This window comes from Chryseobacterium sp. CP-77 (assembly GCF_036362765.1).
In the GTDB taxonomy this organism is placed as follows: domain Bacteria; phylum Bacteroidota; class Bacteroidia; order Flavobacteriales; family Weeksellaceae; genus Chryseobacterium; species Chryseobacterium cupriresistens.
In genome coordinates, this window is record NZ_CP143637.1 from 3,748,644 (window position 1) to 3,806,314 (window position 57,671).

The window sequence follows — 57,671 nt, forward strand, 5'->3', positions numbered from 1 at the left end:
TCTATTGGATTATCATTAAAAGCTAACTTCTAACTTTTACAATTAAGAAAATGAAAATCAATCATATTAAAATATTGGCATTCGGAGCTGTACTATTATTTTCTGCTTCAGGATGTACTAATGACTTTGAACAGTATAATCAGGAAAAAGCAGGAGGTCCTGAAAATTTTTATGCTGATTTTATCGCTGTTGTTGATCCCATGAAATCCATGCAGAGAGGATTACAGTCAGATTATCAGCTGTACCCTAACCTTAGTGCAGATATGTACAGTGGAATGTTCAGTACAGCAACACCATTTAACGGAGGGGTAAATAATCTAACCTATTCAATGATGGATGGATGGAATAATAGAATTATTGCCAGACAACAGGATATTTTCAATTACTCTCTTATTATTGATAATACGGCTAAGGAAATCTATAAAGGAGTAGATTTTACAGGAACATTTGCTGTGAAAAAAATCCTGAAAGTTATTACAGCTGCAAGAGTTTCAGACAGTCACGGGCCTGTAGTTTACAGCAAATATGAAAAGCCCAATCCGAATGGAGTAACTGATTTTGATTCTCAACAGGAAGCCTACAACTATTTTATTGCTGATCTTACTGCAGCCATTACAGATTTGCAGAAAGTAATTGCCATGTCAGCAACGCAGAATGTAGAAGATAAATCGGCGTTGAAGAAAGCAGATTTAGTATACGGCGGAAATATGGCCCAATGGGCAAAATTTGCCAATTCATTAAAGCTGAGGTTAGCCATGAGAATGAGCTATGCTGATCCTGCAAAATCTAAACAATATGCAGAAGAAGCACTAGCTTCACCTGCAGGATTGATTACGGATAACGCGGACAATGCATTGATCAGCGTAGGACAGTCAGAATTGAGTTTTATCATTTACTCATGGGGAGACTGTTTAATTGGAGCCCCTTTGATGGCATATATGAACGGATACAATGACCCAAGACTTCCTGCCTATGCTATTCCTGCATCTGACCCAAGCTTACAGGGAAAATATATAGGAATCCGCCAGGGAATTGATTTATTAAATGGTAAATCAACGTACGGAGGGTTCTCACAGCCACAGGCAAAATCTGCCAATGGAGATTATTTTTCCGGGACCGACGGTAAAATGAAATTATTCACCGCTGCAGAAACGTGGTTCCTGAAGGCCGAAGCTGCTTTGAGAGGATATGCCGGAGCAGGGGACATTCAAACCAACTATACTACCGGTGTTCAGCAGTCTTTCGGGGAATGGGGGAAAAGTGCAAGTGTTGCCACTTACCTTGCTGATACAACCTCTACAGAAGCTCCTTATATTGATCCGAAAAATCCAGACAATAACGTACCTGTTGGAAATCCACAGTTAAGTACCATCACCATTGCATGGAATAACGGTGATACCAACGAAAGAAAATTAGAAAGAATCATTACCCAAAAATGGCTTTCACTTTATCCCAACGGACCAGAAGCATGGGCTGAGCAGAGAAGAACAGGATATCCGGTTCTTTTCAAGGTAAGAAAGAATGACAGCGGCGGAGCCATCAGTACAGAAGCAATGATCAGAAGAATTCCTTTCACTATTGATACCAAAACATCATTATATAATTACCAGCAGGCCGCTCAAATGCTTAACGGTCCTGATACCGGAGGAACAAAACTTTGGTGGGATAAGAAATAAAAATATTCAGAATCACTCATTAGTAAAGAGGCATCTCAACATCAGATTTTTATTTGATGCATTCATTAAGGCGGGAGAATAGAGTAGAATCTCCAAAAAATTTATAGTTTCGTTTTTTTAGCCTGAATGTATTTTGAGATGTTCTCTTTTATTTAGAACCTTATTTTAAATATGGGAAAAAACAACTCCGGAACCCGTAGGATCCAGCCAATTCTCTGGATTTCCACATTATATTTTGCAATGGGTGTTCCCTTTGTAACCATTAATGCGGTTTCGGGAATCATGTATAAAGATATGGGGGTGTCGGATTCGCAGATCACGTTCTGGACAGCTCTTATCCTTTTTTCCTGGACCCTGAAGCCACTGTGGAGTCCGTTCCTTGAAATTTATAAAACCAAAAAATTCTTTGTTGTTTTTACTGAGTTTGCGATAGGAATTCTGTTTGCTCTCATTGCATTAAGTCTGCCTTTACATGATTTTTTTAAATACAGTATTGCCCTTTTTACGGTAGTCGCATTTTGTGGAGCTACCCATGATGTGGTAGCGGACGGGACCTATATTGGCTTTTTGACCAATAAGGAACAGGCAAAATATATCGGCTGGCAGGGTGCTTTTTACAATCTGGCGAAGATTATCAGTAGTGGTGCTCTCGTTTATTTTGCAGGTATTTTAGAAAAAACAAAAGGAGTTACCAATGCCTGGATAATCATTATGGTGATTTATGCATTGTTGTTTTTTGTATTGGGAGTTTATCACTATTTCATTCTGCCGAAAGAAAACAAGGAAGAAAATAAAGAAGAAAAAACGGCTGGAAACGTTCGTCAGGAACTACTGGAAGTGATTACTTCTTTCTTCACCAAAAAGAAAATTCTGTGGTGTATCCTCTTCATTATACTATATCGTTTTGCAGAAGGATTTGCCATCAAAATTGCACCTTTATTTTTTAAAGCTCCAAGAACATCAGGAGGATTAGGATTATCTACTTCAGATATCGGACTTATTTACGGAACATACGGTTCTGCAGCATTCATCTTAGGATCCGTACTGGCAGGATATTTTATCTCAGCCCGCGGATTGAAAAGATCTCTGATATGGTTATGCTGTGCATTCAATATTCCGTTTGTGGTGTATGCACTACTTGCACATTACCAGCCGTCAGATCTTCTTCCGGTAGGAATTGCTGTGGTCGTGGAGTATTTCGGATATGGTTTTGGTTTTGTGGGGCTTATGCTCTACATGATGCAGCAGATTGCTCCCGGAAAACATAAAACGGCTCATTACGCATTTGCAACAGGAATTATGAATCTTGGCGTAATGATTCCCGGAATGATCAGTGGAACGATCAGTGACTGGATCGGATACAAAATGTTCTTTATCTGGGTGTTGATTGCTACCATTCCTGCTTTTTTGGCCACCTTATTCGTTCCTTTCCCTCATCCGGAAAATCAGAAAGAACAACAAATCAATTCATAATAATTAAAAATAAAAAAGTAAAAAATACTTTATGACAGCTCAATCAGTAATGATCCCCTGGCAGGATCGCCCGGAAGGTTGCAATGATATCATGTGGAGGTTTTCCGAAAACCCGATCATTAACAGATACGCGATACCAACATCCAACAGTATATTCAACAGTGCCGTTATTCCTTTTGAGGATGGATTTGCCGGAGTGTTCCGTTGTGATAACAAGGCAGTACAGATGAATATTTTTGCCGGTTTCAGTAAAGACGGAATCAATTGGGACATCAATCATGACCCTATTGAAATGCAGGCAGGAAATACGGATATGATTGAATCCGATTACAAATACGATCCCCGCGTAACTTTTATTGAAGACCGTTACTGGATCACCTGGTGCAACGGATACAATGGTCCTACCATTGGAATCGGATATACTTTTGATTTTAAAGAGTTTTTTCAGTGTGAAAACGCCTTTCTTCCCTTCAACAGAAACGGGGTTTTGTTTCCTGAAAAAATCAATGGTAAATATGCGATGTTGAGCCGTCCGAGTGATAACGGACATACGCCTTTCGGTGATATTTATATCAGCTACAGCCCAGATATGAAATACTGGGGGGAACACCGTTGTGTGATGAAAGTAACCCCTTTCGAAGACAGTGCCTGGCAGTGTACCAAAATCGGAGGAGGGCCGGTTCCTATCAAAACAGAAGAAGGATGGCTGCTTTTCTATCATGGTGTGATCAATACCTGCAGAGGATTCAGATATTCAATGGGAGCAGCTTTGCTTGATCTTGAAGATCCTACGAAAGTATTGTACAGAACGAAACCTTATCTGTTGGCGCCAGCAGAATTGTATGAACTGACAGGAGATGTACCGAATGTGGTTTTCCCTTGTGCAGCATTGACTGAAGGAGACAAAGTAACAGTATATTACGGTGCTGCCGATACCGTGGTTGCGATTGCCTTTGGATATATCTCAGAAATCATTGATTTTATGAAAAAGAATTCAATTTAATACAGTAATATAAAGTTTAGGAAAATAGGTTAATCATCTTAATTTTTCCGTTTGCTGGGAATTTTATAATGGTTTTCCTATTTTTAAACCAACTTTTAAACAAAACAATCTCCGATACCTCTCTTATCATGAAAAAAGAACTGTTAATCTGCTTTTTTACCACCCTGATGTCTGTAGCCAGTGCCCAGCAAAATAAAAACGATGTTTTATCCTGGGTAGATCCTTTCATAGGGACTGGTGGTCATGGACATACATTTCCGGGAGCAACTACGCCATTCGGGATGATACAGCTGAGTCCGGATCAGAATACAAAAAGTGGCGACTGGGATTGGTGCTCAGGATACCACTACAGCAGCAAAACCATCATGGGATTCAGCCATAACCATTTGAGCGGAACGGGATGGGCAGACCTTGGAGATATTCTGGTAATGCCTACCGTAGGACAGGTTAAAATGGTTCCAGGATCTGAAGACAAGCCGGAAACGGGTTACCGTTCAAAATATACCCATGATAAAGAAATCGCTTCTCCGGGATATTATTCCGTAATGCTGGACAGCTATGGGATTAAAGCAGAGCTGACTGCTTCTCCAAGAGTAGGATTTCATAAATATACTTTCCCGAAAAGTAGTGAAGCCAATATCATTATTGATCCTACCAACAAAATCTTCGGAAATATCTACCATACTTTAGTGAGTGTGGAAGGCAATAATAAAATCAAAGGATATTGCTACAGCAATGGCTGGGGAGGTAAACGGTTTGCTTACTTCGTGATGGAGTTTTCCAAACCGTTTAAGTCTTACGGTGTTTATGCTGACGGAAAAATCAAAAATGATGAAAAAATTGCCCTTGCCAAAGATGCGAAAGCTTTTGTTAGATTTTCAACCGAAGATCAGGAAAGTATTGAAGTAAAAGTATCTTTATCTCCGGTGAGTACAGAAAACGCACAGGAAAATTTCGATACCGAAGCAACAAATGTTGACTTTGCCAAAGCAAAAGAAACCGCTCAAAAGACCTGGAGAGATCTGATCGGAAGATTCCAGGTAACAGGAGGTACAGAGAGCCAGAGAAAAATTTTCTATACCGGAGTTTACCATACATTTATTGCTCCAAACCTTTATATGGATGTGAATGGAGACTATGTTGCTGCTCAGGAAAACATGAATACCAAATGGTTTACGAATTACAGCACGTATTCTTACTGGGACGGATTCAGAGCAACGCATCCTCTGTTAACCATTATGGATCAGAAACATACAAAAGAATTTGCTAACTCTTTGATCAGCAGATATACAGATCGTAAAGATCATATGCCGATCTGGGAGCTTTGCGGATATGATAACTTCTGTATGCTGGGTTATCACAGTGCCTCGGTAATCTGGGATGCCATTTCAAAAGGAGTTCCGGGTATTGATGCAGAAAAAGCATTTGCTGCGATGAAAGATGCTTCTTTAACAGATAAAATGAGCAGCAGTGATGGTGGCGGAGGTCTTAACGACTATATAAAATTAGGCTACACTCCATCAGAAAACGGAGCTTCAGTTTCTGCCACGCTGGAATATTCATATGACGACTGGTGTATTCAGCAGCTTGCGGAAAAATTAGGCAAAAAAGAAGAATCGGAAGTGTATAAAAAACGTTCTATGAACTTTCTGAATACCTTCAATAAAGAAAATAATCACTTCTGGCCAAGACAGAAAGACGGGAAATTCTTAGCAGATTTCACCCTTAACGATTGGAAAAAACTTCAGCCACACTGGGTTTCCGGAAACATCTGGGCGTATGATTTCTTTGTTCCTCATCAGATTGACGAAATGATGAATCTGTACGGAGGAAAAAAAGGATTTGAAGAAAAACTGGATAAAACCTTTACAGAAGCGCTTCATATGGAAGGAGAGCAGCACGTAGATATCTCAGGATTCATCGGATCTTTAGGATTCGGGGATGAACCGGGTCATCATGTTCCATACCTGTACAATTATGCAGGAAGCCCTTACAAGACTCAGAAAATGGTAAAATATATCCGAGACAATATGTATGCAGCCAAGCCAGATGGAATTGTGAATAACGAAGACTGTGGTCAAATGTCAGCATGGTATATCTTCTCATCATTAGGATTCTATCCTGTGACACCGGGAAAACCAGTTTATGCCATCGGAGCACCACAATTCCCGAAAGCTTCTTTAAAACTGGAAAATGGAAAAACATTCACCGTAATTGCAGACAAAATATCTGACAAGAATATCTACGTACAGAAAATGTTCCTGAATGGGAAAGAATACAAAAGCTGGGAACTGAATCACAGCGATATCATGAACGGTGGTGAGCTGAGATTCATAATGGGAAGCAAACCAGTAAAATAAGACTCATAAAAATAACGAAACAAAGTATCAATGGAAAGGAGAAATTTTATTAAAACAAGTGCACTGGCAGGAGCCGGATTGCTGTTTACTCAAAATGTTTTTGCTAAAAATTTAGTGCTGGACGATTTTCCTGTTGTCCGTGTTCCTAAAGATAAAAGACATTTTACCAGCGAATCTGTAGAAAATGCTATTGCAGCGTTTAAAAAGAAAGTAAAAAACAAAGAGCTGAGCTGGCTTTTTGAAAACTGCTTCCCGAATACATTGGATACTACTGTTTACTATATGGAAAACGGAGGAACACCGGATACCTATGTGATCACCGGGGATATTGATGCCATGTGGCTTCGTGACAGTTCCGCACAGGTTTTCCCTTATCTGCAGTTTTCGAAAAAAGACGAAAAACTGCATAAGCTGATCTCAGGAGTAATCCATAAACAGACTACTTTCATCCTGAAAGATCCTTATGCGAATGCTTTCTATAACGATGATCAGAAGATCAGTAAATGGAAAGAGTATGACCACACCGATATGAAGCCGGGCACCCATGAAAGAAAATGGGAAATTGACTCGCTTTGCTATCCTATCCGTCTGGCTTACCACTTCTGGAAAACAACAGGAGATACAAAACCTTTCGATGCTAACTGGCTGAAAGGAATTCAACTTACCCTCCGGACCTTTACAGAACAGCAGAGAAAACATGACCTTGGTCCTTACAAATTCGAGCGTACCACAGCCTGGGCTACAGATGGAGTTCCTATGGGAGGATATGGTTACCCAACGAAACCTGTAGGATTGATAAGCTCTATGTTCCGTCCAAGTGATGATGCTACCATTTACGGATTCCTGATCCCTTCCAACTTATTTGCAGTGGTAAGCTTACGTCAGGCTGCAGAAATGGTTTCACAGATTAAAAATGAAAAAACGTTGGCTCAGCAACTGAACAGCCTTGCTGATGAGGTAGAAGCAGCCATCAAAAAATACGGAATTTACAATCATCCTGAATTTGGAAAAATATATGCCTTTGAAGTGAATGGTTTCGGAAGCTACAACCTGATGGATGATGCAAACTGTCCAAGCCTGCTGGGACTGCCTTATCTGGATGCGGTGAAAGCTGATGACCCTGTGTATTTGAATACAAGAAAATTTGTGTGGTCAGAAAACAACCCATTCTTCTTCAAAGGTAAGCTGGCAGAAGGAATAGGAGGTCCGCATATCGGACTTGACATGATCTGGCCAATGAGTATCATAATGAAGGCACTCACTACCAAAGATAAAAGTGAGATCAGATGGTGTATAGATACCTTACAGAAAACGCACGGAGGAACAGGCTTTATGCACGAATCCTTCCATAAAGACGACTCCAAAAAGTTCACCAGAGAATGGTTTGCATGGGCCAATACCTTATTTGGAGAATTGTTATGGAAAACCTTTAACGAAAACCCGGAGCTACTGAAATAGCATACCCTTTTATATGGCTTTTTCATCTGAGATTCCTTCCCGAAAAAGAAGGTGTCAGGGGAATGCTATATAAAATTCAGACACCAAAACACCTTAAAAAAATTATACAATGAAAAAAAAATCCATCTTTACCGCACTGATTGCCATGATGCTTCAGTCTGGTTCTCTGATTAACGCACAGCAGCTTAGCCCTACAGGAATTTGCTATGTGGAAGTGAATAACAATAACCTCCTGAATGCTGGAGCGTATAAACTGCAGACATCGAACAGCTACCTGTTTAATGTGGTGAATATTTTTGCGGCCAATATTAATTATGATACCAGCCGTGGAAGAGCTTATCTGTATTCCAATAATAACGTAACCAAGGTTCTTACCAATGCAGATACTTATATAAAACCACTTCAGCAAAAAGGGATGAAAGTAGTACTGACTATTTTAGGGAATCACCAAGGGGCCGGGATCTGTAATTTCCCTACCCGTGAGGCAGCAAAAGACTTTGCATTACAGTTGGCCAATACAGTGAATACCTATGGTCTTGATGGAATTGATTTTGATGATGAATACTCAGAATATGGAAATAACGGAACAGGGCAGCCTAATGACAGTTCCTTTGTAATGCTTGTCCAGGAGCTCAGAGCGTTATTACCGAATAAAATTATTTCATTCTATTATTATGGTCCCGCAGCTTCAAGACTTTCCTGGAACGGAGCGAGAGTAGGCGATAACGTCAACTACAGCTGGAATGCCATGTACGGAACATTCTCTGCTCCGAATGTACCACCTCTTACCAAAGCACAAATCTCTCCTGCTGCCGTATGGATGGGAAATACTTCCAATTCTACCACCACCAGCCTGGCGACCCAAACTAAAAATGGAGGTTACGGAGTATTCATGTGGTATGATTTACATGGAACGAATGAAACGGCACAGCTTTCAGCAGGAACTCAGACCTTATACGGAGAACCAACTGTTTTAAGCGGTACTTTACAATCATGGACACAGGGAACCAATTGTGACGCCCCTATCGGGTTATACACAAGCAACCTTACAGGCACAAGCGCAAAACTAAACTGGTCAGCCGTAGGAAGCAATACCTATGATGTTGATTATAAACCAGCTTCTTCAACAACCTGGACGAATGCAGTAACAGCAACGAGCTCCACTTCTGTAACCATTTCCGGATTAACAGCCAACACCGAATATGACTGGAGAATAAGAACCAATTGCAGTGTGAAAAGCGCCTATATGTTTGCGCCAAGATTTACAAGCACTTCAGGAACAACGCCTACAGGTTCTTATGCTCTGTCTTTGGATGGAAGTACTGAATCAGGAGCGGCCGGAAGTATGAATCTAAGTGGGTCTGCACTATCTTTTGAAGGATGGATAAAACCTTCATCATTCAAATCTGCATCACCATATATTTCCTCTATCATGGGAACGGAAGTAAGCGACAGCAATTCTGCATTCTTACGATTAGGAGATGCCAGTCTGGCGAATAATAAACTTCAGTTTGTGGTAAGTATTAATAATGTACAGCAAAAACTGGCGTCTGCAACAGCTCTGAATGCCAATACCTGGTATCACGTAGCTGCTACTTACGATGGATCCAATATGAAAATTTACATCAATGGTGTTCTGGATGCCACCAAAGCACAAACCGGAAGTGTGAATTCAACAGGGGCATTCAATGTAGGATATTTATATAATACTTCCAGAAACTTCAATGGTAAAATAGATGAGGTAAGAGTGTGGAAACGTGCATTAAGCCAAACAGAAATCAGTCAGAATATGTGTAATGTATCCGTTCCGGCAACTTCATTGGCTGCTTATTGGAAGTTTAACGAAGGAAGTGGTTCTACAGTTCAGGATACTTCCGGAAATGGAGTGACTCTAACCTTGACAGGTGTTGATGCTTCCAATTGGGGAACAGATCTGCCATGTACAACAGGAAGTTCAGCATTAGCAAGAACTGCGGGGCAAAAGGCGATCAATACGGGCGAGACTAACATTAAAAATCAAATTAAATTATATCCTAATCCGGCAAGCAAATCTTCATCACTGACAGTTTCTGTTCCGGATGAATACAGCAAAGGGAAATTGACGATTTATGATTTTAATGGAAGAATTGTAGATACTAAATCATTGAACTCAGGGGATAATCAATATGAATTAAGCAGAGTTCCGGCAGGAAACTACATTGTTCAGTTTGAATCACATGATGGAAGCCTGAAACAATCCGAAAAACTAATTGTAAAATAACAAACCCAGTCATTGGGCTTCGGCCCAATGATTTTTTCTACTACAAAATTGATATACTATGAGAAAAAAATCCTTTTTTATTCCCTTAATGGCCCTAGTGCTTCAGTCAGCTCCGGCACTCAAAGCACAGCAGCTTGATCCTTTGGGAGTCTGCTATGTGGAAGTGAACAACAACAATATGCTGAATGCAGGTTCCTATACTTTACAGAATACCAACAGACAGCTTTTTGATGTAGCCATTATTTTTGCAGCGAATATCAACTATGATGTTTCTAAAAACCGTGCTTATATCTCAAACAATAACAACGTTACCAAAGTTCTGAATGATGTTAATACTTATGTAAAACCTTTACAGCAAAAAGGAATAAAAGTATTGCTTGATCTTTTAGGAAACCACCAGGGAGCGGGAATTTCTAATTTCCCTAACCGTGAAGCGGCTAAAGATTTCGCCTTGCAGGTGGCTCACACTGTTTACACCTACGGACTGGATGGAGTAGACCTTGATGATGAATACGCAGGATACGGGAATAACGGAACAGGACAGCCTAATAACAGCTCTTTTGTTATGTTATTACAGGAATTGAAAGCCGCAATGCCCGATAAACTGATTACATTCTATTACTACGGCCCGGCTACCACCAGACAAACGTATAATGGAGATTTAGCAGGAAATTATATCAATTACACGTGGAATGCGATGTACAGTACGTACAATGCACCTGTTGTTCCACCTCTTGATAAATCCAAAATTTCTGCAGCTGCAACGTGGATACAAAACTCGAATCCAAGCTCTACTTCTGCCACGACTCTGGCAAGCTTAGCGACCAGCACAAAGAATGATCAATATGGTGTATTTATGTGGTACGATCTGCCGGGAACCAATGTTGCCAGCTATCTGAGTACAGGATCCAATATTCTTTATAATGAAAATACACTCTTAAGCGGTCAGTTGTATTCATGGTCACAGGGACAGGCTTGTGATCCGCCATTGGGACTGGATGTTTCCAACGTGACAGGAACTTCAGCGCAACTGAACTGGACTTCCAATGCTTCCCAGTCTTACAATATTGACTATAAACCGGCTAATTCAACGGTATGGACAAATGTAGCTAATAATTATTCAGGAAATAATATTGTTATCAACAACCTTACCCTGAATACCAATTACGACTGGAGAATCCAGTCCAACTGCTCACCGACATTAACAAGTACTTATATTTTTGCACCAAGGTTTAACTCCGGAAGTGGCTGCACTACGCCATCAGGATTGACTTCCGGAAGTTTCCTTGGTAACACTACCCAACTGTCATGGGATGCAGGCAACGCCACTTCATATACACTGCAATATAAAACGGCTTCAGCAACAACGTGGTCTGAAATTCCAAATATTACCACCAATTCCTATTCATTACAAAACCTGACACCTAATACAAATTATGTATGGAAAGTACAGGCTTCATGTGCCGGAGGAACTACAAGTACTTATTCAGGAGAAGGATCATTCAACAGTGGTTTTGCTCCGGTTACAAGCCCGGGTGCAAGATCTCTTGCTTTCAACGGAAGCACGCATTATCTTAACGCAGGACAATTTAACCTGAGCGGAAATGCTGTAACATTTGAAGGTTGGGTAAAAGTAAATGCTTTCAAAACAGGCTTTCCGTATATTTCATCAGTAATGGGGATAGAAGTAGGAGATAACAACTCGGCTATGCTTCGTTTCGGAGATGGAAATCTTGCGAATAATAAGCTGCAGTTTATATTAAGTTTTGGATCGTCACAGGTGAAATTGAATACCAATACCGCATTCAACACCAATACATGGTATCATATAGCAGCTACTTATGACGGAGCAGCCATGAAAATTTATGTTAATGGTAATCTTGATGCAACGTTTTCGGTGACGGGTAACTTTACAGCAAACGGAATCCTTTATCTGGGAAGAAACTATGACAATTCCCGTACAATCAATGGTTTCTTGGATGAATTCAGAGTTTGGAAAAAGGCGTTAACACCACAGGAAATTTTAAGTAACAGCTGTAATGTTCCTGCCAATTCTACAGGTCTTGAAGCCAACTGGAAAATGGATGAAGGAAGTGGTTCAGGAGCATTAGATGCAACAGCCAATACTCATTTTGCAACCCTGATCAATATGACAGATGCCAACTGGAGAACAGATGTTGCCTGCGCTTCATCCCTTGCAGTAAAAGATATAGAATCTGTAAAAGAGAACAGCGCAGTCTATCCAAATCCTGTGAAACGAGGAAATGATATTCACTTTGCTATCAGTGACAACTCTGCAAGTGAAGTAGCATTGTACGATGCGTCAGGAAAATTATTCAAAAAACAGAATATTAATCAAAATAATAATGCAGTGAATACGCAGGATTTAATCAGTGGTACTTATATTTACAAAATTACATCCGCAAACAGTAAAGTAATATCAACCGGTAAAATTATTGTGAAGTAAGATTCATATGATAAAATGTTTATCTGAACTTATGAAATAGAGTCTGAATTACGAAGCAGACAGACAGGGGTGTACTTCTGTTTGTCTGTTTTTTCAGTCACAGGAAGGACTTGAATTTAAAATAAAAAAATAATGCAGAATATAGTAGGAATCGATATTGGAGGGTCGCACATCACGCTGGCCCAGGTAGATCCGGAAAAACGTGAAATCATTTCATCCACCTATGTAAGAGAACATGTAGATGCTTTCGAAAACAAAGAAGTTATTTTCAACGCCTGGCTTTCCGCCATTGAAAAAGTGGCTCATGATTTGGTAAAAGAAGACCTTTTAATCGGTATCGCAATGCCCGGACCTTTCGATTATGAAAATGGGATATCGCTGATGCAGCAGGGGAAATTTATAGATATCTATCAGGTAAATATTAAAGAAGAACTGGCAAAAAGGCTGGACATTTCTCAGAAGCAGATTCTTTTTGTAAATGATGCGGCTGCATTTATGGAAGGTGAAGTATATGGAGGCTGTGCCCAGGGATTCAACAGAATATTTGGGGTCACTCTCGGGACAGGATTGGGAACTACTTTCTTCAACGGAGAGTTTGCTACGGATGAAGATTTATGGGATTCTCCTTTCAGAGACTCTATCTGTGAAGATTATCTGGCAACACGATGGTTTGTGAATCATTATAAGGAACTTACCGGAGAGGAAATTTCAGGAACCAAAGACCTTCTGGATAAACCCAAAGAAATACAAAAAAGAATGTTTGATGAATATGCAGACTCTTTCTCAGAATTTATCGTGAAATATGTCGATCATTACAAACCGGAAGTTTTAGTTATAGGAGGAAATATTGCCAGGGCTTATCCTCATTTTGAGCAAAGATTTATTCAGAATTTAACAAAGAATAATATTAACTTGCAGGTTAAAATTTCGGCCATATTTGAAGATGCGGCCATTCTTGGAGCCGCCAGCTATGCATTAAAAAAGCGTATATAAATTAACAAACGAAAAGATACAATGAAGTTTATATTTTCCACTTGCTTACTGTTATTACAGGCCTGGGCTTTAGGTCAGAATGTATCTCCCGTAGACTATGTGAATCCTTTAATGGGAACCCAATCCAAACCTTCATTATCCAATGGAAATACCTATCCGGCAGTCGGACTTCCTTGGGGAATGAATATCTGGACACCGCAGACCGGTAAAATGGGCGACGGATGGGCATATACCTACGATGCAGATAAAATAAAAGGATTTAAACAAACCCACCAACCCTCTCCATGGATGAACGATTATGGCGCATTTGCCATCATGCCTGGAGTGGGAAAAGTGAAGTTTAAAGAAGATGAAAGGGCAAGCTGGTTCAGCCATAAAGCTGAGGTTACCACACCTTACTTCTATAGTGTTTATCTTGCTGACATCAATGTCACAACAGAATTTACACCTACAGAACGAGCTTCTTATTTTAAATTTGATTTTCCAAAGACAGACAGCGCTTACGTAGTTGTCGACGCTCTGAACAAAGGTTCTTATATCAAAATTTTACCGAAAGAAAGAAAAATCCTGGGTTATACCACAAGATATTCTACCGGGAAATATGAGAATTTTAAAAACTACTTTGTCATTCAGTTTGATAAAGATTTTGAACTCACAAAAACATGGAAAGACAATAAACTGGTGAATGATCAGTTAGAAATTACCAGTGATCACACCGGAGCTGTAGTAGGTTTTAAGCTTAAAAATAAAGAAACGGTTTATGCAAAAGTAGCCTCTTCATTCATCAGCTTTGAACAGGCAGAACTTAATCTTAAAAGAGAAATCGGAACCAGAAACTTTGAGCAGGTAAAAACCGATGCGAAAAATATATGGAACAAAACTCTAGGAAAAATAGACGTAAAAGGAGGAACTGATCAACAGTTGAGAACCTTTTATTCCTCTTTATACAGAACTTTATTCTTCCCGCAAAAGTTATATGAGATTGATGCTCAAAACAAAATAAAACACTGGAGTCCTTACAACGGGAAAATTGTTGACGGAAGAATGTTTGCAGGAACCGGTTTCTGGGATACTTTCCGTGCATTGTACCCTTTCCTGAATCTTGTGTATCCAAGTATCAATGTAGAAATGCAGGAAGGATTGGCCAATGCTTACAAAGAAGGTGGCTTCTTACCAGAGTGGAGCAGTCCCGGATATTCTGATATTATGATTGGAAACAATTCCGCATCCGTAGTAGCAGATGCTTACATCAAAGGGCTTCGCGGATATGACACAGAAGCACTGTGGCAGGCTGTAAAACACGGAGCAAACAATGAAGGTCCTATAGAAGCTGTGGGCCGCGCAGGCGTAAAGTATTATAATGAATTGGGCTATGTTCCTTACGATGTAAAGATCAATGAAAATGCAGCAAGAACATTAGAATACGCTTATGATGATTTTTCAATCTATCAGTTAGGAAAAGCATTAGGAAAACCTGCTTCTGAGATTGATATCTACAAGAAAAGAGCTTATAATTACAAAAATGTATTTGATAAGGAAACAGGCTTAATGCGTGGTAAAAATAAAGATGGCAATTTCCAGAAACCTTTCAATCCATTCAAATGGGGAGATGCTTTCACGGAAGGAAACAGCTGGCATTACACATGGTCGGTTTTCCAGGACATTGATGGGCTGGCAGAACTGATGGGCGGAAAAAAGAAATTTGAAGCCAAATTAGATGAAGTATTTTCATTGCCTCCGATTTTTGATGACAGTTATTATGGAGGCGTGATCCACGAGATCAGAGAAATGCAGATCATGAATATGGGCCAGTATGCCCACGGAAACCAGCCTATCCAGCACATGATTTATCTGTACAACTATGCAGGTGCACCTTACAAAACTCAGTATTGGGCGAGACAGGTGATGAATAAATTGTATCATGCCACTCCGGACGGATATTGTGGTGATGAAGATAACGGACAGACTTCTGCGTGGTATATTTTCTCAGCTCTGGGTTTTTATCCGGTAACACCGGCAACAGATCAATACGTGTTGGGAGCACCATTATTTAAAGAAGCTACCATCCATTTGGAGAATGGTAAGAAAATTGAAATAAAAGCTCCGGAAAACAACGCGGAAAATCTATATGTAAAATCATTGAATGTAAACCAACAGTCATATTCCAAAAACTGGCTGAGCCATAAAGAACTGATGAAGGGAGCCGTTTTAGACTTTAAAATGGACAGCAAGCCCAACAAGGAAAGAGGTTCACAGGAAAAAGATTTTCCTTATTCAATGTCAAAAGAAGAATCAAATAAATAAATTTTAAATTAAAAATATAGCTGTATGAGTACAGAAAAAAAAGAAATATTCGATAGAGTAGAGAGCATGCTGCAGACACAAGGTTTTAATATCGCAGCAAAAGACGATACAAGACCATGGGGAGGATTCTTTGTGATTGATGAAACACAGGCACAGGATTTTGCCAACCAATATTTCGATGGGATTGATGTAGACAACCTTAGAATAGGAGGGAAGCTGAGCCCGAAAATCCTTATCGTAGCTCCTGAAGCAAGATTAAGCTGGCAGTACCACCACAGAAGAGCTGAAATCTGGCAGGTTGTAGAAGGAACGGTAGGAATCAAAAGAAGCAATACCGATGAAGAAGGAGAGTTGGGAGAATACGGCCCGAAAGATCAGGTGAAACTTCAGCAGGGAGAAAGACACAGATTAATTGGTCTTGCAGGCTGGGGAATTGTAGCTGAAATCTGGCAGCATACCGATGCTTCCAATCCTTCAGATGAAGATGATATCGTAAGAGTACAGGACGACTTTGGAAGATAAATAAAAATTCCGCTTCATTGAAGCGGAATTTTTATTGGTAAGGAAGCTTGAGGATGGAAGAGGGGAGTTCCTGGTGGTTTTCAGAACTTTTGGATTTTGTCCGTTATGAGTGGCGAATTTTACCTGCTTATGATAAAATTCAAACCTTATAGGTTTCTGAAACCTATAAGGTTTTTGTGTATTCAGCTATTATCCTCGATAAGATAAAAACTTTACTTGGTTATAGACACTTCCAGCATCATTCTTCCAGCTTCCAGCCTTTAAAATGTCACATCCAGTCCCACATAGAAGTTAGCTTTCATAATCGGAGCGTATACCATTCCGCCATCAAAATAATTTCCGAAAGGATTTTTAAAATCTACAATCGCATTTTTCTGATAGTAAGAAGTAAGGTTTTCACCACCTAAATAAGCTCTGATCTTTTTATTGAAATTTCTTGAAATCTGAGCATTAAGAACTGCATAAGATTCTGAATAAGTCGGTAACTGAAACTCTGCAGGATTACTTGAAGTATCAGGAAGTCTTTGCTTTCCAACCCAGTTTAAAGTCGTATCAAAACTCCAGAATCCGCCATTATCATTTTTATTGGTCGAATAGGCTAGGTTCACAAACCCTCTGTGCTTCGCCATAAAAGGAACTTCTCTTCTTCCACCGATATAATCAGCCTGCACGTCATAATATTTATAAGCCAATCTTACTTCAAGATTTTTGACAGGCATGAAATCCCATTGGGTCTGGAATGAATTGGCAAAAGACTTTCCATCCAGATTATAAAACGTCAGCTGTTGAGGAGACTTATCCAAATCTACCAATACCTGATCCTGGAAATCTGTTCTGAAGAAGTCTGCAACAATGCTCGATTTTCTTCCGAATAACTTAAATTCCTGTTGTAAACTCGCCCCATAATTCCATGCGATTTCAGGTCTTAATCCATAAATATTTCCTCCGTTAGGCAGAATATTAATCGCTCTGTTCGATGCAAAATACTGCTGGCTTTCCGCAAAAACATTTGCAGTTCTGAATCCTCTTCCGGCAGAAAGTCTTAAAATTGTCTGAGGTGTGAAGTCATATTTAAAGTTCAATCTTGGTGTAAACTGGGTTCCTGCCAGATTGTGGAAATCTACTCTGGAACCAGCTACTAAAGTATATTTTAAACCAGTTAAAGTATATTCAGCAAAAATTCCCGGTACAATTTCATTTCTTCTCATATCGTCCAGCAAATACGTTTCTTTGTATCCGTCATATAAGAAACTTGCTCCAGCCTTATATTTGTGGTTGGTATTCCCGATGATGCTTTCAAAAATTAAATTGGAATAATATGTGTGCTGTTGTCCCGCATAATTTCTCAATCCAAAGAAGCTATCCTGCTGGTGATACACATACTGGTTCATCCAGCCGATACTCTGGTAAGGTTTTCCTTTAAAAACATATCCTGTTTTGTTCCAGACCTGAAATCTTGAAATATCGATTCCAACCCCATAAAAAGGCTGTTTGTCCTGACCCAGTTTTTTATCAAAACCAATCTGTCCTGCCGTTCTTTCATCCCTGATAAAATTAATTCCAAAGTGAGACCCGAATCCCGACTTTTCAAGGTCGTTATAATTCAATAAATACGCTGCATTGATCTGTGTTCCTTTCGGTCTGTCCAGAAAGCCGTCATCATTCATATCCGTATTCCCGAAAGTTCCGTTGCCGTGAAGAAGAAAGGTTTGCGACCATTTATCGTTGATAGGGGAAACATTGGTAATATTGATTTCTGCTCTTCCATTAAAATCAGAAAAAAGGTTCAGCGACGTTTCAGGTGTCTTGGCATTCTTTAAAAGCTCAGTATTGATCTGTCCTGTGATACTTTCATAGCCGTTCGTTACGGTACTTCCTCCTTTGGTAAGCTGAATACTTTCAATCCACCTTCCCGGGATAAAATTTAAGCCATATGCAGAAGCCAGACCTCTGATTTCCGGCAGTTGTTCTTTTGTCAAACTCGTGTATTTCTGATCCAGACCAAGCATTTTCAGCTGTTTTGTTCCCGTAACCGCATTGCTGAAAGAAACATCTACCGTTGCATTGGTTTCGAAGCTTTCAGACAGATTACAGCAAGCGGCCTTTAACAGCTCTTTTTTATCAATATTAAAAACAAGTCCGGCTTCTTTCTTACTTAAAGCGGTCGCTGCCTTAGAACCTGTTACGACAACACCATCAATACTTTTTTCATGTTGAGAATGATCCTCTTTAGCTGGTGAAGTCTCATTGTCTTTATGGTCGTCATGCTTTGTTGCTTCTTCGTAATGAACCTTTGGATTAGGCTGCCCGAAAGTAAACTCTCTGTCATAAAGACAGCATCCCGGAAGTCCATTGTAAACAGCATCTGCAGCTTTGTATTTTTCATTATCATGTCCTGCATCAGCAATAGCCTTTAAAATCTTATCTGATGAGGTTTTTGAAGGGTCAAAATGTAAAGTAACCGTTTGTTTCCCCGCATTCCATTCTGCAGTATCGGCACCGGCATCTTTGGATGCTTTTTCAATTCTGGCTTTACAAGAAGCACAGTTTCCTCTTACGTAGAATTCATTCTCTTTTTTAGTGGAAATAGTAGCTTCTGCATGATGCTCATGATTGGTTTCTGCCGGTGAAGGCTGCAGATCTCTGTCGTAATGACAACATCCCGGAAGTCCTTCATAGGTTGTATCAGAAGCCTTAAATTTCTCATTGTCATGCCCTGCTTCTGCTACTTTTTTCAGAATATCATCAGCGGATGCTTTGTCTGTTTCTAAGGTTAATGTCTGAAGATCAATGGAGTACACTGCTGTTTTTGCGCCCGCTTTTTTAGCGGCACTTTCAATTCTTGTTTTGCACATTTCACAGTTCCCTTTGACCTTGAACTGATTTTTTGAAAGTGTTTGAGCAGATATACATTGTGTAAATAGGAATAATGCACCAAGTATGAACCTGGAAATATATAATTTCATTTTGTTTAAAGTTTTAATTAATTAAAAAACAGTTCATTATAAGGCATAATGAACCCATGGTATTTAATTAACCTATCTTGGGCGGTTGCCAGATTTCCTTCAAACGGTCTGAAAGATAAGGATCTGAATATTGAAACTGAGGATTCTTATTCGCTTTGTAATAAGACAGTTCCAGACGTAGATTTTTTGAAAAAGGGGTTTCAATAAAAGTATAGCAGGCAATGCATGATGAGCAGCAGTCATCATTACATGATTTTGTGTTATCATGTTTGCTGTCTTTTTTTGAAGAATGATTTTTACAGCAGTCCATTTTCTTGGAAGATTCTGCTTTACAGCATGTTTCCTGCATTTCCTGTGCATAGAAATAATCCTTGGGAATCAGAAAGACTCCCAGACAAAAAACTATGGCAAGTAGGTGAAACAGCTTCATCTCTGCAAAAATACAAAATTTATGGCAAAGGATCACCAACTTTTAGAGAGCAGCTGTGCCAGGGTTCTCCGTGTGCCGGGTTCAGTTTCGGTTTTTCTCCCATTGCGAGATTCTGTGCTGCAGATGCAGGAGCCGGACTTGAAGTTGCTTGAACTGCATTTTGCACTGCCTGTGGCGCAGAAGCGGGCTTACTGTTTAAGGGCTGTCCCACGGGAATATCGCATCGGTGTCCAGGCTGTCCGTGTGGAGGATTCATTCCTGGTGCAGTTTTTACCTGCTTCCCGTTATTATCAAGGGTGATTTTTCCCGGTGATACAGCATTCGGATCAATCTGGATGGTATTGCTCCCGCTCACATTTACATTTTGTGTTGCAGGAGTAGCTGCGGCAGGTTGACCATTTAAAGGTTGTCCTACCGGAATATCGCATCGGTGTCCCGGTTGCCCGTGTGGAGGATTCATTCCCGGAGCGGTGGTCATAGGAGCAGGAGTAGCGTTGGACTGGATGCCTGCCTGTTCCATTAGAGCAGTTTTTGAGGTGGTATTTAGAGCTACGTTGGGCTGGCCAGCGTTGGCTTCTTCTTTTAAGTAAGTAGCTCTTTCATCCTTTTTACAGGATGCGGCTAAGAGTGATACGGCGATCAAACCTATAAATGTATTCTTCATATCCATGGGTATGAAACAAAATTAGCAAAACATTTTCAATTGTTTTGCTAATTTTATACTTATAATTTGATTTTTGGATTAATTTTTTACCAAAAGTCTAAATCCTTCCCCGTGAACGTTGATGATTTCCAATCCTTCGTCGTCTTTTAATAACTTACGAAGCTTGGCAATATAAACGTCCATACTTCTTGCTGTAAAATAATTTTCTTTTTTCCAGATCTTTCTTAAAGCAAGATCTCTCGGCATGAAATCGTTTCTGTGGATGCAAAGAAGTTTTAATAATTCGTTTTCTTTAGGAGAAAGTTTATATTCTTTATCACCTACTTTCAGCTGTCTCAGCATAGAGTCAAAGAAAATATTACTGATTTTGAACTGCTCCTGTTCCTCATTTTCCAAGGTAGAACTTCTCTGAAGAATTGCTTTTATTTTGTATAAAAGTAGCTCAGTATCAAAAGGTTTTGTAATATAATCATCAGCACCTAACTGATATCCCTTCAGGATATCTTCTCTCATGTTTCTTGCAGTAAGGAAAATGATAGGTGTATTTTTATCAATCTTTTTTACGTCTTCCGCTAATGAAAATCCGTCTTTTTTAGGCATCATTACGTCAAATATGCAGATATCGAATTCATTTTCTGTAAATTCTTTAAGTCCCTGCTCCCCGTCAGTGGCAAGAGTCACTTCAAAATTATTGATGGTCAAATAATCTTTAAGCACCGCCCCGAAACTCTGATCGTCCTCTACTAATAATATTCTGTTGCTCATAATTTTAATAATTAAAAATTAACAATTAAGAATGAACTTCCTCACTCTATCTTCTATATTTTGATATTTGGTTTAACTTTATAATTGATGATGATTATTGATAACTGATGTGAAATAGATCGGTATCATTTATCGCTTATCATCTATCATTTATTTTTCTAGCTCATCGGCAGTTTTATCGTAAACGTACTTCCTTTTCCTTTATGAGAGTCTACAATAATCTGTCCTTTGTGCAGTTCTACAATTTTCTTAACATAAGAAAGTCCCAGTCCCTGGCCTTTTACGTTGTGAATATTTCCGGTTTCTTCCCTGAAGAATTTTTCGAAAATTTTGGTTTTATTCTGTGTATCCATTCCCATTCCTTTATCGGAAATTTCAATCACATACCAGTGTCCTTCATTTCTTGTTTCCACATGTATTTCCGGTGCTTCAGGAGAATATTTATTGGCATTATCCAGTAAGTTGACCAGCATATTGGAGATGTGGAATTCATCTATTTTAAAATTATACTGAGTGGCCGTGAACTTCTGCGTAAGGGTTCCATTCCTTTGTTGTACAATCAGGTTGAAAGATTCTGTCGTTTTTTTGATCAGCTCTCTTACGTTGGTCTCTTTTAAAAATAATTCCACTTCATTTCGTTCAAGCTTGGACATGTTAAGTACATTTTCCACCTGCTTTTTCATTCTTAAATTCTCCTGCTTGATCAGTTCGGAATAGTATTTTACTTTATCCGGATTGGTGGCAATTTTATCATTAGCCAATGAATCCGTTGCAACAGAAATGGTTGCCAATGGCGTCTTAAACTCGTGAGACATGTTGTTGATGAAGTCTGTTTTTACTTCAGCAAGTTTTTTCTGCCTCATCATATAATTGATGGAAATAATATAAATCCCAAGAATGGTAAGGAGAGAAAGGAATGTTCCCAAAAGCATCGGCCAGTTATTCATCGCCAGGGAATATTCTTTTTTAGGAAATACCAGGGCAAGGCTGTATAATGTATTTTTCTTATCGGCAAACAGAGGAAAGCTGTAGGTATTACTATCTTTCTTTTCTTTATAAGCCTTATTGGCAATGCTTGTAAGCTTATTATTACGATCCAGAACTCCATATCCGAACTTGGCAGTGATACCTCTTATTTTCAGTTCTTTGGCAATAACGGAGTCAAGGGTTTTCGGGTCTACTCTTTTAGTAATAGGAAGGTTGTTTCCATATACTTTCACAAACTCTTTCATGGAATAATCTCCCGTTTCAATCTCCTGATTGATATCTTGCGTTAAAAGTTCGCGATTGGTGGTATCTCTTTTTATTTTGTAAGCAGCTTCATCTGTATACAAAGTCGTCAGCTTAATAGAATCTCCTTTTTGAGAAATAGGCAGCTGCGTTTTTTCAATAATATTTTTGGAATAAATAATCTGTCTTTGAGTACCGGAGTCTTCTACCTGCTGAATGGTAGTTAAAGACGGCTGTTTGCTGTTCGCAAGAATGTTTTTTCTGAAATCTTTATAATCCTGATTCAGGTATTTGTCAGCTTCAATCTCTTCAATACTTTTTGAAGTACTTTCCAAAACCGCATACACTTTATTTGAAAAATCCTGTTCCAGTACGCCATAATAGCCTTTCAACCAATAAAATTGGAGCGTTACAAAGACAATCAGTGAGATCGTCATAAACACTGAAATTATTGGGATGAATTTGTTATTCATTATTTAAAATATATATGTTTTGGAAAAATGAATGTTAAAATTAATTTTTTTAAGAGTACATAAACAAAAAACGAGCCAAAAAATTGTTTTTTTTTTCTTAAAAGAGTGTTTTTTAACAATTATTTATGAATTATCTTTTACTTGTCATATGAAAAGTCCTTTCAATAAATAAAATGCTAACTTTAATAAAAATAAATATATATGGAATCTACGATCATTTTCAACAAAGATTTTGATGCATCAAGTGCTTATGTTATGAAGATTTTTAAGGCTGATGTTACAACCGTATGGAACTATTTTACACAAGCAAGATTATTGGATCAATGGTGGGGACCTAAACCGTGGAAATGTGAAACGGTAAGTCAGGATTTCAAGGAAGGAGGCATCTGGATGTACACAATGGTAGGTCCAAACGGTGAAAAAGGACCTATGTATGCTCAAACTCAATATGGAGAAATTACAGAACATAGAAGTCTTGACTGGATGAGTGCTTTCTGTGATGAAAAAGGCAATATCAATGAAGACTTCCCAAGGTCAAAATGGCTGATTGGCTTTACCGGAGTGGAGGAAGGAACTAAAGTAACCATCAATATCCATTACCATTCTCCTGAAGTGATGAAAAAGCTTATGGATATGGGATTTGAAGAAGGCTTTAAAATAGGACTGAATCAATTGGAAGAATTGATTGGATGATTTTGAAAATGTAAAAAGCACTTATTTATAAAAAAGAGGATTTTCCATTGGAAAACCCTCTTTTTATTTATCGCCAGGGATTAACTTCCTGCTTCCATCTTCACGCTTCCTGCTTTTACAAAAGCTCTTCTTCCTGAAAGTACTGTATAATCGCCTTTTTCATAAGCAAAGTCTGCTCATTAGGCTTGAGTTCCGGAAGTTCTTCCACAGTTTCAAAGTGGGGCCATCCGTCTTCATAGTGGGTAAATTTATAATATCCAAAAGGCTCAAGCAATCTGCAGACTGCAATATGAATCAGGTTTACCTTGTCTTCTTTCGTATATTTTTGCTGGCCGCTTCCCAGTTCCTGCAACCCTATCAGAAATAAAAGGGTTTCAATGGGCGGGTTCTTCTCTGTCTGGAAATTGTCTTCAAAGAATTGTTCTATTTTTTTCCAGTATTCAGCTTCGTTCATATAATTGATAAATGATGATTAATAATTGATCTTGTTAACGTTTTAATTCTTCACCTAATTTCTTTTTATAAGCAGAGGTTACTTTCAAAATTTCACTGGCTTCGTTAATAAGAATATCTAAATTTTCTTTTTTTAGTATATGGAGTTCATCTATTAACTCCAGTCAGAATAAAGTTTCGTCAGCTTCTTCTACAACAATGCATATTTTGGAATATTTTTCTTTGGTAGATCTGGCTCTGCACATTGCTCTATAGTTGCTTGCTGTGGATGAAACAGATCTGAAAACTTGTTTCCTTATATTTGATATTTTATCAGAATATGAAATATCAGACAACTCATTAATGATTGCAATGGTTAAAGATTTAGTCTTTTGTGCAAACATCTGGTTGTAGTTGTTGTCCATACTCATATCAATTATCTTTTATCAATTATCATTTATCTTTAAAAGAAACGCATACTCCAGTGCATCTTCTTTCAGAGATTCAAATCTTCCGCTTGCCCCTCCATGTCCGGAGCTCATATCAGTTTTGAAGATTAAAATATTATTGTCCGTTTTTAATTCTCTTAATTTGGCGGTCCATTTTGCAGGCTCCCAGTATTGTACCTGAGAATCATGGAATCCTGTAGTGATCAGCATATGAGGATAATCTTTCGCTTCTACATTATCATAAGGAGAGTAGTCTTTCATGTAATGATAGTATTCCTTATCATTAGGATTTCCCCACTCATCATATTCTCCGGTTGTCAAAGGAATCGTATCATCCAGCATGGTTGTAACAACATCTACAAAAGGTACCTGTGCCACAATTCCGTTGAATAACTGAGGTTCATAATTTACCACAGCGCCTACCAGCAATCCGCCGGCACTTCCTCCCATCGCATACATGTGTTTTGATGAAGTATAATTTTCCCTGATCAGGTATTTTCCGGCATCAATAAAATCAAAAAATGTATTTTTCTTAAACAGCATCTTCCCGTCTTCATACCATTCTCTTCCCAGATATTCTCCACCACGGATGTGAGCAATAGCATAAATAAATCCTCTATCCAGCAAAGACAATCTTACATTGGAAAAGCTGGCATCAACAGTATGTCCGTAGCTTCCATATCCATATAAAAGAAGCGGAGTGTCAGGTGATTTCTTAGTGTCTTTATGATAAACCAGGGAAATAGGAACTTTTGTCTTTCCATCTCTTGAATCTGCCCAGATTCTCTCCGAAATATAATTTTCAGGAGCAAACTTTCCACCCAAAACTTCCTGTTGTTTCAGAAGTTTTGTCGTCTTTTCCTTCATGTTGTACTCATACGTGGAACTAGGCTGTGTAAGGGAAGTATATCCATAGCGTAAAATTTCCGTATCAAATTCCAGATTGATCCCGATATAAGCTGTATAAGTAGGATCGGAGAAAGGTAAGTAGTAAGACTCCTGTGTTTTCTCGTCAATGATTTTGATCTGAAGCAATCCTCTTTCTCTTTCCTCAAGAACCAGATAATCTTTAAAGATCTCAAAACCTTCCAGTAAAACTTCTGCACGGTGCGGAATCACATCAACCCAGTTTTCCATGCTGCAGTTATCAATCTTTGCCTTTACAATCTTGAAATTGATCGCATCATCCGCATTGGTAATGATATAAAATTCGTCTTCATAATGCTCTACTGAATATTCAAGATCATCTATCCTTGGCTGGATCACCGTCCATTCTGCAAATACATTGTCTGAAGGAATAAAACGATGTTCATCCGAAATAGTGCTTGAGCTTGCAATGAAAATATACTCTAATGATTTTGTCTTAAATACATTGACATCAAAAGTCTCATCTTCTTCATGGAAAATCAGAACATCTTCCGCTGAATCTGTTCCCAGCTTGTGCCTGTATACCTGAAATGCACGAAGGCTTTTGTCTTTTCTGATGTAAAAAATATGCTGGTTATCATTCGCCCAAACGGCTTTCCCTGTAGTATTAGGGATCGTATCCGGCAAAATTTCTCCTGTCTTTAAATTTTTAAAATTAAGCGTATAAATTCTTCTTCCTACATCATCTGAAGAAAAAGAAGCCAGTTCGTTATTGGGGCTTACTGCTACACTTCCTACTTCAAAAAACTCTTTGCCGTCTGCCAGAATATTAACGTCAAGTACAATTTCCTCATCATTCTCAAGGCTTTTGTACTTTCTGCAGAAGATAGGATATTCTTTGCCCTCTTCATAACGCACAATATACCAGTACTCATTAAAGAAATAAGGCAGAGACTCATCGTCCTTTTTGTAGCGGGCTTTCATCTCTTCGAAAAGCTCTTCCTGAAGAGCTTCCGTATCTTTCATGATGAATTCTTCGTAGGCATTTTCCTCCTCAATGTATTGGATCACTTCAGGGTTTTCCCTTTCATTCAGCCAAAAGTAATTATCAGTTCTTCTATCGCCGTGTTTTTCTAATATTTTTTCAATTTTTTTTGCCTGTGGAGCTTTCATCCGGGGTATTTTTATTTTTTTATTGCATAGAATGTTCTTATACTTTTTCTTCTGAAAGTAAGTAATTTAACCAGAAATCCTTTCAATATTAATTTTTGTTCAAATTTAGGTAAAAAAAAACCATCTTTCCTTTATTGAAAAGATGGTTCACTGTATTTTTATAATTAAAGACTATTTGTGAAGTGCTTTAATATACTTTTCAAGGGCCATTGTCATAGAAGGAGTTTCCTTCGTTGGTGCCATTAAATCTACTTTTAATCCTGCTTCTTCCGCAGCTGCCAAAGTCGTGTTTCCGAAAACTCCGATCTTTGTTTCATCCTGCTTGAAGTCAGGAAAATTTTGTTGCAGTGATTTGATTCCCTGCGGGCTGAAGAAAATCAGCATGTCATAATCTTTGACATTGATATCCGTAAGGTCGCTGCATACGGTACGGTACATAATTGCTCTTGTCCAGTCTACATTAGATGCATCCATGGTTTTTACAATATCCGGGCTCAAAACATCTGAAGATGGCAGCAGATATTTTTCAGTCGGGAATTTTTTGAAAAGAGGAAGCAGGTCTGAGAAGTTCTTCTCCCCAAAGCTGATTTTTCTTTTTCTGTACACGATATGCTTTTGAAGATAGTTGGCAATTGCTTCCGACTGGCAGATGTATCTCATCGTATCCGGAACGGCAAAACGCAATTCCTCTGCTAATCTGAAGTAATGGTCAATCGCATTTTTACTGGTAAAAATAATACCGGTATACTGCGTCAGATCTATTTTCTGTGTTCTGAGCTCTTTATTGTCAACCCCTTCGACGTGGATAAATGGACGGAAATCAATCTTTATTTTTTCCTTCTTCGCTATATCCAGATATGGAGAAGACTCACTAGGCGCTGGTTGAGAAACCAATATAGACTTTATTCTCATCATTGACTTTTATTAAAAAAATAACAACTTCCAAAGCAATAATAATGGTGCGATTTGGAGGGTGCAAATATACAAAAATTTATAATACCATTTTTCAGGAAGAATCTTGTTCTTGTGAAATAAATAGAAAAAGACTTTGAAAATGAATACAAAAGCGAAGAAGCAGAAATAATATAAAAACATTTTATTTCTGTCTATCGGGAAGTAATAATGGGCTACACAAAGAATTATTAACAAAAATGAAAGAATGAAATAGAACTTTGTGGAGGTAAAATAAAAAATAGTCCATTTTTTTCCATCCCCTATACTTTGGTAAAATAAAAAACCTAATGTTGATTTTACTAAATAAAAAAACAGCACTGCCAGCAAAGTATAACCCAATTTATTAAGCTGATATCCCAAAAGCTGAAGATCCGCAATATATTTCGGTACTACAGGAACATACTGTGAAATTAATACAGACAGAGTAAGTGTAGTCACACAGGAGGTGATGATCCAGCTGGGAAGGTTGTTGCTTGCATCAAAATATTTCTGAAGCAGAAAATCTCTGAGACTGGCATCTCTTTCTATGACGTTCATCATAAAAACGTATAAAAATATACAGCCCACAAGGATAAAGATTACCCAATCATTATTTTCAGGTATTCTTACGTGATTGATGAAGTGTTGTGATGATGGCAAAATTTAATTTTTTTATTTATTATTTAACTTCAGATAACACAGCCCGGCACAGATTTTCCTGTCACAGGATCCATGAATCTGCAGTTAAAATATTTGCTCTCATCGATTTTACGTATTGTTCAGATCTGTTGAATAAAAGGATCTGTTTCATCCGCTTAATCCCCGAGAAATATTTTTGCAAAATTATAGATTATTTTGTATAAAATAAAAAGGTTAAATAAACTATCTTTGCAAACTGAAATGAAAAAACTCGTCATCATCCCAACCTATAACGAAAAGGAAAATATTGAAAATATTATTTCCGCGGTTTTTGCATTGGAGGATGACTTTCATATCTTAGTAGTAGATGATTCTTCTCCCGACGGAACAGCAGAAGTTGTAAAAGAATTGCAGAAGAAATATCCGCATTATCTCCACTTGTCAGTAAGACATGTGAAAGATGGACTGGGAAAGGCTTATATTCATGGATTTAAATGGGCCATCGAAAATAAATATGATTATATTTTTGAGATGGATGCCGATTTTTCACACAATCCTAACGATCTGCCGAAACTTTTTGAAGCCTGCAGAAATGCAGATATGGCCATCGGATCCCGTTATTCAAAGGGAGTAAATGTAGTGAACTGGCCCATGGGAAGAGTACTGCTTTCTTACTTCGCCTCAAAATATGTACGGTTTGTACTAGGCCTTCCTATTCATGATACCACAGCAGGATTTGTCTGCTTTTCAAGAAAAGTACTGGAAGAAATAGGATTGGATAATGTAAAACTGAAAGGATACGGATTCCAGATTGAAATGAAATTCAGAGCTTTTAAAAAAGGTTTCAGAATTGTAGAAGTTCCTATTATATTTACCAACAGGATTTTAGGAGAAAGTAAAATGAACGGCGGAATTATCCATGAAGCAGTTTTTGGAGTATTGAACTTAAAATGGAAATCAATCATCAACAGATTATGAAACTGATGAAAAAGTTAATCTTTATTTTCGTTTTGCTGGGCCTGTTTTCGTGCGGCGATTATATTGATAAGCCCAAAAATCTGGTCGATAAAGGTTTGATGGCAGAAATCATTGCCGATCTTGCGATCAACGATCAGGCTATCTTTATCTATCCTGACAAAAATATGGAAGCGGGGACAAGAGCTGTCTTGAAATCACATAAGGTCGCACCTGATGATTTTGTTAACAGTTTCAAATACTATGTAATTAAAGAAGAAATGGACGGGATCGCTAATGACGCACAGGAAATATTGCTGAAAAAAGATCCCAAAGCAGATAAATATGTAAAGGATAAGCTGAAACAGAATGGTGCTGTAATGCCTGTAGTAAGGTAAAATGGACACAGAAGTTTCTGCGATACAAAAAATCACTGGTAAAACAGTGTATAAACAAGTATAGAGATGAAATTTTTTAATATAGAAAAAACCTCTGAAGGAAAAGCAAGAGCAGGGGAAATTACCACAGATCACGGGAAGATTCAAACTCCTATTTTTATGCCTGTGGGAACTGTAGCAAGTGTGAAAACAGTTCATCAGAGAGAATTAAAAGAAGACATTAAAGCTCAGATTATTCTGGGAAATACTTATCACCTTTACCTTCGTCCGGGCATGGAAACGATGCAGGATGCAGGTGGTTTACACAAATTCATGAACTGGGATCTTCCTATCCTTACTGATTCTGGAGGTTTTCAGGTATTTTCATTGGCAAGCAACAGAAAGATGACAGAAGAAGGTGCGAGATTCAAATCTCACATCGACGGAAGTTACCACATGTTCTCTCCGGAAAGATCAATGGAAATTCAAAGACAGATCGGAGCCGATATTTTCATGGCTTTTGATGAATGTACACCTTACCCTTGTGATTACAACCAGGCAAAATCATCGATGGAGCTTACCCACCGCTGGCTGAAAAGATGTATTGATTGGACGAATGATAATCCTGAATTATACGGACATAAGCAAAGACTTTTCCCGATTGTTCAGGGATCTACCTATTCTGATCTTAGAAAAATCTCTGCAGAAGTGATTTCCGAAGCAGGGGCAGAAGGGAACGCGATCGGAGGACTTTCTGTTGGAGAGCCTGAAGAAGAAATGTACAGAATCACTGATGAAGTGACAGATATCCTTCCAAAAGAGAAACCAAGATACCTGATGGGAGTAGGAACTCCGTGGAATATCCTTGAATCGATCGGGCTGGGAATTGATATGATGGATTGCGTAATGCCTACAAGAAATGCAAGAAATGCAATGCTTTTCACATGGCAAGGGGTGATGAACCTTAAAAATGAAAAATGGAAACGCGATTTTTCGCCTTTGGATGAATTTGGAACCAGTTTTGTAGATCGTGAATATTCAAAAGCGTATCTTCGCCACCTGTTTGTATCTAAAGAATATCTGGCAAAACAGATTGCTTCGATTCATAACCTTGCATTCTATCTCGATTTGGTAAAAGTAGCCAGAGAACATATTATGGCAGGTGATTTCTACGAATGGAAAAACTCTGTAGTACCGGTTCTCAGACAAAGACTGTAAAAAAATATGCTTAAAATTGTAGACAGATATATCATTAAAAAATACCTTGGAACTTTCAGTTTCATGTTGGTATTATTGTCTATAGTCGTATTGGTAATCGATGTTCAGCAGAAGATTCCAAGGATAGAAAATGCCAAGGCCATTGATCCGAAACTGGATCTGACCTATTTTCTTATTCATTTTTACCCTTTCTGGATCATCAATCTTGTGGTGACTTTCCTTTCCATTCTGGTATTTATTTCGGTGATCTATTTTACCTCCAGGATGGCAAATAATACTGAAATTGTTGCTATTATCAGTAGTGGAGCCAGTTTTCACAGATTTTCCAAGCCTTATCTGGTTACTTCCATTTTTATTGGGTTGATTGCTCTTGTAGTCTATCATATGGTGCTGCCGTGGGCCAATATCAAGAAAAATGAATTGGAAGCGTATACGTATAATGCAGCCAATAAAGAAAAGATTTTAGGAACGGCACCTGCTTCTTCACAGCTGAGTAAGACGGAGTATATCTTCGTTGATTCCTGGAATAAAAGAGAAAAAAGAGGGTCGAGTTTTGTCTATCAGAAATATGATAAAGACAGAAAAATGACTTATGAGCTGAAGGCAAGTGAAGTGTATTGGGATAAAGCTAAAAAACAGTTTGTTCTAAATAACTATCTGGAAAAAACAATCAATAAAGACAATACCGAAAAACTCGGAAACGGAATAGAATTAAGGAAAAATTACGGGCATTCGCCGGAAGAACTTTTCCCTAACGAGCTCTTAGGACAAAATAAAACCACTCCGGAACTTTTGAAATTTATCGAAAGAGAAAAAGAAAGAGGAAACAGCAACCTGAACTCTTACCTGAATGAACTTCACCAGAGGACTTCCATGCCTGTTTCAATCATTATTCTGACATTTCTGGCGCTTTCCCTGTCATCACAGAAGAAAAGAGGAGGATTAGGAGTTAATCTTGCAATAGGGATCTCACTAGCCTTCATTTTCGTGTTTTCATTCGAAGCCTTAAAAGTGGTTTCGGAAAATAAAAGTTTGTCTCCGGCTGTAGCCATGTGGCTGCCTAATATGGTGTTTTTACCGCTTACCCTTTATTTGTATATCAAGAGAGCGAATCAGTAAAGTAATTTTACTTCTTTGTGATAAAAGGAATGCATTCCGTCTTCCAGTTCGATCCAGAGTTCACCCTTTTCGTCTGCACGCCGGATAATGCCATTTTGTCGCGCTTTTTCAATTTCAAAGACCGATATCTGATCTTTTCTGAAAAGGTTTTTATTAAATCCATCCAGGATTTCCTGATCTGAAGGTATGTTTTTAAGCTTTTCACACAAATATTCATGAAGGTTTAAGGCAAGTTCTTCCAGATCAAATTGGATTCCTGTCTGCGTCAGAAGTGATCCTGCATTGGATATTTCATCAAAATTTTCCTGCAGAATGTTGATTCCAGCTCCGATGATGAAATAATTATTTTGATTAATTTTTTTCTTTTCTATTAAAATTCCAACGATTTTTTTACCTTTAAGGATGATATCATTCGGCCATTTGATTTTTACCTCAGAGTCAGACAATATGGCAAGGAAATCCCGGATCACCATTGCGGTATAATAATTGAACATAAAGTCGGAGCACAGGATGTTCTGAGTATTCACTGCCAGCGTATAAGCCAGATTTTTTCCGGCAGTCTGAGTCCAGATATTTCCATACTGACCACGGCCTTTAGTTTGATTAAAAGTATGAAGTCCTATAAAATTTGAATCTCCGTAAAGTAAAAACTTTGATATTTCGTCATTAGTAGAAGAACATTCTTTCAGGTAAAAGAGTTGGCTCATTTAAGAAAACTTTAAGAGATTAAGAGGGTAAAAGTAAGGTTAAAGTAAAGAAAAAACAATAAATTTGCAGATTATAGTATTTTTTTAATGAATAAAACAGCAGAAAAACAAGCGTTAATAGATAAAATCGTTGAAGCTATCCAGGATGTAAAAGGGGAAGACATTATGATCTTCGATCTTTCAAACATCGAAAACTCCGTAGCAGAGACGTTCGTGATATGTAGCGGAAACTCAAATACACAGGTGGCTGCATTGGCAGGAAGTGTAGAGAAGAAAGTAAGAAACGAACTGCAGGACAGACCTTGGCACGTAGAAGGTACCGAAAATGCGATGTGGGTTTTGGTGGATTACGTTTCAGTGGTGGTTCATATATTCCAGAAACAGGTACGTGAGTACTACGACATAGAAGAACTTTGGGGTGACGCAGTCATTACCAGAATTGAAAATGAATAATAAAAATTTTAAAAAGTCTAAATGAATAATAAAGGATTCAACTGGTTCTTTCCTATTGCAATCGTAGCTCTTTTGCTATTCTTTGGCTCCAATTTCCTTGGAGGTGATGCAGCAAAATCTATTGATGAAGATGGTTTCTTTAGAGAAATGCAGGCGGGCAAAGTCCAGAATATAATTATATACAAAGACATAGAGAAAGCTGATGTTTTCCTAACAAAAGAAGCAAAATCGGCAATGGTTTCCAAAGCCGGAAAAGAAAACAACCCTCTTTCTGCCTTCGAAATGGCTCCTAAAGCAGATTTTTCTGTGAAATATGGAGACCTTCAACTTTTCCTTCAGAAATTTGAACAGGTCAAAGCCAGTAATCCGGTTATTAAAACAACTAAAGATTACGGTACAGGTAAGAGTGCATTAATGGACATCCTGGTTCCTGCATTGGTTTGGATTTCTATTCTTGGATTATTCTACTTCCTTCTTTTCAGAAAGATGGGTGGAGGCGGAGGTCCTGGTGGACAAATTTTCTCTATCGGAAAATCTAAGGCAAAGCTTTTTGACGAAAAAGAAAGAATTCAGGTAACATTCAAGGATGTTGCAGGATTGGAAGGTGCTAAAGAAGAAGTTCAGGAAGTAGTGGATTTCTTGAAAAACTCTGAAAAATATACAAAACTGGGAGGTAAAATTCCTAAAGGAGTTCTTTTAGTAGGACCTCCGGGAACTGGTAAAACCTTGTTGGCGAAAGCGGTTGCAGGGGAAGCTAAAGTTCCGTTTTTCTCACTTTCAGGTTCCGATTTCGTTGAAATGTTTGTTGGGGTAGGAGCTTCCAGAGTAAGAGATCTTTTTGCTCAGGCAAAAGCAAAATCTCCGGCCATTATCTTCATTGATGAGATTGATGCTATCGGACGTGCCAGAGGGAAAAATAATTTTTCCGGTGGAAACGACGAAAGAGAAAATACTTTGAACCAGCTTCTTACTGAAATGGATGGTTTCGGAACAGATACCAACGTTATCGTAATGGCAGCAACCAACAGAGCGGATATCCTTGATAAAGCTCTGATGAGAGCAGGACGTTTTGACAGATCTATTTATGTAGACCTTCCGGAACTTCACGAAAGAAGACAGATCTTTGATGTTCACCTGAAAAAGATCAAACTTGATGATAATGTAGACAGAGAGTTTCTTGCCAAACAGACTCCAGGATTCAGTGGAGCAGATATTGCCAACGTTTGTAATGAAGCAGCACTTATCGCAGCAAGAAACAACCATACTTCAGTAACAAAACAGGATTTCCTTGATGCTGTAGACAGAATCATCGGTGGTCTTGAAAAGAAAAATAAAGCAATCAAACCTTCTGAAAAAAGAAGAGTGGCTTACCACGAAGCCGGGCACGCTACGATCTCTTGGCTGGTAGAGCACGCATCTCCACTTTTAAAGGTGACGATCGTTCCCAGAGGACGTTCACTGGGAGCAGCGTGGTACCTTCCTGAAGAAAGACAGCTTACCACTACTGAACAGATGCTGGACGAAATGTGTGCAACATTGGGAGGTAGAGCAGCAGAGCAGGTGATCTTCAATAATATTTCTACAGGAGCACTTTCTGATCTGGAAACCGTAACAAAGAGAGCTCAGGCAATGGTTACAATCTACGGATTAAGCCCGAATATCGGTAATATTTCTTACTATGACAGCTCAGGCCAGTCTGAATACAATTTCGGAAAGCCTTATTCTGAAGAAACCGCCACAAAAATTGATGCAGAGATCAAATCAATCATCGAAAATCAATATGAGAGAGCGGTAAGAATTCTTGACGAGAATAAAGATAAGCTTGACGCTTTAGCAAGTAAATTGCTTGAAAAAGAAGTGATCTTCCGTGAAGACCTGGAAGAGATTTTCGGAAAAAGAGCATGGGATCCTGAATTGACAGAGAAACCTGTAACCAATACTATTCCTGAAAAAGATCAGCCAATTGTAGAGGAAACACCTCAGATCAAAGAGAAAGAAGAAGAAAGCGAAATACAGGCTCCCGAAAGCCCGACACAGCTTTAAGATTCTTAAAAAATAGAATTAATAAAAACCTGACAATCGCAAAATTGTCAGGTTTTTTCATATTTAAGGAGATATTTTGGACACTATTGTAATTTATTTTCTATTTTTGTATAAAGTTGACTAAAAATAGATTAAGTTGAATTTATTCAAGAGGATTGTAAGCAAACTTACCAACCAGCCTGAAGAAGAGGACAAACAGAGCCTGGAGAAACTTGGGGATTCGCTGAAAAATGCGGATCTTGACTATAAGTTTGCGCAATTATTTACGCATTCGGGAGGATTTTTTAATTATTGTGCAGATGAAGCGGAAGCTCTACAAACTTTAAATCAAATTATTAAAATAGAAGGTGTTCACAACCTTTTCTGCTGGGATAAAGAACTTCAGAACTTTTTGAACGTTGTGAAGTCTTCATATACGTCAGAACTACAACCGTCTAATGACGCCGCATTCATCACGTGTGAATATCTCATTGCCTATGACGGCAGAATCATGCTTTCGCATAACAATATCCTGCATTATCATTCCTCAAGGCTTCCTGATAAAATTATCATCATTGCCAATGTTTCTCAGATTGTAAACAACCTGAATGATGCCATGGGGAAAATAAAAAGAAACGGAAATATCAAGAACCTTACTTCCATCAGCGGAAGCCAATCGAAAATGGACAGTTCTTCCAATTCCAATACAAAACTGTTTTTATTGCTGCTTGAAGATTAAGCAACCACTTCTAAATTTTAAATTTTGGACAAAAATCTCATTCAAAGAACCGTATCAGGTATCGTTTATGTAGCCATCATTATTCTTTGTTCTACTCCGTTGGGAGCGCAGCTGCTGAACAGTATTGCACCTGGTCTTGCCAAACAGCAGTATCTGTATCACGGTTTAATGAGCCTTCTGCTGATTGTAGGAACCTGGGAATGTGTTAAAATTATGAAGTTTGGAAACGGCTATGAAAAATGGGTCGTATATCCATTGGTCATTTTTATTTTCTACATGTTTTCCAAAAGGTATTTTAATCACGATTTCTTTTTTGATTTCAGACTTAGTGAAATATTAGCACTCGCCTTGATCGGAATAGCTGTGGTAACCTTATTCAAATATCCCAACGAATTATACTTTGACAGCGGGAAACTAATTTTTACCGTTATTTATGTGGCTCTCCCGTTCAGTTTTGCTTTGGGACTGCCCAAGTTCTCCAGTTATAATGAAAACTTCTCTCTGGAAGTTCTTTTCCTGTTTATCCTGATCTGGAGTAGTGATACTTTTGCCTATCTGGTAGGAAAATTCTTTGGAAAACATAAAATGGCTCCTAAGATTTCGCCTAAAAAAACATGGGAAGGTTATGCCGGAGGTGTTGTCTTAACATTGGTGTTGTCTTATTTTATCGAACATTATCAGCCCGAGCTGAGAGGAAACTGGATGATCGTAGGATTTCTGGTGGCGGCCTTTGCTCCATTAGGAGATCTGGTAGAAAGTCAATTGAAGAGAAACTTCGGTGTAAAGGACAGTGGAAACATCATTCCGGGGCATGGAGGAGTTTTAGACAGGCTGGATAGTTTTATTATCTGCGTTCCTGTCGTATATTTGTACTTTATTTTAGAAAAATTTATTTAATCTCATGAAATTACATAGAGAATCAAAAGGAACGATTACCGTTGCGACCATACTTTTTATCATTCTGGGCGCTTTAGCAATTTATTTCCTTGAAATATGGTCCCTGCTGATCATTATGCCTTTGTTGGTTATTTACAGTTTAGTATTCTGGTTTTTCAGAGTTCCGGACCGTAATATTCTTGACCACAGAGAAAATGTGATCGCTCCGGTGGACGGAAAAGTGGTTATGATCAAAGAAGTAGAAGAGGATGAATTTATAAAAGGTAAAGCAATCCAGGTTTCTATTTTTATGTCTCCACTGAATGTTCACATCTGCAGATATCCGGTTTCAGGAGAAGTGATTTACAAAAAATACCACCCGGGAAAATATCTGGTAGCATGGCATGAAAAATCTTCTACAGAGAACGAAAGAACTACGGTAGCAGTTCAGACGATGACCAATCATAAAGTAGTCTTCAGACAGATTGCCGGATATGTAGCAAGAAGAATTGTATTCTACTGTAATGAAGGGGATAAAGCCAAAGCCGGGCATGAGTTCGGATTTATAAAATTCGGTTCAAGAATGGATGTATTCCTTCCTTTAGACACAGAGATTATCTGTAAGATCGGAGATATTACAAAAGGAGGTGAGGATGTTATCGCCAAACTGAAAGAAAACTAAGATTCTTATCATAGATAAAAAACCAAAAGAGAGCTTTTAAAGCTCTCTTTTTTATTTGTGGTATAAAGGTATATTTTGTTGTTTGAGTTTAATTACGCATGAGTATTATTGCGTATTGGAAGAGTTATATTTTTCCATTGGGATCAATAATTTTGCATGCTTAAAAACACAAGCTCATGCTTTTAAGTGATCGGAGGTAAATGATTGTTAATTTATTATCAAAAATGGTATTTCATTTGATAATTTTAACATCGAATTTTAGTAAATTGTAGCTAGAAAAACACCTTAATCATCTCCTTTTTAATGCTGAAAAAGACTGATACATTTCGTTTTGTAGATTTCTGTTTTGCATGAAAGGCTGTTAATATTGGAAAATTTATACTTTCAGGAGTACAAATGCCAACTTAAGCTTGTGAGAGCATAAAAAAACAACAAGATGATTTATAAGTTTTTCTTTAAGATGATTAACGACGAAACTGAGAAGATGGATGATGATTTTGAAAGTAGTTATCTTCATCTTATTAACCGGTATTTGCTTTTATTGTTTTTCATATTCCTGTTTTACTCCATTTTTATTATTACTTTTTTTGGGGATATGCTGATCTCCATATTTCTTACCATTATTACCTTCTTCTGGCTGCTGCTCATGGCCATCAAAGGAAAAACCAAACGGTTCAGAAAGGTTTTAAAACCTTCCATTATCGGGATATTTGTTTTACTCACATTTATAGTAAGTTTTTTTCATATTTATACTTATAAAAACGCTGGTGTAGAGTACTTTTACTTTTGTCTTCTGTTTGCTGTTCCGTTCTTTTTGAAATACAAACAGGACTCCCTTACGATCTTTTTTATTACATTCATCATCAGTATCAATTTCATTGCATGTCTGTATTTTGATTTTGATTTCCTGCCAAAGAGCAGATTCATAGAAAAAGAAGATTTTAAAACAATCAAACTGCTGAATATTTTATTCTCCGTTGCTTCCTTTTTAATGGATATCGTATTTATTACCCAGAAAGACGCATTGATTCATGGCTTAATTTCCGATAAAAAGGAAAAGGATTCCACCATCAAGGATCTGGTCAAAACGAATTCGGAATTGATGAAACACCAGATGCTGATTAACCATCTTTCAGAGGAAAATATTCAGGAAATACTGAATTTAGCGGAAAGCAATTCACCCATGTTTTTTGAAAAATTTCAGGTATTTTTTCCTCATTTTATTCCGGATATTTTACAAATAAATCCTAACCTGATCCATTCTGAGCTCTATTTCTGTGCACTGATGAAGCTGGATTTTGATACAAAAAAAATAGCACAGTGTACCAATAACAGTATCCGGGCTGTAGAAAGTAAAAAATATAGGATCCGGAAAAAACTGAATATTTCCTCAGAGATCAATATCAACAGCTTTTTGATTAAAATTTAAACAGAATTCCGATTTTTGTTACTCATGCGTAATCTTGAGTAGGTTCTGATGGTGTTTTTTGATTTTCTTGTCAATATTTTTACTTAAAAACATTGTGATGAATATTAAGAACATTCATATTGGAAGCCTGATCCAATCCAAAGTGGAAGAGTATCAGATTTCAATAGAAAGAATTTCCCGGTTTTTAAACAGTACGGAAGATGAAGTGGAGAGTATGTATCATGCAAAAAGTATGGATACTGATGTTCTTCTGAAATGGTGTAAACTTTTAAAATTCGATTTCTTCCGGTTTTATACCGGACATCTCATTTTATATGCTCCCCAGGCGAGAATTGATAATGTGTTCACTCAAAAGGAAAATACCCTGGTTTTCAGAAAAAGCATTTATACGCAGGAGGTTAAGGATTTTATTCTTGATAAAATAAAGACAGGGAAAATGACGGCCAATGATGTGGTTAAAAGGTATAAAATACCCAAGACCACTTTATATAAATGGATGAAAAAGATATAAGATGATGCCAGATTATAAGCAGATTTATACCGACATTCTTGAAGAAAAATTTCCCGAGAAATTATCAGATACCGCCATCAGGCTTAAGCTGGAAACATTGCATTCAGCTTTTGATATTCTGAAATTTAATCAACTGGTTTTTGGAGAAACAGAATATACAGTGGAACGTAAAAACCAGAGGCTGCGTTCTTATGATAAGGAATCAATTCTGAAAATTCTCAGTTATCAGAAAAGAAATGAGCTGACCAATCTTCAGGTGAGTGATCATTTTAAGATAAGCCGAAATACCATTGCAAAATGGAAAAGTATTTTTAAATGATGACTGATATTGCGTTTTTTAAACAAAATGATTTTATTTTTTATAATAAATAAGAAGTATTGGTGCTTTTAAGTTATTTTGATTTAGCTATTTGAATGTATGGTTGGGTTTTGTTAAAAAGCTCAACTTTTTATTTGAATTTTTACCGGGATAAATTATTGATATTTTGTGAGTTTTACTACGCGTGAGTAGTATTGCGTAGCAGGGAATTATTTTCTAACCGTCTGTGGTTGATAATTTTGTGGAAGTTAAATGTCCGGATTATTATTATCAAACAATTATAACTTATACAATGATGGAAACAAAATTTACAATGCCTCCAATCAAAGTCCTGCTCATAGCAATGCTCTTTGTTTTTGGAAAATCTTTTTCTCAAACCAATAATGGTGCAGTAGGGATTAATACTACAACGCCGAACTCTAATTCCGTTTTGGATGTTATTTCAGGAAATAACAACAAAGGAGTACTTATTCCAAGGTTAACAGAAGCGCAGCGAAACGCAATTGTAATCAATCAATCCAATGATGATGGCTTGACGATTTACAACACCACAGAAGGCTGTTTCAATTACTGGAGCTTTGCGGATAAAGAATGGAAAAGTGTGTGCGGACAGCTGGGTAAATCTGTTTTTACCATAGACTGTTCCACTTCCAAAGCAATGGGAAGCTATGTAAAAGGAAAAGAACTTACCAATTCCAATTACCTGAAGATTGCCGTGAATGTGACTAAACCCGGTAATTATACCATTTCCGGAACAACCACAAACGGATATAATTTTTATGGAACCGGAGTATTTCTAAACACCGGAACCCAAACAATACAGATTCCGGGACAGGGAACTCCTCAGAATATACAGACAGATAATGTTGCTCTTGAAGCCAACGGAACTGAAGTAACTTGTACCCCTGCGATTTCGATTGCTGTTCTGAGTCCTGCAGGTACCTATACCATGAGCTGTGGAACTGCAACGGTAAATGGAGTATACAAGGTGGGAACAGCTCTTACTGCTTCCAACACAATTACTTTACCTGTAAATGTTTCAACATTGGGAAGTTACACCGTTACCACCAATACGGTTGACGGAATTTCTTTCAGCGGATCAGGCACATTTACTTCTACGGGAAATCAGAATATTACATTAAGCGGAACAGGAACTCCAACTTCTACATCGGTGAAAACAATTACCATTACTTCAGACAGCCAGGGTGGGGTATCTACAACATGTTCTGTAAATGTAGTGGTTGTCATTCCTAAAAAAACGGTTCTCCATATCGGATTAGAAACAGCTTACGGGTATAGCGCCTATACCGGTCCGTCAAGAAGTCTGATGGATTCTCCAACAAACTTTGGTACCACCGCTTCCAGTATTGTTAAATATGAAGGCTTTACGCATACCTCTTTAGGGAACTCACCTTCATCAGCTGCTCTTCAGACGGCTCTTAATAATAAACCGGATATTGTTGTCATTGGCTACAACTATACACCTAATGCTACAGATGCCGGTTATATTGCTTCCTATCTTAATAAAAAAGGAGTTGTTATTGCGATGACAGATGATACGGGCACTGCACAGAATTTATTCAGAGGAATATTCTCAGATCCTACCATTTCAGCATCTTATGGAGGCGGTGCAGGTTCCGTGTATGCTCTTACCAATTCTGATGATCCCATCCTTAACGGACCTTTTGGAGATGTAAGAGGGAAAAACTGGGGTGAAGATGCATCTACCACAGTAAATATTTCAGGGTTGACAAGCGGATTTGTTCCTTACAGCTATGCGCAGCCTATCAACAGTACAACTACCAGAACAGGAATTTCAGGATTAAGAAATACCAGCCTGAACTTTATATGGTTTGGTGACGGTGGCTTTTTAAGTAATGAAAATGCCAATGGAAACCAGTATCCAAGTAATACCATTGAGCCTTTTGTAGCACCAAGTTCAGGAGGATATTTCCCGGTTCAGAAGTCTTCTTACGGATACGCAGGAAACGGATATACGACAGGAGGAATGCAGGTTCAGAATTCAATCCTCTTTGCCAATATGATTGCCTGGGCAATTAAGCAGGCAGAATTCAACGGAATAAACACACAATGATAAAAGGTTTTTAAAGATGACTCCGGCACGATTATTCGTGCCGGAGTTTTTTATTTTATATGTCTTTTAACTTCCTGTACAAGGTTCAATATCAATTCTACGGGAATATCCTCTTCGGTATCAATAAGAAGGATTTTAAACTTCTTTCTGCCGTCCCGGATCAGCTCAGGATAATCAAGTCTGTCACCATGATAAAAACTCAGATAATGCTTTTGATATTTTTTGCTGTAATAGAAGTAGCACAACATTTTCTTCTTGTATTTGATAAACGGAAGTCCGAAACTGAATGTTTCTGTAATATTTTCCGGATCTGAAGCTAATATCATGTCACGTAAAAATAAAAGAGTACTTCTTTCAGGTTCTTCGATTCTGTAGAAATACTCTTGTATAGGGTTCATTGTAAATCAATTAAAAGATTAGTCGAAATTTTGAAGTTCGACAAGTTTATGATACATTCCTCTTTTTGCAATCAGGTCGTGGTGGGTTCCCTGTTCCACGATATCACCTTTTTCCATTACTACAATCCAGTCTGCTTTCTGAATGGTCGAAAGGCGGTGGGCAATCACTAAAGAAGTTCTGTTTTCCATCATTTTCTCCAGCGCATCCTGTACGAATCTTTCAGATTCTGTATCCAGGGCAGAGGTTGCTTCATCAAGAATCATGATCGGTGGGTTCTTCAATACCGCTCTGGCGATAGAAACCCTTTGTTTCTGGCCCCCGGAAAGCTTGTTTCCATCATCACCGATATTGGTATCATATCCTTCGGAAAGATTGGAAATAAAAGAATCTGCATTGGCAATTTTAGCAGCTGCAATTACCTCTTCTTTGGTGGCATCAGGTTTACCCATCAGGATATTGTTATATACAGAATCGTTGAATAATACGGATTCCTGTGTTACCATTCCCAGCAGCTGGCGGTATTCCTGTAATTTTAAATGTTTAATGTTTGTCCCGTCAATCAGAATTTCTCCTTCCGAAACATCATAAAATCTTGCTAAAAGATTAGCAATCGTTGTTTTACCACTTCCACTTTGTCCGACAAGAGCAACCGTTTTTCCCTTAGGAATGGTTAAATTGAAGTTTTTAAGAATAAGATTCGCTTTGTCATAATAGAATCCAATGTCCTTGAATTCAATATTGTTCTGAAGCGTTGTAATAGAAACAGGTTCTGCAATTTCTTCAATTTTCACATCCGCTTCAAGGATTTCCAATACTCTTTTCAGGGAAGCTTCTCCTTTCTGTACATTGGAAATAGAAGTCGATAAACTTTTTGCAGGAGGAAGAATCTGGAAGAACATACCTAAAAATACAAGGAAGTCTGCCGGAGAAATGCTTTGCTCAACAATAATTTGTTTCCCGCCATACCAGGCAATAATCAGGAAAGTAATAGAACCTAAGAATTCGCTCATTGGAGATGCTAATTCTTTCTTCTTACCCAAATTAATAGAACTTGAGATCCATTTGTTCATAGAATGCATGAATCTGTTATTCATGATTTTCTCCCCATTGAATATTTTAATAACCTTTGAAGATTTCAATGTTTCATCCACAATAGAGAAGATGGTTCCCAGTTCGCTTTGTGCTTCGTGTGAGTCTTTTTTAAGGCTTTTTCCGATCAATGCAATCATTGTTCCCATCACAGGAAGAACCAATAGTGAGAAAAGAGTCATTTCCGGGCTCAGGAAAAATAAGGTAACCAATGTACTGATCAGCATAAAAGGCGCATTAATCAGTTCAATCAAGCTTCCTAAAATATTTCCTTCCACTTCTCCTACGTCATTGGACATACGGGACATCATATCTCCTTTTCTGCTCTCTGTAAAGAATGAAACAGGAAGGGAAAGTATTTTTCTGTACATCGCTCCACGCAGGTCTTTGGTTACTCCCACACGGTAATTGATCAGTAATAAAGAGCCGAAATAACGGAATGCGTTTCTTAAAAAGAACATAAATGCAGTAATGATACACAGCCAGGCAAGAACAGTAAGTGCCCCGTAATTGCTCACCAGTGTCTGTACATAATAATTGGAATATTCTTTTACATAAGAGAAAAAATCAACAATATCACCGGAATATACTGGTGCTTTCTCATATTTTTCAGGTTTTATAGTGCCAAAAAGCATTCCTAAAACCGGTAGAATAGTCCCCAGGGAAGCAATCTGAAATACAGAATACAGGATATTGAAAAATAAACTTCCGTAGATATATTTTTGATGCGGCCTCGCGAACTTTAAGATTTTTTTATATTCGTTCATTCAATTAAAAAATTGGATAGCAAAATTACGTAAAATTAAAAGATAAGACGTTCTTAATCCTGTTTTACTTTACCGGATAAGTTTCAAAAAATGTCTTTTTGTTACAACTTAGCATTCTTGAAAGGTATTTTTTAACAGATAAGCCTGAACGAGATTTGGAACAGTACATAAGAATGCTGTCTTGTTTAATGAAAAAAAACCGCTTAAACAGCGGTTTTATATGATTGTTTTCTTAGAACTTCACCTGGTCATTATATTTAGGCGCAAAATTTTTAGGACTCAGTTTATCCAGTGTTTTTCCCAAATTATTGATGATCTGCGTCATATTATCAAAATCTACAATATTGACATCATCATTTTCGTGGTGATAATGAGAGGCTTTCGTCATATCAACAGTAGAAAATGAATGGGCAATGATTTTCTTTTTGACAAAGCTTACATTATCTGAACGGTAAAACAGCTGCTGTTTTGCATAGGGATCAGCATTGATTTTTAATCCGTTTACTGCATTTTGATTGAAAAGTTCATCAAGGTCAGAGAATCCGTCTCCCGTCATATATAATGTATTTTTTCCCCATTGAGATTCCGTAGCAACCATTTCGAAATTAAAAAGAGCTGTCATTTTATTATAAATGTGATCCAGATTCTTATCAGTGGAAATTGCTCTTGAACCCAGCATTCCCTTCTCTTCTCCATTGAATGCCATGAACACCATAGAGAATTCCGGTTTTTTGTTTTTTAAATAATCGGCGATACCTACCAGAGTCGTAATTCCGCTGGCATCATCATCTGCTCCGTTATAAATATTGTCTCCGCTTTTATCACTGGTTCCGATATGGTCAAAATGTCCTGAGAAGCCCAGATACTGATCGGATTTTCCTTTTTTGATTCCGCAAACATTGTATACGGTCTTTCCGTTGTAGTCAAAAGGTACCAGATAAGATTTTCCGGTACAGTATTCCAGATTATTTTCTTTGAAAAGTGTAGCGATGTAATTGGCTGCATTTTCATTTTCCTGTGTTCCGATTTCACGGCCTTTCATTTCATCGGAAGCGAGAGTGGAAAGAACCGTCTTTACTCTTTCTTTGGAAATTTCCTGAGCGAAGGTGAATATGGAGAATAGTGATAAAGTAAGATACGTAAGCTTTTTCATTGTCTTTATTAAATTATATAATCTGTCGTTTTTTTAATCAAAAAGTTGCAATGAATTTACATAATTTAATTTAACAATGGATAACCAATAAAAAAAACAGCTCCTTAAAAGAAGCTGTTCTCACTCAAAAAATCGTTGTAAGGCTATCGAAGTCTGTCTACAGATTTTACGAGCCTCTCATCTTTACGGATGTAAATGTTTGCTATCAGCAGACAGATTACCGCAATCAATGGGAAAATCGGCTCAATACCCTTCTCAGGAATTTGAATTCCTCCGGATAAGTTTAGTAACCAGTACGCCAATACACCAATCAACAAAGCGTTTATAATGATGCTGATGGTATTCAGCAAAATTTGTCTTTTTCTGTTTTTGAAACTGAAAATACTTAATGCTCCGGTAATAACAAGTACGATACAGCCTATATTAAGTAAAGGAATACTGTCTGAAATGACAACATCCTGTCCTGTTATAAAAAGGAAAACTGCAGCTAAAACTGCTAATAAGGTCCATATGGTTTGTATTCTCTGTAGCATTGAATATTAAATTCTTGGCAAAAATAATATAAATTTTGCACAATTCAAAAATAAGTGTAGATTTGCATTATACAATGTACTTGAAAACAAAAGTCACCGGACTTACTTTTCTTACTCACAATTAATTACATTTTTACATTAAATATGTTTAACATAGAAACGTTAAGGTCAAAATCCGTAACGGAACTGACTAAAATCTTAAAAGATTTGGGCGTTAAAGTTGCAAGAAACAGCAATGAAAATGACAAGATCTTTGCTATTCTTGACTTTCAGGCTTCTAACCCTAAAGTCGCAAAAGATTATTTCAACGCCACCGAAACCGCCAGTATAAATACTGAAGAGGCTCCAGCAGAAAAACCTGCCAAAGCCCCGGCAAAAAAAGCTGCCCCTAAAAAAACAGCAGCCAAGCCAAAAGCAAATGCAAAAGCTCCGGTAGAACCTAAAACAGAGGAAATAGTAGAAGAAAAGGTAGCTGCTCCTGAAGAAATTAAACCGGAAGAACCCAAAGTGGAAACCGCAGCAGCCACGGTAACAGAAGAAACCGCAGCAAGCGCTCAGGCAAAAAAGAAAAGAAAAAGAGTTTCTACCAATGCAGCTAATGCAGAAGTATCTCAGGAAAGAGTTGAAACTCCAAAAAACACAGAATCCCAAGAGCCTGTTCAGGCTGAAGAAAAGCCTAACAATCCTCAACAACCACAGGCTAACAGACCTCAAAAAGGACACAACCATCCACAGAACGGTGGAAACCAACATAAAAACCAAAACCAGCAACATCAGCAGCACCAAAACCAAAATCAGAATCAAAACAGACATTCTGAAAAGGCAGAGGAGCAGAATGACCATAAAAAAGAATTTAATTTCGATGGATTGGTAAGCATTGAAGGGGTTTTGGAAATTTTACCGGATAACTACGGATTTTTACGTTCTTCAGATTTCAGCTATATCTCTTCTCCTGATGATGTGTATGTTTCTACCGCTCAGATCAGAAATTTTGGTTTAAAAACCGGAGATACGGTAAAAGGAATTGTAAGACTTCCGAAAGAAGGTGAGAAATACTTTTCATTATTAAGACCTACAGAAGTTAACGGACGTGATCTTGCATTTATCAAAGACCGTGTTGCTTTTGAATATCTTACCCCGCTTTTCCCTGAAGAAAAATTCAACCTTGCTGGAAGCGGTTCTACGGTATCCACAAGAATTGTAGATTTATTTGCACCTATCGGAAAGGGACAGAGAGCAATGATCGTTGCACAGCCTAAAACCGGTAAGACAATGTTGCTTAAAGATATTGCTAATTCTATTGCAGCCAACCACCCGGAAGTATACATGATGGTTCTTCTGATCGATGAACGTCCGGAGGAGGTTACTGACATGGAAAGAAGTGTGAATGCAGAAGTAATTGCTTCTACATTTGACGAAGCTGCTGAAAAACATGTAAAAGTAGCTAACCTTGTTCTTGCGAAGGCACAAAGAATGGTTGAATGCGGACATGATGTAGTCATCTTGCTGGATTCTATCACCAGATTGGCAAGAGCATATAACACGGTAACCCCTGCATCTGGAAAAGTACTTTCCGGTGGGGTAGATGCCAATGCACTTCACAAGCCGAAAAGATTCTTCGGAGCTGCAAGAAAAATTGAAGGAGGAGGATCTCTGACAATTATTGCAACAGCATTGATTGATACAGGATCCAAGATGGATGAAGTAATCTTTGAAGAATTCAAAGGTACAGGTAACATGGAACTTCAGCTGGACAGAAAAATTGCCAACAGAAGAATTTATCCTGCTATTGATCTTGTCGCATCAAGTACCCGTAGAGATGATCTTCTTCTTGATGAAGTAACTTCGCAGAGAATGTGGATCCTTAGAAAGTATCTTTCTGAGATGAACCCTGTAGAAGCGATGGAATTTGTAGATAAAAACATCAAAGGAACTCTTAATAATGAAGAATTCCTGATGTCTATGAATAAATAATAAGTTAAATTGTTAATAGGCCGGGCTTCTATACTTTGAAATAAGGATGTAATAAATCCTCAAATTTATAGAAGCCTGGTTTTTTATTGATCAGATGTTCGGCAGCAAATAAAGCTCCGTTACCAAAGGCATCTCTTGAAATAGACTCGTGAATAAGCCTTACCGTCTGGAATGGAAAACCGAAAATAACCTCATGTTTTCCTACAATTCCCCCGGCTCGGATCGTATTTATCTTTTCATCTTTCAAATCCAGAACATCTGCTATACGGATAGCTGTTCCTGAAATTCCCTGTTTATCTTTAAAATGCTCTTCCACTATTTCAATATCTACAGAAGGAGCAATCTTTTTTAAGAACTGAGCGGCATAAAGCAGATAATTAATACCCAAAGTAATATTAGGTGACCAGAATATAGTGGCTTTCTGAGCCAGTTTATTCAGGAAACGCACTTCCTTATCTGAATAATGTGAAATGGCGGATATGATTCTTACTTTCTTTTGTGCGGCAGATTCTCCGTAAGTATAAATTCCATCTTGTGATGAAAAGTCGATAATGGCATCTACGGGATGCTCTTCCAGTAATTCTTCCACACTCATTTTTTTCTCTGAATAAAAATGACCGGGATCATCACTTTCCACCCCAAGAAAATCTGCGGCATCTCTGGCAGATGATCTGCTTGATTTTCTGTAGATCCATTGCAGAGAATGATCTTTGTTTTGAAGAATAACTGAGGCTACAGCTTTTCCTGCTTTTCCGAATCCAAAAAGTCCAATTTTCATAATAATAAGTATATAAGGTTAAATATTCAGCGATAGAAGTGTTTTTGTATAAAAATTTACTTCGTATTGTGGAAGTTACGAAATTGAAAATAAACGATGCTTTGAATAGGATATAAGGCTTCACAATGAAGAGCTTTTTTTGATGAGATTAAAATTGATTACAATTTAATTCATTCTAAATCAATATATCAATGTTAAAGATTTATTAAAGTAATCCAGAATCCTTGATAATCCCTTAAATATTGGCTAATTTTGAATTATAACATTAAAAATAAAGATTATGTCATTTGAATTACCAAAACTAGGATATGCATACGATGCATTAGAGCCAACGATCGATGCAAGAACTATGGAGATCCACCATACAAAACACCACCAGGCATATATTGACAATTTAAATAAAGCAATTGAAGGAACTGATTTAGCAGGAAAAACTATTGAAGAAATCTGCCAGACAGGGACTGACAAGCCAGCTGTAAGAAATAATGGAGGAGGTCACTTCAACCACTCTTTATTCTGGGAAATTTTAACTCCCGGAGGAAGCAAAGAGCCTGTAGGAAATGTAAAAGCGGCTATTGAAAACTACGGAGGTTTTGATAAATTCAAAACTGATTTTTCTGACGCTGCTAAAACAAGATTCGGTTCAGGATGGGCTTGGTTGGTAAAAAATGCTGACGGTTCCGTATCTGTTTCTTCTACACCCAACCAGGACAACCCGTTAATGCCTGTAGCAGACGTTAAAGGAACTCCTGTTTTAGGATTAGACGTTTGGGAGCATGCTTATTATTTAAACTACCAAAACAGAAGACCTGACTATGTTTCTGCGTTCTTTGATGTAGTAAACTGGGATAAAGTAGAGGAATTATTCAATAAATAATTTTCAGCTATTATAAAAATTAAAAGGAGACTGTCTCAAAAGGTAGACCAACACTCTGAGAATTTCTTAAATGACAAAATTTGTCACACAAGAGTCTGAGAGAAAGGTGCTTTTAGACAGTCTCCTTTGTCTTTTAATCTATGAATAGATTGTCTTTTTTAAATTTTTCGTTAATAACCTTTGGGTCTGCTAATTGAACACTATTCCCCATATACATTTTAGCTTTTCCAGCAGGATCAGCGTAAAAATCGTTTCTTTCTTTAATGAAATTTGCTTTTGTTGTTTCAATAAAGTTTTTTGGTAAGGTTATATTCAAACTTTGTTTCTTAACACCAACCAAACTAAATGTAAAATAATGGTTTAGATCATACACTTCAACAATCAGTCCTGGGAGTCCTTTAAATCGAAATGGTCCGTCATGAGATGGTATGTCAGAAGTAAACCAAGCTGTAAACTTTCTGTTGTCGAGCATACAAGCTGCTTTCTGACAATTAAATTCACCTATTTTCTTTTTCTCATTTTCTATTGTCCAGTTTATTGTTTCGGCGGGATATCCGTAAAACTTATTGACAATTTTATCAAGTACTTTTATTTTTTTGTCTATACTGTAAAATACCTCATGATTTACCCTTGCTTGAGGCATGGAAGCAAAGTTTATAGTGTAATTTCCTTTGTCAAAGTTGCTTTGTACGATTGAATCTCTACGCATTTTTGAGAAGCTTTTATAGATAGATTCTTTACCATCTGAAAGTAGTACCATCGTCTCTTCAAATTTCCGGTCTTTATCTAAGGAATCACGCATGAACGTGTACTTATAATAAAATACGGTACTTGATTTCACTTCTTGTGCTTGAATGAAAGTTGTTATGCTAATAATAAATAGTAGTAATAATTTTTTCATTTTTTACATAATTATAGAACTCAGATAGTTTATTTACTATCTGAGTTATTTTTTTGATTACTGATGACAGTTAATTTGTTCAACGGCTTCTGCATCGCTCATTAAACACTCGGTTCCCCATTCGCTACACCATGTTGTGTATGAATTAAGTCCGCAAGATGTTTGAACAAAAACTTGTATACATCCAAATGCTTTTACTTTGTTTTCCTTTTCCTCTTCTTTGATTTCTGTAACCTTGGAATAAAGATTTGATGCTACTGTGCTTTTAGCATTTACTAATCCAGCAACTCCGAAAGCTGCTAATAAAATAATTTTTTTCATAATGAGTTTTTTTAAATTCATTACTAAAATATAAAATAAAATCAATTTTTCGTGAACTATTTTTTTATGTTAAGTCTCTGTTTTCTAGTTGTTTTTGCATCGTTAAATTAAAGGGTTGTATTTTTACTACGGAAATTCGAAATACTATTAAGAAAGACTTTCTATTGAGTATTTCAATGGAATTTAAACAGCATTTATATAAAAAAGGTTCAAAATTACTTTGAACCTTTTTATTGAGGATGTTTTAAATTTATCTTATTGCATCGCTTCCGGATAATCCATTCAATCTTAGCTTATACTTCCAGTTTACATAGACAAAAACCTGGTATAATTTGTATTCAAACTTGATTCCGTAATTTTCCTTAGGATCATAATCGATTCCGGATTCTATAATATTTCTGTATCTGCCGGAATTATAATAACTGTTCCATTCGTTGACCAAAAAAGTATTTTTTGTCTTGAGATAAGATTCTGAGTACTGGCTGATCGGTTTGGCAACAGCATTTAGAAAATAATCAAATTGGGTATCGATAACGGTAAGGTCCCATTCTCCGTCTTCATTTTTAGAAGGCTTCATTTCATGGTGCTCTTTATCTTTCTTCGGCGTTTCCTGAGAAAAGCAGCTGAAAGGGACCAATGCAATCATTACTAATAAAATAATATTTTTCATGACACAAATATTTATATAAAAAAAGCACTCCAATAAGAGTGGCTAAATTTTTTATGGTTCTTTCTGAAGAACTACAAATGCCGGGAAGTGATCACTGTAGCCTCCTGTGAACTGGTCTCCATTCCAGGATCTGAAAGGATATCCTTTATAATTTCCTTCTTTATTAACGAGATAAGCCGGGGCAAAGATTTCTGTTTTATACACAGAATATTCTTTAGTCACCTGATCTGAAATTACATTTTTAGAAACAATAATCTGGTCAAAAAGGTTAGGAGCGTCCTGATAAGCCAGAGAAGCAACTCCTTTCTTATATAAAGGATACATCAGATTAAGATAAGGTGTTTCCTCGCTCAGGTCTTTTGGATTTGCCTGAGCTTTCAGGTGGTTTTTTAAACTTGGGCTTACAGGGTCATCATTAAAGTCACCCATTGCGAAAAGCTTCGTCGTTGGGTCTGCAGCTCTTACACTGTCCATTTGTTGTTTTAATAAGGCTGCAGCTGCATTTCTTTTAGGTAGAGAAATGGCTTCACCACCTCTTCTTGAAGGCCAGTGGTTCATGAAAAATGCTACTTTTTCATTATCTAAAAATCCTGTTACCACAAGGATATCTCTTGTATATTCTCTTCTTCCGTTGTCACCGTAAATAACCAGTTCTTTTTTTAATGAATTGGTAGGCGTGAATCTTCTTTTCTGATAGATCAGTGCGACGTCGATTCCTCGGTAGTCATAAGAATTGTAGTGTATAATTCCGTAATCATATTTCTTTAGGGCAGGTTCGTTCACAAGATCCTGGATCACTTGCCTGTTTTCAACTTCAATTAAGCCTACTACTGCAGGAGCTGTTTTGGTATACTGAGCTCCCATTTCAGAAATTACCTTAGCTTCGTTAGCCAGTTTTGCCTTATAAATTTTACTTCCGTAATTCTTTGGGCTTTTTGGGGTAAATTCTTCAGAGCCCCCTTGCTCTCTGACTACTTTTTTACCAATTAAAGCCCCGTCACTCCATGGCCCGTCATATTTTTCAGCTTCAAGAAATTTAATAGAATCCATAGGAATACTTCTGTGGAATGCCGGATTCTTAATATCCTTGGTTCCGTCTATATAATCTGCTGAACGAATAGTATCCCAAAGGTTTTCTACATTTAAGAAACCTACGGTTGCTACTTTTCTCAGTTTTCCTTGTTGTTGGGAGAATGCCACGATCGAAATAAACAGGGCAAACAGACTCGAAAATCTCTTCATCTCTTTGGAGTTTTATTATTCTATTAATTACAAATTTACTTTTTTTTAACTCACTGCGTTTTAAATATTTGTAAATTTAAAAGCAGTAATTCGAATCTCTCTTTTATAATGATTCTTAAAAGATTGCAATGTTAAGAAAAAAATACGTTAAAAAAGTTCTGGATTGCAAAATTTGTTTAAATTTGTGCCCCCAACTTTTAAACTGTTGAAAATTAACAATAAAAGTATTAAAAAAATAAATATACTCATGATTAAAAAATTATCATTGATCTCTTTATTTACCTTGCTGCCTGCGTCCTATTATTATGCGCAGACAACAGTGTTTGCGTATCTTAAGGATGCGGAAGGCAAACCCGTTGAGCAGGCAAGTGTAGATTTAAAAGGAGCAGGAAATGATGCAAAGGCAGACAAAATCGGATATTTCCAATTTACGGATTTGATGCCCGGACATTATCAGATTATGGTTACAAAAGCCAATTTTGAAACTAAAATTTTTGAATTTGACGTAACCAGTGATGAGAAAAGAAAAGATCTTGGAGTAATTACCCTTTATTCTGCATTAAATGGTGCAGATCAGGGGTTGGCTATCATAGAAGATTCCGGGGAAAGTGACGGTGGCGGTGCACAGCAAACTGCAACCGTAGGGTTATTACAGTCATCTCAGGATGTTTTCAACAGAATGGCAAGTTTTGATTTAGGTCCCTACTGGTTTCGTCCAAGAGGAATTGACAGCAGAACAGGTGAGAATATGATCAATGGGGTTTCTATGGCCGCTGCAGATAATGGAGATGTAGATTTCAGCACCTGGGGAGGATTGAACGAAATTACCCGTTACCCGGAAATTGCAGCTAATCATGCCCCTTCAGAATATGCTTTCGGAGGAACTACCGGAGTATTTTATAAGAATACAAAAGCCAGTGAGTACAGAAAAGGAAGTCAGTTGACGTACTCTCTGACCAACAGAAATTACAGGAACAGATTATCTTACAGATTCTCTTCCGGAATGAACAAGAACGGATGGGCATTTACCGGAATGATTGCCAGAAGATGGGCACGGGAAGGGATCCAGGATGGTACTGCTTATGATGCATACAGTGGATATCTTGGTATTGAAAAAAAATTCAGTGATAGTCATACCATGACTTTAAATGCCATTGGGTCCAAATATGCAAGAAGTTCTTCAAGTCCAAGTACCCAGGAAGTATACGACTTCAGAGGTGTTCATTACAACTCGTATTGGGGATGGCAAAACGGAGATAAAAGAAATGAAAGAGTGAAAAGAGGTTTCCAGCCGATGATTCAATTGCAGGATTTCTGGAAAATCAATAAAAACTCTCAGCTATGGACGTCTGTTTCTTACCAATTTGGGAAAGAATATAGTTCAAGACTGGACTGGTACAGAGCCAATAACCCGTCTCCAACGTATTACCGTAATCTACCAAGTTATTGGTTAAACTATACAAATCCGTCTCCTGAGCAGGCTGCCAATATCGGAATTACAAGAGACTGGTGGACCAATGATGACCAGTCACACACACAGATCAACTGGGATAATCTTTATAATGCCAACCGAAATGTAGAATACAATGCATTATTGGGCGGAAGAAGAGCCGCTTACTATCTTGTGGATGATGTGAAAGACGATAAAGTATGGAATGTATCTACTCACTATACTTATAACTTCACCGATACTTCCCGTTTTATTTTAAATTTATCTTATCAGAATTACAGATCTGAGCAGTACAGAGAAGTAAATGACCTTCTGGGTGCTGATTTTGCCCTGAATATGGATCCATTTGCATCCAACACCACGGCAGGAAGTGTTTGGGGAAAATTCAATACAAGAGAAAGCGATACTGATGTTGCCAAAAGAGAGGGTGATAAAATCGGGTACAGCTATATCTTCAGAAGACAGGAATTCAAAATAAACCCCGCTTTCAAATTCTCCACAGGAAAATTTGATGTTTTCATCTCGGGATTATTCGGTTACACTACAAACAGCAGAGAAGGACTGTTCCAACACTATCTGTATGAGTCTTCTTATGGTAAAGGTGCAGATCAGAATTTCTGGAATGCAGGCGTTAAAGGTCAGGTTACCTATAAAATCAATGGAAGAAACTTCCTGGTGTATAACGGAGCTTACTTCTCGCAGTCTCCTTTCCTGAATGATATTTACTTTAATACAAGAGTAAGTGGTGTTACCACTCCTGGTATCAAAAATGTTGTTGTTGATGCCAACGACCTGAGCTATGTAATCTCTACTCCGATTGTTAAACTTAGATTGACCGGTTATCTTGTTAACACCCAGAACGAAACAAGTGTACAAAGATATTTCGCACAGGGAGTTAAACTGACAAACCTTACGGAGAGTGGTGATCAGGCTCCGGTTCAGGATGGTGCTTTCATTACGCAGGTACTGGCAGGAGCCAATAAGAGAAACATGGGGATTGAACTTGGTGCACAGGTAAAAGTGACGCCTACTTTAACGGCAAGTGGTTTATTAAGCTTAGGACAATACACGTATACTAATAATCCTACCGTTTATTTTGCATCTGATGCTGTTGGAACGTTCAGAGAGCTTGACGGGAACGGAAATATCGTATCAAGGTCTTATACCAATATGGGGGAAGCAACGCTTAAAAATTACAGACAGGGCGGAACTCCTCAGGAGGCATATACTTTAGGTCTTCGTTACAGCAGTCCTCAATACTGGTGGGTAGGAGCAACATGGAATTATTTCGGGCATTCATTCTTAGACCCATCTCCGGTAACCAGAACCGCAAGATTCTATACCAATCCTAACACACCTGGAGTTCCTTATGATCAGGTAACTGATGAAGAACTTGCAAGAGTTCTTACGCCTACAAAGCTTCCTTCGGCATTCTTCTTCAATGTTAATGCAGGGAAGTCATGGCTGATTGGTAAGTATTATGTGCTGGTGTCTGCATCTGTCAATAATATCCTTAATAACAGAAATTATATTACAGGAGGATTTGAGCAGACCAGAAACGTTAACTATATTGATTATGCGAATGATTACGACAGCGGAAATATGGTATTCGCTCCAAAGTATTGGTATAATCAGGGTAGATCTTATTTTGTTAATCTTCAATTCAGATTCTAAAAAACTAAAATTAAAAATCGAAAACAATGAAAAATATATATTTTAAAGCGGCGATTTTCAGTGCTATTTCAATGCTGTCCTTCTCATCTTGTGTAAAAACTGATGATTATGAGGTGCCGGAAATCAAATGTACCAACAAATTTGCAGCAGCTAATCACCCGTTAACAGATCTTGCTACTATTGCAAAAGCAAAACCAACTGAAGCTGATATCATTAAAGAAGATTATATTGTTGAAGCATATGTCTCTTCAAGTGATGAATCAGGAAATATCTATAAAATGATGTTCCTTCAGGATAAGCCTGAAAATCCGACGCAAGGGATTGAAATTGACATCGATGGCGGAAATCAGTATCTTGATTATCCTACCGGATCTTTAGTAAGAATCAACCTGAAAGGATTGATCGTTCAGGGAGTTAATGGCAACATTAAAGTAGGTTCTTTTGATCCTAATTATTCTATCGGTAGAATTAATCCTAATAAACTATCCAATTACATGGCAAGAGTTTGTGACGGACAAAAGGCTGTAGTAACCGCAATAAAGCCATTAGAATTTAATTCTATCGCTGATGCTTTGAAGAATGGTGCTCACATCAATCAGCTTGTGAAAATTAAAAATGTTCAGTTTGAAGAGCCTGAACTGACAAAAACTTTTGCGGATGAATCAGGGACAGGAGATCGTTATATTACTGATAAAAAAGCGGGTAGATTAGACCTTCGTTTCAGCAACTATGCAACTTTTGCGAAATCTCCCATCTCTCCTAAATATGAAAAAAGTGGTGATATCGTTCTTCTTCTGAGCCGTTTTACAAGTTCAAGTAACGCAACTATTTTCACAGATCAGGCTTATATCAGAACTCTTGATGATATTAATTTCTCTAATCCAAGATTCAATCCTGGTGAACCAGATGCTCCTTCTGCTTCTGCTGTAAACCTTTTCGCAGGTTCAGATTTTGAAAGCTGGACAACTTTCTTATCAAGTGTAAACAATTTCGGACTTAAGCCTTATGCTACACAAGGCCTAGGCCTGGGATACAATGGTACAAATTCACTTCAGATCAAAGGTACTCCTACAGCTAACGATTATGTATTTACATCTGTTGCTGCAACAGGAATACCAGCTGTACCAAAAAGAATTACAATGTATATCAAAGGTACTGCAACAGGGAAAAGTCTTTCTTTCAACGTATATAAAGCAGGTGGAGGCTTCTATGTATTCAACTTAGGAACATTCTCTACTGGTGCTACTTTAGGAGTAGAAAGTGCTAACTCTTACAACGGTTCTATCAATACAAATGGACAGTGGAGATTAGTTGAGCTTACCCTTACAGGAATTGCAGATATTAACACTACAGCCGGAAAAGATATGTTTGCTATCAAAACCGGGAATGGTGGAGTGTATGATCTTCAGATTGATAATATCAAAATTGAATAATACATTGGTATTTTTTATTAAAGACGACTGATTAGTCCTAAATAAAAAGGTTGTTTTCACAATTGAAAACAGCCTTTTTTATGTTTTGGAGATTGGTTTTATCAAAACTATAGTTTTATTCACTTCTCAGATGCATCTTTACTTCCTGATCAATGTCACTCTTATCCCATTTAAACGGTATTTCAGACAATGGCCATCCAACATTATAATGATCATAATTTTTATAGATGTGATATTTATTTAAAGAATCAGTAATATCAAACTTGTCTAATATCAGATATCCATTTCTGATGTTCATAGAGTCATAAACAACGAGATATTTTCGCCCATAAATAAATTCTCCGTCTTGATGAGCATTTCTAATAACTCCTTCCTCATAACTAAAAGTAAAATCATTTCCCTTTTTACGTGCTCTGTCTCCATAATAAACGGAAGTAATTTCTCCTACAGTATATTTGGCATTTTTAAGTATTATTGCGGTTGGCGGGCTTATAGCCTTATACTTTAAAAAATAGATGATCCAACCTATGCCACAGATTATTATTATTATTATTAAAACCTTATTCTCTCTCTTCATTTAATAAAAATTATTTTACTTCCTGATTAACAATATTTCCTGCGTCGTTTAGCAATAGTTTGTACAAACGTTTCATATAATATTTCCAGTATTAATAACAAT

At 37.6% G+C, this 57,671-nt stretch carries 50 protein-coding genes (1 of these 50 only partly in view); 29 read left to right on the forward strand and 21 right to left on the reverse strand.

Annotation, left to right across the window (positions count from 1 at the left end):
* The 11 genes from V0410_RS16720 to V0410_RS16770 all read left to right on the forward strand — a co-directional run.
* On the forward strand, nt 1-33 hold the 3' portion of the coding sequence (locus tag V0410_RS16720) for a SusC/RagA family TonB-linked outer membrane protein (RefSeq protein ID WP_330744952.1). It extends 2,934 nt beyond the left edge of the window; 33 of the gene's 2,967 nt are visible here — the last part of the coding sequence; the start codon falls outside the window, past its left edge; it ends in the stop codon at nt 31-33.
* 17 nt (nt 34-50) lie between these two features.
* Entirely contained in the window at nt 51-1,676 is a 1,626-nt protein-coding gene (locus tag V0410_RS16725) for a SusD/RagB family nutrient-binding outer membrane lipoprotein (protein ID WP_330744953.1), read from the forward strand.
* A 171-nt stretch (nt 1,677-1,847) separates the two neighbouring features.
* Nucleotides 1,848-3,149, forward strand: a complete 1,302-nt coding sequence (locus tag V0410_RS16730) for an MFS transporter (RefSeq protein ID WP_330744954.1) — start codon at nt 1,848-1,850, stop codon at nt 3,147-3,149.
* A gap of 31 nt (nt 3,150-3,180) precedes the next feature.
* On the forward strand, nt 3,181-4,152 hold the full coding sequence (locus V0410_RS16735; protein ID WP_047376309.1) for a glycoside hydrolase family 130 protein: 972 nt from the start codon (nt 3,181-3,183) through the stop codon (nt 4,150-4,152).
* Between the two features lie 128 nt (nt 4,153-4,280).
* Nucleotides 4,281-6,512 carry a GH92 family glycosyl hydrolase gene (locus V0410_RS16740; protein ID WP_330744955.1) on the forward strand — a complete coding sequence of 744 codons (2,232 nt, stop codon included), beginning with the start codon at nt 4,281-4,283 and terminating at the stop codon, nt 6,510-6,512.
* Nucleotides 6,513-6,542: 30 nt separating this feature from the next.
* Nucleotides 6,543-7,970 carry a glycoside hydrolase family 125 protein gene (locus V0410_RS16745; RefSeq protein WP_330744956.1) on the forward strand — a complete coding sequence of 476 codons (1,428 nt, stop codon included), beginning with the start codon at nt 6,543-6,545 and terminating at the stop codon, nt 7,968-7,970.
* 109 nt (nt 7,971-8,079) lie between these two features.
* Entirely contained in the window at nt 8,080-10,230 is a 2,151-nt protein-coding gene (locus V0410_RS16750) for an endo-beta-N-acetylglucosaminidase H (RefSeq protein WP_330744957.1), read from the forward strand.
* Nucleotides 10,231-10,288: 58 nt separating this feature from the next.
* Nucleotides 10,289-12,697, forward strand: a complete 2,409-nt coding sequence (locus tag V0410_RS16755; RefSeq protein ID WP_330744958.1) for an endo-beta-N-acetylglucosaminidase H — start codon at nt 10,289-10,291, stop codon at nt 12,695-12,697.
* Nucleotides 12,698-12,829: 132 nt separating this feature from the next.
* Nucleotides 12,830-13,690, forward strand: a complete 861-nt coding sequence (locus tag V0410_RS16760; protein WP_330744959.1) for an ROK family protein — start codon at nt 12,830-12,832, stop codon at nt 13,688-13,690.
* Between the two features lie 21 nt (nt 13,691-13,711).
* A complete protein-coding gene (locus tag V0410_RS16765; RefSeq protein ID WP_330744960.1) occupies nt 13,712-15,994 on the forward strand; it encodes a GH92 family glycosyl hydrolase in 2,283 nt (760 codons plus the stop codon).
* A 24-nt stretch (nt 15,995-16,018) separates the two neighbouring features.
* Nucleotides 16,019-16,516: a phosphoheptose isomerase gene (locus tag V0410_RS16770; RefSeq protein WP_047380263.1), complete on the forward strand. Its 498-nt coding sequence runs from the start codon at nt 16,019-16,021 to the stop codon at nt 16,514-16,516.
* A 260-nt stretch (nt 16,517-16,776) separates the two neighbouring features.
* On the opposite strand, the gene V0410_RS16775 is transcribed toward V0410_RS16770, so the two are convergent.
* The 5 genes from V0410_RS16775 to V0410_RS16795 all read right to left on the reverse strand — a co-directional run bounded on the left by V0410_RS16775 (nt 16,777) and on the right by V0410_RS16795 (nt 23,044).
* Complete coding sequence (locus V0410_RS16775) at nt 16,777-19,482, reverse strand: TonB-dependent receptor domain-containing protein (RefSeq protein WP_330744961.1); 2,706 nt, start codon at nt 19,480-19,482, stop codon at nt 16,777-16,779.
* Nucleotides 19,483-19,549: 67 nt separating this feature from the next.
* The gene (locus V0410_RS16780) at nt 19,550-19,912 is read right to left on the reverse strand and encodes a hypothetical protein (RefSeq protein WP_330744962.1); all 363 of its coding nucleotides are present in this window, start codon (nt 19,910-19,912) and stop codon (nt 19,550-19,552) included.
* Nucleotides 19,913-19,931: 19 nt separating this feature from the next.
* Nucleotides 19,932-20,582 (reverse strand): hypothetical protein, encoded by a 651-nt coding sequence (locus V0410_RS16785; protein ID WP_442879150.1) that lies wholly within the window; start codon nt 20,580-20,582, stop codon nt 19,932-19,934.
* Between the two features lie 72 nt (nt 20,583-20,654).
* Entirely contained in the window at nt 20,655-21,341 is a 687-nt protein-coding gene (locus V0410_RS16790; RefSeq protein ID WP_002982671.1) for a response regulator transcription factor, read from the reverse strand.
* Nucleotides 21,342-21,499: 158 nt separating this feature from the next.
* Nucleotides 21,500-23,044 (reverse strand): sensor histidine kinase, encoded by a 1,545-nt coding sequence (locus tag V0410_RS16795; RefSeq protein WP_062673264.1) that lies wholly within the window; start codon nt 23,042-23,044, stop codon nt 21,500-21,502.
* A gap of 201 nt (nt 23,045-23,245) precedes the next feature.
* Here V0410_RS16795 and V0410_RS16800 point away from each other — a divergent pair, with 201 nt between their 5' ends.
* On the forward strand, nt 23,246-23,737 hold the full coding sequence (locus tag V0410_RS16800; RefSeq protein WP_330744964.1) for an SRPBCC family protein: 492 nt from the start codon (nt 23,246-23,248) through the stop codon (nt 23,735-23,737).
* A gap of 115 nt (nt 23,738-23,852) precedes the next feature.
* Here the strand turns inward: V0410_RS16800 and V0410_RS16805 are convergent, their stop codons facing one another.
* The 5 genes from V0410_RS16805 to V0410_RS16825 form a co-directional block, all read right to left on the reverse strand.
* Nucleotides 23,853-24,191: a hypothetical protein gene (locus V0410_RS16805; protein ID WP_120232485.1), complete on the reverse strand. Its 339-nt coding sequence runs from the start codon at nt 24,189-24,191 to the stop codon at nt 23,853-23,855.
* 163 nt (nt 24,192-24,354) lie between these two features.
* Nucleotides 24,355-24,600: a four helix bundle protein gene (locus V0410_RS16810; protein ID WP_330744965.1), complete on the reverse strand. Its 246-nt coding sequence runs from the start codon at nt 24,598-24,600 to the stop codon at nt 24,355-24,357.
* Between the two features lie 15 nt (nt 24,601-24,615).
* Entirely contained in the window at nt 24,616-26,658 is a 2,043-nt protein-coding gene (locus tag V0410_RS16815) for a S9 family peptidase (protein ID WP_330744966.1), read from the reverse strand.
* Between the two features lie 171 nt (nt 26,659-26,829).
* Complete coding sequence (locus V0410_RS16820; RefSeq protein ID WP_034691594.1) at nt 26,830-27,570, reverse strand: uroporphyrinogen-III synthase; 741 nt, start codon at nt 27,568-27,570, stop codon at nt 26,830-26,832.
* Between the two features lie 12 nt (nt 27,571-27,582).
* Nucleotides 27,583-28,251, reverse strand: coding sequence for a DUF4271 domain-containing protein (locus V0410_RS16825; protein ID WP_330744967.1), 669 nt, complete (start codon nt 28,249-28,251; stop codon nt 27,583-27,585).
* A gap of 240 nt (nt 28,252-28,491) precedes the next feature.
* Here V0410_RS16825 and V0410_RS16830 point away from each other — a divergent pair, with 240 nt between their 5' ends.
* The 4 genes from V0410_RS16830 to V0410_RS16845 all read left to right on the forward strand — a co-directional run bounded on the left by V0410_RS16830 (nt 28,492) and on the right by V0410_RS16845 (nt 31,898).
* Complete coding sequence (locus V0410_RS16830; RefSeq protein ID WP_227941131.1) at nt 28,492-29,208, forward strand: polyprenol monophosphomannose synthase; 717 nt, start codon at nt 28,492-28,494, stop codon at nt 29,206-29,208.
* A 5-nt stretch (nt 29,209-29,213) separates the two neighbouring features.
* On the forward strand, nt 29,214-29,582 hold the full coding sequence (locus tag V0410_RS16835) for a DUF4296 domain-containing protein (RefSeq protein ID WP_330744968.1): 369 nt from the start codon (nt 29,214-29,216) through the stop codon (nt 29,580-29,582).
* Nucleotides 29,583-29,648: 66 nt separating this feature from the next.
* Nucleotides 29,649-30,779: a tRNA guanosine(34) transglycosylase Tgt gene (gene tgt / locus V0410_RS16840; protein WP_047427159.1), complete on the forward strand. Its 1,131-nt coding sequence runs from the start codon at nt 29,649-29,651 to the stop codon at nt 30,777-30,779.
* Nucleotides 30,780-30,785: 6 nt separating this feature from the next.
* Nucleotides 30,786-31,898, forward strand: a complete 1,113-nt coding sequence (locus tag V0410_RS16845) for an LptF/LptG family permease (RefSeq protein ID WP_034691587.1) — start codon at nt 30,786-30,788, stop codon at nt 31,896-31,898.
* Here the strand turns inward: V0410_RS16845 and V0410_RS16850 are convergent.
* Nucleotides 31,892-32,605, reverse strand: a complete 714-nt coding sequence (locus tag V0410_RS16850; RefSeq protein ID WP_110008377.1) for a biotin--[acetyl-CoA-carboxylase] ligase — start codon at nt 32,603-32,605, stop codon at nt 31,892-31,894. The two genes, V0410_RS16845 and V0410_RS16850, sit on opposite strands and share 7 nt — an antisense overlap.
* 87 nt (nt 32,606-32,692) lie before the next feature.
* Here V0410_RS16850 and rsfS point away from each other — a divergent pair, with 87 nt between their 5' ends.
* The 9 genes from rsfS to V0410_RS16895 all read left to right on the forward strand — a co-directional run bounded on the left by rsfS (nt 32,693) and on the right by V0410_RS16895 (nt 41,731).
* Nucleotides 32,693-33,058 (forward strand): ribosome silencing factor, encoded by a 366-nt coding sequence (gene rsfS, locus V0410_RS16855; RefSeq protein WP_047097448.1) that lies wholly within the window; start codon nt 32,693-32,695, stop codon nt 33,056-33,058.
* 21 nt (nt 33,059-33,079) lie between these two features.
* The gene (ftsH, locus tag V0410_RS16860; RefSeq protein WP_330744969.1) at nt 33,080-35,101 is read left to right on the forward strand and encodes an ATP-dependent zinc metalloprotease FtsH; all 2,022 of its coding nucleotides are present in this window, start codon (nt 33,080-33,082) and stop codon (nt 35,099-35,101) included.
* Nucleotides 35,102-35,237: 136 nt separating this feature from the next.
* On the forward strand, nt 35,238-35,819 hold the full coding sequence (locus tag V0410_RS16865) for an LUD domain-containing protein (RefSeq protein WP_110008379.1): 582 nt from the start codon (nt 35,238-35,240) through the stop codon (nt 35,817-35,819).
* A 24-nt stretch (nt 35,820-35,843) separates the two neighbouring features.
* A complete protein-coding gene (locus tag V0410_RS16870) occupies nt 35,844-36,716 on the forward strand; it encodes a phosphatidate cytidylyltransferase (RefSeq protein WP_110008380.1) in 873 nt (290 codons plus the stop codon).
* Nucleotides 36,717-36,720: 4 nt separating this feature from the next.
* On the forward strand, nt 36,721-37,377 hold the full coding sequence (locus V0410_RS16875; RefSeq protein ID WP_110008381.1) for a phosphatidylserine decarboxylase family protein: 657 nt from the start codon (nt 36,721-36,723) through the stop codon (nt 37,375-37,377).
* A gap of 436 nt (nt 37,378-37,813) precedes the next feature.
* Nucleotides 37,814-38,806, forward strand: a complete 993-nt coding sequence (locus tag V0410_RS16880) for a helix-turn-helix transcriptional regulator (RefSeq protein WP_330744970.1) — start codon at nt 37,814-37,816, stop codon at nt 38,804-38,806.
* 97 nt (nt 38,807-38,903) lie between these two features.
* The gene (locus V0410_RS16885; RefSeq protein WP_330744971.1) at nt 38,904-39,317 is read left to right on the forward strand and encodes a transposase; all 414 of its coding nucleotides are present in this window, start codon (nt 38,904-38,906) and stop codon (nt 39,315-39,317) included.
* A gap of 1 nt (nt 39,318) precedes the next feature.
* On the forward strand, nt 39,319-39,636 hold the full coding sequence (locus V0410_RS16890; protein ID WP_330744972.1) for a helix-turn-helix domain-containing protein: 318 nt from the start codon (nt 39,319-39,321) through the stop codon (nt 39,634-39,636).
* A 292-nt stretch (nt 39,637-39,928) separates the two neighbouring features.
* On the forward strand, nt 39,929-41,731 hold the full coding sequence (locus V0410_RS16895; protein ID WP_330744973.1) for a hypothetical protein: 1,803 nt from the start codon (nt 39,929-39,931) through the stop codon (nt 41,729-41,731).
* Between the two features lie 50 nt (nt 41,732-41,781).
* On the opposite strand, the gene V0410_RS16900 is transcribed toward V0410_RS16895, so the two are convergent.
* The 4 genes from V0410_RS16900 to V0410_RS16915 all read right to left on the reverse strand — a co-directional run bounded on the left by V0410_RS16900 (nt 41,782) and on the right by V0410_RS16915 (nt 45,672).
* Complete coding sequence (locus tag V0410_RS16900) at nt 41,782-42,129, reverse strand: DUF1801 domain-containing protein (RefSeq protein ID WP_330744974.1); 348 nt, start codon at nt 42,127-42,129, stop codon at nt 41,782-41,784.
* Nucleotides 42,130-42,147: 18 nt separating this feature from the next.
* Nucleotides 42,148-43,986: an ABC transporter ATP-binding protein gene (locus V0410_RS16905; protein WP_131437222.1), complete on the reverse strand. Its 1,839-nt coding sequence runs from the start codon at nt 43,984-43,986 to the stop codon at nt 42,148-42,150.
* A 232-nt stretch (nt 43,987-44,218) separates the two neighbouring features.
* On the reverse strand, nt 44,219-45,139 hold the full coding sequence (locus V0410_RS16910) for a M28 family peptidase (protein ID WP_330744975.1): 921 nt from the start codon (nt 45,137-45,139) through the stop codon (nt 44,219-44,221).
* Between the two features lie 143 nt (nt 45,140-45,282).
* Complete coding sequence (locus V0410_RS16915) at nt 45,283-45,672, reverse strand: DUF4293 family protein (protein WP_330744976.1); 390 nt, start codon at nt 45,670-45,672, stop codon at nt 45,283-45,285.
* Between the two features lie 144 nt (nt 45,673-45,816).
* On the opposite strand from V0410_RS16915, the gene rho reads away from it, so the two are divergent.
* Entirely contained in the window at nt 45,817-47,646 is a 1,830-nt protein-coding gene (gene rho, locus V0410_RS16920) for a transcription termination factor Rho (RefSeq protein WP_110008390.1), read from the forward strand.
* 28 nt (nt 47,647-47,674) lie between these two features.
* On the opposite strand, the gene V0410_RS16925 is transcribed toward rho, so the two are convergent.
* Nucleotides 47,675-48,424 (reverse strand): 4-hydroxy-tetrahydrodipicolinate reductase, encoded by a 750-nt coding sequence (locus V0410_RS16925; RefSeq protein ID WP_330744977.1) that lies wholly within the window; start codon nt 48,422-48,424, stop codon nt 47,675-47,677.
* Nucleotides 48,425-48,704: 280 nt separating this feature from the next.
* On the opposite strand from V0410_RS16925, the gene V0410_RS16930 reads away from it, so the two are divergent.
* The gene (locus V0410_RS16930; protein WP_330744978.1) at nt 48,705-49,301 is read left to right on the forward strand and encodes a superoxide dismutase; all 597 of its coding nucleotides are present in this window, start codon (nt 48,705-48,707) and stop codon (nt 49,299-49,301) included.
* A gap of 133 nt (nt 49,302-49,434) precedes the next feature.
* Here the strand turns inward: V0410_RS16930 and V0410_RS16935 are convergent, their stop codons facing one another.
* The 4 genes from V0410_RS16935 to V0410_RS16950 all read right to left on the reverse strand — a co-directional run bounded on the left by V0410_RS16935 (nt 49,435) and on the right by V0410_RS16950 (nt 52,435).
* Nucleotides 49,435-50,202, reverse strand: coding sequence for a GLPGLI family protein (locus V0410_RS16935; RefSeq protein WP_330744979.1), 768 nt, complete (start codon nt 50,200-50,202; stop codon nt 49,435-49,437).
* Between the two features lie 57 nt (nt 50,203-50,259).
* Nucleotides 50,260-50,523, reverse strand: coding sequence for a hypothetical protein (locus V0410_RS16940; RefSeq protein ID WP_330744980.1), 264 nt, complete (start codon nt 50,521-50,523; stop codon nt 50,260-50,262).
* Nucleotides 50,524-50,773: 250 nt separating this feature from the next.
* The gene (locus V0410_RS16945) at nt 50,774-51,193 is read right to left on the reverse strand and encodes a DUF6146 family protein (protein ID WP_330744981.1); all 420 of its coding nucleotides are present in this window, start codon (nt 51,191-51,193) and stop codon (nt 50,774-50,776) included.
* A 51-nt stretch (nt 51,194-51,244) separates the two neighbouring features.
* On the reverse strand, nt 51,245-52,435 hold the full coding sequence (locus V0410_RS16950; protein WP_110008396.1) for an endonuclease/exonuclease/phosphatase family protein: 1,191 nt from the start codon (nt 52,433-52,435) through the stop codon (nt 51,245-51,247).
* Nucleotides 52,436-52,682: 247 nt separating this feature from the next.
* Here V0410_RS16950 and V0410_RS16955 point away from each other — a divergent pair, with 247 nt between their 5' ends.
* On the forward strand, nt 52,683-55,559 hold the full coding sequence (locus V0410_RS16955; protein ID WP_330744982.1) for a carboxypeptidase-like regulatory domain-containing protein: 2,877 nt from the start codon (nt 52,683-52,685) through the stop codon (nt 55,557-55,559).
* Between the two features lie 26 nt (nt 55,560-55,585).
* A complete protein-coding gene (locus tag V0410_RS16960; RefSeq protein WP_330744983.1) occupies nt 55,586-56,992 on the forward strand; it encodes a DUF5689 domain-containing protein in 1,407 nt (468 codons plus the stop codon).
* A 115-nt stretch (nt 56,993-57,107) separates the two neighbouring features.
* Here V0410_RS16960 and V0410_RS16965 read toward each other — a convergent pair whose 3' ends face one another.
* On the reverse strand, nt 57,108-57,569 hold the full coding sequence (locus V0410_RS16965) for a hypothetical protein (protein WP_330744984.1): 462 nt from the start codon (nt 57,567-57,569) through the stop codon (nt 57,108-57,110).
* Nucleotides 57,570-57,671 lie beyond the last annotated feature (102 nt).

Coding starts and splice junctions, on each gene's coding strand:
- V0410_RS16725 (WP_330744953.1), top strand. CDS start 51: ATGAAAATCAATCATATTAAAATATTGGCATTCGGAGCTGTACTATTA.
- V0410_RS16730 (WP_330744954.1), top strand. CDS start 1,848: ATGGGAAAAAACAACTCCGGAACCCGTAGGATCCAGCCAATTCTCTGG.
- V0410_RS16735 (WP_047376309.1), top strand. CDS start 3,181: ATGACAGCTCAATCAGTAATGATCCCCTGGCAGGATCGCCCGGAAGGT.
- V0410_RS16740 (WP_330744955.1), top strand. CDS start 4,281: ATGAAAAAAGAACTGTTAATCTGCTTTTTTACCACCCTGATGTCTGTA.
- V0410_RS16745 (WP_330744956.1), top strand. CDS start 6,543: ATGGAAAGGAGAAATTTTATTAAAACAAGTGCACTGGCAGGAGCCGGA.
- V0410_RS16750 (WP_330744957.1), top strand. CDS start 8,080: ATGAAAAAAAAATCCATCTTTACCGCACTGATTGCCATGATGCTTCAG.
- V0410_RS16755 (WP_330744958.1), top strand. CDS start 10,289: ATGAGAAAAAAATCCTTTTTTATTCCCTTAATGGCCCTAGTGCTTCAG.
- V0410_RS16760 (WP_330744959.1), top strand. CDS start 12,830: ATGCAGAATATAGTAGGAATCGATATTGGAGGGTCGCACATCACGCTG.
- V0410_RS16765 (WP_330744960.1), top strand. CDS start 13,712: ATGAAGTTTATATTTTCCACTTGCTTACTGTTATTACAGGCCTGGGCT.
- V0410_RS16770 (WP_047380263.1), top strand. CDS start 16,019: ATGAGTACAGAAAAAAAAGAAATATTCGATAGAGTAGAGAGCATGCTG.
- V0410_RS16775 (WP_330744961.1), bottom strand. CDS start 19,482: ATGAAATTATATATTTCCAGGTTCATACTTGGTGCATTATTCCTATTT.
- V0410_RS16780 (WP_330744962.1), bottom strand. CDS start 19,912: ATGAAGCTGTTTCACCTACTTGCCATAGTTTTTTGTCTGGGAGTCTTT.
- V0410_RS16785 (WP_442879150.1), bottom strand. CDS start 20,582: ATGGATATGAAGAATACATTTATAGGTTTGATCGCCGTATCACTCTTA.
- V0410_RS16790 (WP_002982671.1), bottom strand. CDS start 21,341: ATGAGCAACAGAATATTATTAGTAGAGGACGATCAGAGTTTCGGGGCG.
- V0410_RS16795 (WP_062673264.1), bottom strand. CDS start 23,044: ATGAATAACAAATTCATCCCAATAATTTCAGTGTTTATGACGATCTCA.
- V0410_RS16800 (WP_330744964.1), top strand. CDS start 23,246: ATGGAATCTACGATCATTTTCAACAAAGATTTTGATGCATCAAGTGCT.
- V0410_RS16805 (WP_120232485.1), bottom strand. CDS start 24,191: ATGAACGAAGCTGAATACTGGAAAAAAATAGAACAATTCTTTGAAGAC.
- V0410_RS16810 (WP_330744965.1), bottom strand. CDS start 24,600: ATGAGTATGGACAACAACTACAACCAGATGTTTGCACAAAAGACTAAA.
- V0410_RS16815 (WP_330744966.1), bottom strand. CDS start 26,658: ATGAAAGCTCCACAGGCAAAAAAAATTGAAAAAATATTAGAAAAACAC.
- V0410_RS16820 (WP_034691594.1), bottom strand. CDS start 27,570: ATGAGAATAAAGTCTATATTGGTTTCTCAACCAGCGCCTAGTGAGTCT.
- V0410_RS16830 (WP_227941131.1), top strand. CDS start 28,492: ATGAAAAAACTCGTCATCATCCCAACCTATAACGAAAAGGAAAATATT.
- V0410_RS16835 (WP_330744968.1), top strand. CDS start 29,214: ATGAAAAAGTTAATCTTTATTTTCGTTTTGCTGGGCCTGTTTTCGTGC.
- tgt (WP_047427159.1), top strand. CDS start 29,649: ATGAAATTTTTTAATATAGAAAAAACCTCTGAAGGAAAAGCAAGAGCA.
- V0410_RS16845 (WP_034691587.1), top strand. CDS start 30,786: ATGCTTAAAATTGTAGACAGATATATCATTAAAAAATACCTTGGAACT.
- V0410_RS16850 (WP_110008377.1), bottom strand. CDS start 32,605: ATGAGCCAACTCTTTTACCTGAAAGAATGTTCTTCTACTAATGACGAA.
- rsfS (WP_047097448.1), top strand. CDS start 32,693: ATGAATAAAACAGCAGAAAAACAAGCGTTAATAGATAAAATCGTTGAA.
- ftsH (WP_330744969.1), top strand. CDS start 33,080: ATGAATAATAAAGGATTCAACTGGTTCTTTCCTATTGCAATCGTAGCT.
- V0410_RS16875 (WP_110008381.1), top strand. CDS start 36,721: ATGAAATTACATAGAGAATCAAAAGGAACGATTACCGTTGCGACCATA.
- V0410_RS16880 (WP_330744970.1), top strand. CDS start 37,814: ATGATTTATAAGTTTTTCTTTAAGATGATTAACGACGAAACTGAGAAG.
- V0410_RS16885 (WP_330744971.1), top strand. CDS start 38,904: ATGAATATTAAGAACATTCATATTGGAAGCCTGATCCAATCCAAAGTG.
- V0410_RS16890 (WP_330744972.1), top strand. CDS start 39,319: ATGATGCCAGATTATAAGCAGATTTATACCGACATTCTTGAAGAAAAA.
- V0410_RS16895 (WP_330744973.1), top strand. CDS start 39,929: ATGATGGAAACAAAATTTACAATGCCTCCAATCAAAGTCCTGCTCATA.
- V0410_RS16900 (WP_330744974.1), bottom strand. CDS start 42,129: ATGAACCCTATACAAGAGTATTTCTACAGAATCGAAGAACCTGAAAGA.
- V0410_RS16905 (WP_131437222.1), bottom strand. CDS start 43,986: ATGAACGAATATAAAAAAATCTTAAAGTTCGCGAGGCCGCATCAAAAA.
- V0410_RS16910 (WP_330744975.1), bottom strand. CDS start 45,139: ATGAAAAAGCTTACGTATCTTACTTTATCACTATTCTCCATATTCACC.
- V0410_RS16915 (WP_330744976.1), bottom strand. CDS start 45,672: ATGCTACAGAGAATACAAACCATATGGACCTTATTAGCAGTTTTAGCT.
- rho (WP_110008390.1), top strand. CDS start 45,817: ATGTTTAACATAGAAACGTTAAGGTCAAAATCCGTAACGGAACTGACT.
- V0410_RS16925 (WP_330744977.1), bottom strand. CDS start 48,424: ATGAAAATTGGACTTTTTGGATTCGGAAAAGCAGGAAAAGCTGTAGCC.
- V0410_RS16930 (WP_330744978.1), top strand. CDS start 48,705: ATGTCATTTGAATTACCAAAACTAGGATATGCATACGATGCATTAGAG.
- V0410_RS16935 (WP_330744979.1), bottom strand. CDS start 50,202: ATGAAAAAATTATTACTACTATTTATTATTAGCATAACAACTTTCATT.
- V0410_RS16940 (WP_330744980.1), bottom strand. CDS start 50,523: ATGAAAAAAATTATTTTATTAGCAGCTTTCGGAGTTGCTGGATTAGTA.
- V0410_RS16945 (WP_330744981.1), bottom strand. CDS start 51,193: ATGAAAAATATTATTTTATTAGTAATGATTGCATTGGTCCCTTTCAGC.
- V0410_RS16950 (WP_110008396.1), bottom strand. CDS start 52,435: ATGAAGAGATTTTCGAGTCTGTTTGCCCTGTTTATTTCGATCGTGGCA.
- V0410_RS16955 (WP_330744982.1), top strand. CDS start 52,683: ATGATTAAAAAATTATCATTGATCTCTTTATTTACCTTGCTGCCTGCG.
- V0410_RS16960 (WP_330744983.1), top strand. CDS start 55,586: ATGAAAAATATATATTTTAAAGCGGCGATTTTCAGTGCTATTTCAATG.
- V0410_RS16965 (WP_330744984.1), bottom strand. CDS start 57,569: ATGAAGAGAGAGAATAAGGTTTTAATAATAATAATAATAATCTGTGGC.